Genomic DNA, 57671 nt, shown 5'->3' on the forward strand with positions numbered 1-57671 from the left:
TATCCTCATTTGATGTTGGATGGAGAATTGCAGGCAGATGCTGCCTTGGTGCCCCAGGTAGCTAAGTCTAAGGCACCCGGAAGTCCGGTAGGAGGAAATGCCAATGTTTTAATTTTCCCTAACTTGGATAGCGGTAATATTGGGTATAAGCTTGTACAGAGACTTGCGAAAGCGGAAGCTTACGGACCGATGCTTCAAGGAATTGCAAGACCGGTTAATGACCTGTCCCGCGGATGTTCCTGGCAGGATATTGTCGGCGTTGTGGCTTTGACAGCCGTGCAGGCACAGCTTGCTTAATCGGATACAGATAATATAAATATATGTATAAACTGCCTAAAGAGTAAAACACTCTTTAGAGAATAAATTATAATGCGATAAGAAGAAAGAATTTCGTAAGAAAATCCAGGAGAAATAAAGATGAATATATTAGTAATAAACTGTGGCAGCTCATCCCTTAAGTTCCAGTTAATCGATGCTACAGATGAGAAGTTAATTGCAAAAGGGCTTTGTGAAAGAATCGGTATAGAAGGAAGCCAACTCGTATATGCGCCTACAGGCGGAGAAAAGGTAACAGCAGTAACGCCTATGGGAGATCATACAGAGGCTATCCGCCTTGTGCTCGAAGCGTTGACGAATGAGAAAAACGGAGTAGTGAAAAGTCTTAAAGAAATCGGCGCGGTAGGACATCGAATTGTCCATGGCGGAGAGAAGTTTGCTTCTTCCACTATGATTACGGATGAGGTTATTAAGGCAATTGAAGAGTGCAACACGCTCGCTCCTCTTCACAACCCGGCTAATCTTATCGGTATCGATGCATGTAAGAAGTTGATGCCCGGCACCCCTATGGTAGCTGTATTCGATACTGCCTTTCATCAGACAATGCCCGAAGAAGCTTATATGTACGCTATTCCATACAAGTATTACAGAGAATATAAGGTAAGAAGATATGGTTTCCATGGAACGAGCCATTCTTATGTATCCCATCGTGCGGCTCAGCTATTAGGCCGCAACTACGAGGATTTGAAGATTATCGTTTGTCATCTCGGAAACGGAGCCAGCATCTCTGCAATAAAAAATGGCAAATGCGTGGATACTTCCATGGGACTGACTCCTTTGGAAGGCTTAATTATGGGAACCCGCTCCGGCGATATTGATCCGGCGATTATTAAATTCATCGCTGATACAGAAGGCAAAAATATCGATGAAATTATGGATGTGCTCAATAAGGAGTCCGGAGTGCTAGGACTTTCCGATGGATTTTCCTCAGATTTCAGAGATTTGGTAGATGCATATGAAAAGGGAGAGGAAGCATCGGTTCGTACGATGAAAGTTTTCGCTTATCATGTGGCGAAGTATGTAGGTGCATATACCGCAGCGATGAACGGTGTGGATGCTATTTGTTTTACCGCAGGATTTGGAGAGAACAGTGCATTTATCCGTACCCTGGTATGCGCGTATCTGGGATACCTTGGAATTGAGATCGATGAAGAAGCGAATGCGAAGCGAGGCGTGGAAGGTATCATTACCACAGCGGATTCGAGGACGAATGTTCTTGCGATTCCTACCAACGAAGAATTGGCAATTGCGAGGGAAACTTTTGCTCTTGTCAAATGATAAAATAGTTACTGTTCACTCCGTAACCAATAACATAAAATATCTATTGACAAAAAAGTAATCGATAGATATAATTGATAAAGTGTGAAAATGATTATTTTCATAAGGAGTCAGCTATGTTAATGAACCTAACTGATGTTTTAACATCTGAAGGCAAAGTAGTAGAAAAACAGGTAGAAATCGATATTGTGCAGATTGACAGCCGTTTGGGGGATTTCCCGATTATCGAGAAGACACCGGTGACACTTACTTTGACTAATATTGGAACTAACCAAGCGTCTATAGAAGGTAAGATGGAGCTTACATTTGCCATGAATTGTGACAGATGCCTCAAGCCCGTTTTGCAAAAAGTGATTCTCGATTTTACAAGAGTCGTAGAAGGACCTGATGCATATACGAAAGACGCGGAAGACGATGACCAGAATTTCATGGAAGGTTACCAGCTTAACATAGATGATTTGATTAAGAATGAGTGTTTTATGAACTTGCCGACGAAGGTTTTATGTCAGCCGGACTGTGTAGGAATCTGTATGCAGTGTGGGAAAGACTTGAATGAAGGACAATGTGCTTGTGATACATTTGTACCCGATCCGAGGATGGCAAGGATAAAAGATATCTTTGACGCAAATAAGGAGGTGTAACAATGTCTATTTGTCCCAAGAATAAATCTTCCAAGGGTAGAAGAGATAAGAGAAGAGCAAACTGGAAAATGAGTGCTCCTACATTGGTTAAATGCAGCAAGTGCGGCGCGTTAATGATGCCCCACAGAGTATGCAAGAAATGTGGCTCTTATAACAAAAAAGAAATCATTTCTGTAGATTAATGATTAGAACATTAAGGTTTTCCTATTTGATTAGGAGAACCTTTTTTCGTTATAATTAAGAAAATAGTACAAAATAATACATTGTTATGTATAAAAATATCTTGATTTTTATATATGGGTTTAGTATATTAAAGAAGGATATGAGGAGGCTGCATATGTCAGAATTAGTAAAAGTTGCTATCGATGCGATGGGCGGAGATAATGCACCGGGTGAAATCGTAAAAGGCGCGATAGAAGCGGTGAAAGAAAGCAACAATGTTAAGGTCTATCTGGTGGGGATAGAAGATGCTATTAAGGAAGAACTGAAGAAATATACTTATCCGTCTTCCCAAGTGGAAATTATCAATGCGACAGAGGTGATAGAGACGGCAGAGCCGCCTGTTATGGCTATTCGCAGGAAGAAGGATTCCTCTATCGTGAAGGGACTTCAGCTTGTGAAGAGCGGAGAATGTGATGCTTATGTATCGGCAGGCAGCACCGGAGCTACTTTAGTTGGAGGGCAGGTGATTGTAGGGCGCCTAAAGGGAGTGGAGAGACCGCCCCTTGCACCATTGATACCGACGGAGAAGGGAGCTTCACTTTTAATCGACTGCGGCGCCAACGTGGACGCAAGACCGTCTCATCTCGTACAGTTTGCCAGGATGGGAAGTGTATACATGGAAAGCACTATGGGTATCAAGAATCCCAGGGTGGCGATTGTTAATATCGGTGCGGAGGAAGATAAAGGGAATGCCCTTGTGAAAGAAACCTTTCCGCTGCTTCAAAGTTGCCGGGATATTAACTTTATCGGAAGCATAGAAGCGAGAGATATTCCATCGGGATATGCGGATGTTATTGTATGCGAAGCCTTCGTCGGCAATGTTATCTTGAAGTTGTATGAGGGAGTCGGCGGAACACTCATTAAGATGGTGAAGAAAGGGATGCTTAGTACCCTTCGCAGCAAGATAGGTGCTCTGTTGGTAAAGCCGGCATTAAAAGAAACCCTTAAGGCATTTGACCTGGAACAATATGGCGGAGCTCCGCTTCTTGGCTTAAAAGGCCTGGTAGTGAAGACTCATGGCAGTTCGAAATCAGTAGAAATCAAAAATTCTGTTCTCCAATGTGTCACATTTAGCGAGCAGAAGATTAATGATAAAATAAAAGAAAAGATTAGTTTTGAGAACGAATAGGAAAGGGCTGTAGAAATGGAATTTGAAAAATTAAAAAAAGTAATTGCCGAGGTATTAAATGTAGACCCGGAGGAAATTACGTTGGATACTACGTTTGCGGATGATTTAGGTGCTGACTCTCTGGATGTGTTCCAGATTATTATGGGAATTGAAGAAGAATTCGATATTGAAATTCCTGCAGAAGAGGCTGAGAAGATCAGTACAGTAGAAGAAGCGGTTGAGTTAATCAAAAATGCTATGAATTAGTAACTATGCGATGATGATTGCAGTGGAGTATCGAAAGCCCTTTTCATAGGGCTTTTTCGATGTTTATGAGGGTATGTTATGTTGACGGAAGAAACTTTTAAACAGTTGGAAGATAAAATAGAGTACCAATTTAAGGATAAGAATCTGCTTTGGCAGGCGCTTACCCATAGTTCATTTGCCAACGAACAGAAGATTAATAAAAGGCAGGACTACGAGCGCCTGGAGTTTCTGGGAGATGCGGTTTTAGAATTGGTGACGAGTTCCTTTTTATATGAAGCCCATCCGGAAATGCCGGAAGGAATGTTGACGAAGAAGCGTTCTACACTCGTTTGCGGTTCTTCCCTCGCTTATTGTGCGGAAGATTTGGAATTGACTCAGTATATTCGTCTTGGAAGAGGAGAGGAGACAACTGGAGGAAGGGGACGGGAATCTATCACTGCCGACGTGATGGAGGCAATTATCGGTGCTATTTATTTGGACGGTGGTTATGAGAAAGCAGGGACCTTCATCCATCGTTTTGTATTATCCGATTTGGAGAATAAGGAACTTTTCTATGATAGCAAGACATTGCTTCAAGAAGAGGTGCAAAAGGATAGCAAAGGGACTCTTCGTTATGAATTAGTCGGGGAGAGCGGTCCGGATCATAGTAAGAATTTCGTCGTTGCTGCCAGAGTCAATGGTACCTTGATGGGAAGAGGCTCAGGCAAGACCAAGAAGGCGGCCGAACAGCAGGCCGCATATGAAACACTTCTATGTATGAAGAAAAATAGGTAATGGGAGTAACTATGTATTTAAAAAGTATTGAGGTACAGGGGTTTAAATCATTTGCAAATAAAATTACATTTAAGTTCCATAACGGTATTACAGGAATCGTAGGGCCTAATGGAAGTGGGAAGAGCAACGTAGCAGATGCGGTCAGGTGGGTGCTCGGTGAACAGCGTATCAAGCAGCTTCGCGGTGCGTCTATGCAGGATGTCATTTTCTCGGGAACGGAATTGCGTAAGCCTCTCGGTTATGCTTATGTGGCAATTACACTGGATAACTCGGATCACCAGCTTGCGGTAGATTATGATGAAGTGACTGTAGCGAGAAGGATCTACCGTTCGGGAGAAAGTGAATATTTGTTAAATGGTACGCCTTGCCGTTTAAAAGACGTGAATGAGCTCTTCTACGATACGGGTATCGGTAAAGAAGGCTATTCGATTATCGGTCAGGGACAGATCGATAAGATCTTAAGCGGTAAGCCCGAGGAACGAAGAGAATTGTTCGATGAAGCAGCAGGAATTGTGAAGTTCAAGCGACGTAAGAATGCGGCACAGAAGAAGCTGGAGGATGAGAAACAGAATCTCCTTCGTGTCAATGATATTTTATCAGAGCTGGAAAAGCAGACAGGGCCTTTAGAGAAGCAAGCGGAAACCGCTAAAATCTATTTGAAGAAAAAGGAAGAATTAAAAGCGCTGGATGTGAATGTTTTCCTTATGGAGAATAATCGTATCAGAGAGCAGCTTCTTAGTGTAGAGCAAAAATACAATATTGCCGGCGGGGATCTTGAGGAAACTTCGAAAAAGTATGAAGGAATAAAGACGGAATATGAGCAGATACAAGGACAGATCGAGCAGTTGGATGAAGCCATTGAGAAAGCCCGTGAAGAGCTGACGGATACCGGACTTTTGCGTGGAAAATTAGAAGGGGAAATCAATGTCTTAAAAGAACAGATTAACTCTGCCAGAGGAAATGAGAATCATCTTCGTTCCCGATTAGCAGCGGTACAAGGTGAAATCGATGCAAAGAATGTGGACAAGGAAGAGATTCTAAAGGATAAAGGGAAAATCGATGCTCAGCTTGCTGCTCTGGAGCAAGTACGGGATGAAGCGAGAAGGCTCTTGCAGGAAACACAAAGCAAGATGGAAGAGCTAAATAATCATATTGAAACAGGTAAGAATACCATTATCGATGCGTTAAACGGACGAGCGACCATCAAATCGAAAATCGGCCGATATGATACGATGATGGAGCAGATTAGTATACGTAGAGCAGAGCTGAACTCCAGACTTCTTAGGGCAAAATCGGATGAGGCGAAGCAGGAAGAAACTATCCGCCTTTTGCAGGAGGAGTTTGAGAGCATCAATGAAGAAATCCGTAAGGGCAACGACTCTCAGGTGCTTATTGAAGAGCAGCTTGTCAGTATGCGTGATGAATTATCCGAGAAGGATAAGAAGCTGCGGGATACTCAGGTTGTCTATCATCAGGAAAAGTCCAAAATGGATGCCTTGGCTAACTTAACGGAACGCTATGATGGCTATGGCGGAAGCGTTAAGAAAGTTATGGAATGTAAGGAGGAAGAAAAAGGGATTATCGGCGTAGTTGCTGATATTATTAAAGTAGATAAAAAATATGAAACAGCAATTGAAACGGCACTTGGAGGCAATATTCAAAATATTGTCACGGAAGATGAAGATACGGCAAAACGGATGATCGCCTTGTTAAAGAAGCAAAAAGCGGGAAGGGCTACTTTCTTGCCTCTTACGAGCCTTAAGGATCCTCAGGAATTTAAGAATCAAGATGCCTTAAAGGAAAAAGGTGTCATCGGTATGGCTGATGCACTGGTGCATACGGATAAGCGTTACCGGGATGTGGCAAAGGCTATGCTCGGGCGCATCGTGGTAGTCGATAACGTGGATAATGCGGTAAAGATAGCGAAGAAATTTAATTATGGCATCCGTATGGTCACTATAGAAGGAGAATTGCTTGTACCGGGAGGTGCCATCAGCGGCGGAGCATTCAAAAATAATAGTAATCTTCTTGGCAGAAGAAGAGAGATGGAAGAACTCGGTGAGAAGATTAAGAAGTATCTGGAAGAGATTGATAATCTTTTGGAAGATATCGAGCAAACAAAAAGGCGCAGAAATAAACTGCGGCTTGACTTAGAAGAGACCAAGTCCCATTTGCAGGAAGCATTTATCAGACAAAATACTGCCCGCTTAAATGTAATTAAGGCACAGGAACGTAAGGACGAGGCGGAAGCAGGCTTCGGAGAATTGAAGACGGAAGAAAGTGAGATCGAAAGTCAGATACTTGAAATTAAATCCAGCAAAGAAAGCATATTACGAGAATTAGAGGAATCGGAAAAGCTGGAGAAGAGTGTGGAAATCCAGATTAGCGCCTTCCAAAAGGAGTTGGAAGAGCAAAGAATCAAGGAATCGGAGGAGTCCAGGAAGGCATCCGAGCATGATGTGGAAGTGGAAAAGATGCTGCAACAGCAAGGATTCCATAAGCAGAATGTGGATCGTATCGATAATGAAATCGTACGCTTTATTTCAGAGCTTGAAGAAATTAAGTCCGGTCTTGAAAAGACAGCGGAGGAAATGGAGCGAAAGGAACAAAATATTGTCGAGATCGAGCAGACGATTGTGGCTTCCAACACTTCAAGAAGCGATGCAGAAATCAAGCTAAAGGAAGACATCACAAAGAAAGAGGAACTTGCCTCTAAACAAAAGAATTTCTTCGCAGTAAGGGAAGAGCTTTCGGAGAGGATATCTGCTCTTGATAAAGAGGTTTATCGCTTGAATTCGCAGAAAGAAAAGCTGGAGGAATCCATCGAGAACCAGATTAACTATATGTGGGATGAATATGAAATTACCCTTTCGGATGCAGCTTCCCTCCGCAATGAGGAGATGACGGAACTCACCGCGATGAAGAAGGAGATTTCTGCATTAAAGGAAGGAATTAAGAAGCTTGGTGATGTCAATGTCAATGCCATTGAAGACTACAAGAACTTAATGGAACGATACTTATTCCTAAAGACTCAGCATGACGACTTGGTGGAAGCAGAAAAGACATTGCTTCATATTATCGAAGAGCTGGATACGGCGATGCGAAAGCAATTCCAGGAGAAATTCTCAGAGATTGCCCAGGAATTCGATAAGGTATTCAAGGAGCTCTTCGGAGGAGGCAAGGGAACTCTTGAATTGATGGAGGATGAAGATATACTGGAAGCAGGCGTTCGTATTATTGCACAGCCTCCGGGAAAGAAACTGCAGAATATGATGCAGTTATCCGGTGGAGAAAAGGCCCTGACGGCCATTGCTCTTTTGTTCGCTATTCAGAATCTGAAACCATCTCCCTTTTGTCTTTTGGATGAAATTGAGGCGGCGCTGGATGAGAATAATGTAACGAGATTTGCAAAATATCTACATAAATTAACAAAGCATACACAATTTATTGTAATTACTCACAGGCGTGGTACAATGGAAAAGGCAGATCGTTTATATGGTATTACGATGCAGGAAAAAGGAATATCAACATTGGTAAGCGTCAATTTAATCGATAAAGAACTGGATGATTAGTTGCTTTGAATGAAGAAGGAGGGTATATGAGCGAGGAGAAGAAAGGTTTTTTTGGCAGGCTCAAGGATGGGCTTGCTAAGACCAGGAATAATATTGTTAATGGAATCGACTCTGTATTCAACGGTTTTTCCGCAATTGATGAAGACTTTTATGAGGAATTGGAAGAGATTCTGATTATGGGAGATATTGGTGTGAATGCTACCAATGCCATTATTGAGAAGCTTCGGGAACAAGTAAAAGAAAATCATATTAAGCAACCGTCAGAATGCAAGGAATTTCTTATTGAAAGTATTAAGGAACAGATGCATGTGGAGGAAACAGCTTATGATTTCGAACACTGTCAGTCGGTCATATTGGTTATCGGTGTAAATGGCGTAGGTAAGACCACTTCAGTCGGTAAATTAGCCGGTATTTTGAAAGAGCAGGGACGAAAGGTACTTCTTGCAGCAGCGGATACTTTCCGTGCGGCAGCCGGAGAACAGTTAACGGAATGGGCCCACCGTGCCGGTGTGGATATTATCGGTGGAGCAGAAGGTTCTGACCCTGCCAGCGTAATTTTCGATGCTGTGAATGCGGCGAGAGCGAGAAATGTGGATGTGCTTTTATGCGATACGGCGGGGCGTCTGCATAATAAGAAGAACCTGATGGAAGAGCTTAAGAAAATAAATAGAATTATCGATAAGGAATTCCCCGGAGCGCACAGGGAGAATCTGGTGGTACTGGATGGAACCACAGGACAAAATGCGCTGCAGCAGGCCAGAGATTTCGGCGAAGTTGCAGATCTGACAGGTATTATTCTCACTAAGATGGATGGAACGGCTAAGGGCGGTATTGCAGTGGCTATTCAATCGGAATTAAATATTCCGGTAAAGTATATCGGAGTGGGAGAGACGATAGAGGATTTGCAAAAGTTTGACTCCGACCAGTTTGTAAATGCACTTTTTGATATAAAGACAACAGGTGAAGAGATATAACATCATGATGAAGATCGTGAAGAGTCGAAAATGGATGGAGGACAAGGTAAATTGGACGAGAAAATGCTGACACTGGATAAATTTGAAGAAGCTTCGGAGATAGTAAAATATGCAACGCAGGAAACTAAGCTCATTTACAGTGCTTATTTAAGTTTGCAAACGGGAAATAAGGTATATTTGAAACCTGAGAATATGCAGTTTACCGGAGCGTATAAGGTGAGAGGTGCTTATTATAAGCTAAGCACATTGACGGAGGAAGAACGGCAAAGAGGATTGATCACAGCATCTGCAGGCAATCATGCGCAGGGAGTTGCCTATGCAGCCAAATGCAACCACGTAAAGGCGACGATCGTTATGCCCAATACTACTCCGCTCATTAAGGTGAATCGGACAAAAAGCTATGGTGCCGAGGTCGTTCTCTTCGGTGATGTATATGACGAAGCCTGTGCGCATGCCTATGAGCTCGCCGAAGAAAAGGGGTATACCTTTATCCATCCATTCGATGATTTGGCAGTTGCGACCGGACAAGGAACGGTGGCTATGGAGATATTCAAGGATCTTCCTCTTGTCGATTATATATTGGTGCCAATTGGCGGCGGTGGTCTGGCGACGGGTGTTTCCACGCTTGCGAAGCTTCTTAACCCTAAGATTAAGGTAATCGGCGTAGAGCCGGCCGGTGCTAACTGCCTGCAGGCTTCCTTAAAGGAGGGACATATCGTCACCCTGGATAGTATCAATACCATTGCCGACGGAACAGCGGTAAAGACACCAGGAAGTAAGATATTCCCGTATTTATCTAAGAATTTGGATGATATTATTACAGTAGAAGATGAAGAGCTCGTAGTCGCTTTTCTTGATATGGTGGAAAATCATAAAATGATAGTGGAGAATTCAGGACTTCTTACCGTGGCGGCGCTCAAGCATCTGGATGCGAAGAATGCGAGAATTGTTTCCATTCTGAGCGGTGGCAACATGGATGTGATCACGATGTCATCGGTGGTACAACAAGGGCTGATATTGCGAGATCGTATCTTCACGGTGTCGGTTCTGCTTCCTGATAAACCGGGTGAATTGAGCAGGGTATCGGAGGTTATTGCAAAGCAAAGCGGAAATGTAATTAAACTGGAACATAATCAGTTCGTCTCCATTAACCGAAATGCGGCAGTGGAGCTTCGGATTACTTTAGAGGCGTTCGGGCCGGAACATAAGAAACAGATTATAGTGGCACTTCATCAAAATGGGTATAAACCGAAAGCAGTTCGTACCATTATGTAATGAAATAAAAAATCTGCATGGAAGTAAATGCAGGTTTTTTTCTTTCTAAGTAATAGAAGTGAGGGAAATGGGGATGTTAGAAAAGAAGGAAAGGTATGATAGGATGAAGAGTGCATCAGAAATAGAAAATGTGAATCATATGAATCACAATGTGATCCCTGCGAATCACAATGTGACCCTTACGAATCACATGGAAGAAAAACATATTATAGAGATAGAACAGGAATATGAAAAGCGCCGTGAGGAGGAGAAAACGGTGAAACAGCGCGTAATCGATTATATTGTGATTACGCTCGCTTCCGTTGTGTACGCGGTGGGAGTCAGTCAGTTTGTTGATCCGAATAACTTAGCGCCGGGTGGTGTGACCGGTGTTGCAATTATTTTAAATCGTGTAGTACCAATTGAAACAGGTACTCTCATTTTACTTATCAATATTCCGCTTGTTATTTTGGGAATGTGGAAATTTGGGGTAAAGTTCATTATATCGACCTTTTATGCCATTGCAGCCACATCAATTTTCACGAACCTTCTGGCTCCCTTTGGAGCAGCCACAAAAGATGTATTTTTGGCGTCGCTTACAGGCAGTGTACTTATTGCGGTTTCCATGGGAATTATCTTTAAGTGTGGAGCAACGACAGGTGGAACGGATATTATTATTAAGTTTTTAAGGTTAAGATATCCGCACTTAAAGATGGGGGTGCTATTCTTCCTTACAGATGTAGGAATAGTAGTAGCTTCCGCTTTTGTGTTTCAGGATATTGATTCTGCGTTGTATGCGGGAATTGCCGTAGTGATTACTTCTCTAATGCTCGATGTAGTCCTTTATGGACGGGATGGGGCCAAGCTGATTTACATTATCAGCGATTCTTCTGATAAGATTACGACTAAGCTGTTAGAGGATCTGGGAATTGGTGTGACCCATATTAACGGTCAGGGGGCTTATAGCGGTAAAGAGAAGCAGATTATCATGTGTGTATCTAGAAAGACTCTTGCTCCACGCATCGAGGAGATCGTTCGGGAAGAGGATGCGGATGCCTTTATGATAGTAACGAGTGCAACGGAAATATTTGGAGAAGGATATAAGAGTTATTTCAGTGAAAAGATTTGAACCCCATCCATCATGTATGGTAAGATAGAGAAATAAGATAGCAAATATAAGAACAAAATGGGGATGGATGATTAAAAGATGGAGACATTTAATAATTTTACGGAAGAAAAAAGAGTAACTAAGCGAAGGCAAAGAAACACAATGAGAAGGCGGCGGAAAAATAAAGGAAAAAGAAGCGGCGGCAGTCTCTGGTTTCTTGCGATTTTATGTGTCATTGCACTTAGTGCTCTAACCGGATGTCTTTTGCTTACAGCAAAAAATTACAGCCTTAAGAATGAAGTGAATGAGGCTATGGCATATATCGATGAAGTAAATTCCATTACCACTTATACGGAAGAAGAGATGCAGGCTATCATTGCGAAAGAAGTGGGAGAAGCATCGGAAGAACAGAAAGCAGAAATTCTTGATGAGATGAAGGCGATGATGGAAAACGGAGATGGAACCTCTGCAATGCTGCGCTATTTTTATCCGGATGAAATCGTTGTTGCCTCTGACGGTCGTTACTATTTCTTCCCGATTCTCGACACCTTGAGGCATCATTCTTACGAAAATGAACAATTTATAATGAATGATGATATGATACTGGAATATAAAGAAAACGATAATATCGTTTCGCGTAAGGGAATCGATGTATCGAAATACCAGAGCTCGATTAATTGGGAGAAAGTAGCCGGGGATGATGTGGAATATGCCTTTATCCGATTGGGAATCAGGGGATCATCGGAAGGAAAACTTGTCCTTGATGATACTTACGAGGATAATATAGAAGGTGCAATCTCCAATGGTATCGATGTAGGCGTTTATTTCTTCACACAAGCTTTAAATAAAGAAGAGGCGGTGGAAGAGGCGGAGTTCGTATTGGAGAACTTGGAAGGCTATGATATTACATATCCCATCGTTCTCGATGTGGAAGCGATTGAAGTGAAGAATCCCAGAACAAAAGGTATGACAAAGCAAGACTGGACAGATGTTTGCATTGCCTTTTGTGAGACGATTCGTGAGGCGGGGTACACGCCGATGATATATGGGAACTTGAAGACCTTCTTTTTGATGGTGGATATGGAACAGCTGGAAGCCTATGAGAAATGGTTCGCTTATTATAATACACCTCTTTATTTTCCTTATGAATTCTCCATATGGCAGTATACCTCTACAGGGAAGGTGAACGGCATTAAAGGAGATGTAGATCTGAATGTGAGCATGAAGGATTGGAAGAATGAATGATAAGATGGAAGGGTATGAGAAGGCCGGATATCTCAATAAGCATTATAAGTTATTTCATTTAAAGGATTGCGACAGCAGGGAATTCGACTACCATTATCATGACTTTGATAAGATAGTTTATTTCCTCGATGGAAAAGTGAACTATATGATAGAAGGGAAGAAGTTTCTGTTAGAGCCATATGATTTTCTCCTTGTGAATCGGAATGAAATACATAAACCGATGGTGGATTTCTCAGTGCCGTATGAGCGAGTGATTCTATATATCGATCATGATTTTCTGTCAGGATATGCCAATGGGGATTATAACTTAGCCGAATGCTTTCAAAGAACTGCGGAGGAAAAGACAAATGTAGTTCGTTTTCCGGCAGTAGCGACAAGGCAACTTGCGGATACTCTTCACCGCATGGAAGCAAGCGATAAGGAGAATGCTTATGCGGGAGAATTATATGGAGAGCTTTTGTTTCTAGAATTTATGATTCAAATAAACAGAGCTTGCAAAGAAAATGAATTCGCCTATCATCATACGGCAAAATATAATAAAAAAATTATTGATATTCTACAGTATATTAATGAGAATCTACCGGAGGAACTAACTATCGATAGCTTAGCGGAGCGATTCTATATGAGTAAATACCATATGATGCGTAGGTTCAAGGAGGAAACCGGTTATTCCATCCATCAGTATATTTCTGAAAAAAGAATTCTTGCGGCGAAAACTATGCTTTTAAGCGGAACTCCGGCTACGACAGCAGCAATGGAATGCGGGTTCAAAGACTATTCTACTTTTGCCCGTGCTTTCAGGAAAAGACTGGGAAATATGCCGTCTAAAATAAAAAACTAGGGTGTCAAGAAAAAATACTTGACACCCTGATTTCGTTATAGTATGATAATTTCTGTGCTCGAGGAAATATTTTTTGAGCGTAGGCTTGGAATATATGGAAGAAGCAACGGAGAAGGTTCAATGGAGAAGATCGTAGCACAAGGTTTATTATATGATTTCTACGGAGAGCTGCTGACAAAACATCAACGTAAGATTTATGAGGATGCAGTATATAATGATTTATCTCTGAGTGAAATTGCGCAGGAACAAGGAATCAGCAGGCAGGGAGTTCATGACCTGATCAAACGGTGTGATAATCTTTTGGAAGGATATGAGAGTAAGCTTCATCTGGTGGAACGGTTCAACCGCATTCAGGATAAGGTGGGACGTATCAATAGCTTGGCGGCAGATGAGTGTGTGGATGCTTCTTTGCTCAGGATAGAGATTAAGAAATTAACCGATGAGATTCTGGCAGCACTTTAGTCTTCAGAAGAGAGAACAGTGAAGGACTGAACTGTTACAGAGGAATAGAAGAGGTAATGTATGGCATTTGAAAGTTTGACGGACAAATTGCAGAATGTATTCAAAAATTTAAGAAGCAAGGGCCGTTTAACTGAGGAGGACGTAAAAGCAGCCTTAAAGGAAGTAAAAATGGCGCTTTTAGAAGCGGATGTAAACTTTAAGGTAGTTAAGCAATTTATAAAGTCCGTAGAAGAACGAGCAGTTGGTGCTGATGTGATGAATGGCCTTAATCCCGGGCAGATGGTCATTAAGATCGTAAACGAAGAAATGGTAACTCTGATGGGTTCCGAGACGACGGAGATTAAGATGCAGCCGGGGAAAGCGATAACCGTTCTCATGATGTGCGGTTTGCAGGGTGCCGGTAAGACGACTACGACAGCGAAAATTGCAGGTAAATTAAAGCTGAAAAGTAAAAAGCCTCTGTTAGTGGCTTGCGATATTTATCGTCCTGCGGCTATTAAGCAGTTACAGATTAACGGAGAGAAACAAGGCGTAGATGTTTTTTCCATGGGGGACAATCATAGTCCTGTGGATATTGCGAAAGCTTCTATCGAACACGCGAATAAGAACGGACATAATGTAGTGATTCTCGATACTGCCGGTCGTCTTCATATCGATGAGGATATGATGGCAGAGCTTCAAGCGATAAAAGAAAACATAGAAGTACATCAAACACTTCTTGTTGTAGACGCTATGACCGGACAGGATGCGGTTAATGTAGCGAAAGAATTCGATGAAAAGATTCATATAGATGGTGTTGTATTATCGAAGATGGATGGCGATACCAGAGGTGGTGCTGCTCTTTCTGTAAAAACAGTGACCGGTAAGCCGATTCTCTTTGTAGGTATGGGAGAGAAGCTTTCCGATCTGGAGCAATTTTATCCCGACCGTATGGCGAGTCGGATTCTGGGAATGGGCGATGTACTTACATTAATCGATAAGGTACAGGCCAATCTGGATATCGATGAAGGCAAAGAAAAAGAAATGGCTGCCCGTATGAAAAAGGGTAAGTTCGACTTCAATGATTATCTGGAAAGTATGAAACAAATGAAAAATATGGGTGGCCTTTCCAGTATTCTTGGAATGATGCCTGGCATGGGAAAACAACTTGGCGATATCGAATCCATGGTGGATGAGAAGCAGCTTGCCAGAATGGAAGCAATTGTGCTGAGTATGACGCACGCAGAGAGAGAGAACCCGAAGCTCCTTAACTTAAGCAGAAAAAGTCGTATTGCAAGAGGTGCAGGAGTGGATATTGCGGTGGTGAACCGATTTATAAAACAGTTCGAACAATCGCAGAAGATGATGAAGCAAATGCCCGGAATGCTGGGCGGAAAAAAAGGAAAAGGTATGTTCGGCGGTATGAAATTCCCGTTTTGACATAGAAATTAATTTCATGGAGGTGAAATAAAATGGCAGTTAAAATCAGATTAAGAAGAATGGGTCAGAAGAAAGCTCCTTTCTATAGAATCATTGTAGCGGATTCCCGCTCTCCCAGAGATGGAAGATTCATCGAAGAAATCGGAACTTATGATCCTACTACAGATCCGAGCAGCTACAAAGTTAACGAAGAGTTAGCGAAAAAATGGTTGTCCAATGGAGCACAACCGACAGAAGTTGTTAGCAAGATTTTCAAATTGGCAGGTATTACAAAATAAGACCGGTCGCTTTTGGAGGTGGACTATGAAGGAATTAGTTGAAGTAATTGCAAAAGCACTTGTTGACAATCCGGATGAGGTTGTGGTAACTGAGAAGGAAGAGGGCAGAAATGTCGTTGTTGAACTTCACGTTGCACAGACCGATATGGGAAAAATAATCGGCAAACAGGGAAGAATTGCAAAAGCGATTCGTTCCGTTGTCAAGGCAGCATCATCCAAAGACAATAAGAAAGTGGATGTAGAAATCGTTTAAACCGATTGGAAAAATGAGGATGGATACCCATCCTCATTTTTGTCAAAGTGTTCTTTAAAACTTAGTATCTGAAGGAAAATGTTGAAAGAAAAGCACTTTCAGAAGTTGGAAAAAGCTTTCAACTGTTAATTTTGAGTCCGCCAAAGCGGATATGAGGTATAGATATGGACGATAAGCTGAGAGTTGGGGTTATTTCTTCAACACATGGAATCAAGGGGGAAGTTAAGGTATTTCCTACGACAGATGAACCAACACGGTTCAAGAAAATGAAACAGGTTATTTTGGATACCGGAAAAGAAGAGAGTATTCTTACGATAGAAGGCGTTAAGTTTTTTAAACAATTCGTAATTTTAAAATTTGAGGGAATTGATAATATCAACGATGTCGAGAAGTATAAAGGAAAAGAGCTGTATGTGACAAGGGAGAACGCACAGCGGCTTGGCAAAAATGAATATTTCATCGGGGATTTAATCGGAATGACTGTGATAGAGGATACGGGAAGGAATCTGGGTATTTTGGAAGAGGTTCTGTTAACCGGAGCAAATGATGTCTACCAGGTAAGAATGGAAAGCGATGAAGAATTACTTATTCCGGCGATTAAGCAGTGTATCCTTTCTGTAGATATGGAGAAAAAAGAGATGACAGTACATTTGCTGGAGGGACTGCTTCCATGAACTTCCATATCTTAACTTTATTTCCGGAGATGATATTGCAGGGAAGCGAGGCAAGTATTTTAGGCCGTGCGGTAAAGAATGGACATATCGCTTTGCATGCTGTAGATATTAGAGATTATACGACCAATAAACATAAAAAGGTGGATGATTATCCTTACGGAGGCGGTGCGGGCATGCTTATGCAGGCACAGCCTGTTTTTGATGCTTATCAGTCAGTGGCAAAGAAGCTTGGAAGGAAGGATACCAGAGTAATTTATATGACACCGCAGGGAAAGCGCTTTAACCAGAAGATGGCAAGAGAACTTGCGGGGGAAGATGAACTGATCTTTCTTTGCGGTCATTATGAAGGAATCGATGAAAGGGTTCTGGAGGAAATTGTTACCGATTATGTGTCTATCGGCGATTATGTGCTGACCGGAGGAGAGCTTCCTGCAATGGTTATGATTGATTCTATTGCACGACTCGTTCCCGGTGTACTTAATAATGAAGCTTCTGCGGATTTTGAGACCTTTCATAACGATTTGTTAGAATATCCTCAATATTCCAGACCGGAAGAGTGGAAGGGGAAAAAGGTTCCTCAAGTTCTTTTGTCGGGAGATCATAGGAAGATATCCGCCTGGAGACTGGAACAATCGGAGATTAGAACGAGAGAGCGCCGCCCTGATTTATATGATAAATATACAGAGAAGCAACAGGCAGTTAAGGTGCTTTTGAAGAAGGATAAGTTTCTATATATAGATATGATAGAAAGTATGAGGCGGGGAAGGGGAGAACTGCTCCATGCCAACAGGAATGGGATGGTAGTTTGGGATGATATGGCAGATATTGCCATGCTCGCCGTTTTTGACGGGGAAGGCGCAGAGGAAGTGGTGCATGCCCTGCCTTCGAAAAAAGGAAACGAGCAGTTGATCATTGTTCATCAGGAAACACTTCTTAAGAAATTGGAGGGACGATTCCATATAAAGAAGGTTACCCCTGTGAAGCATGCGGTGTATACACAGAAAGTATCACTCGGGCTATCGAAAGAGATTACATTTCGGACGTTAGGCCTGGAGCATCTGGGAGAAATCATGGCTCATTACCATATGATTCCCGATGAAGGCTATATGAAGGAGAGACTTCTTGCAGGAGATATCATCGGGGCCTTTGTTCAAGATAGGCTGGCCGGCTTCGCCGGTACTCATCAGGAAGGCAGCATTGGTATGCTGGAAGTCTATGAAGAGTATCGCAGAATGGGGATTGCGGCTTCGTTGGAAGCCTATCTGATCAATATTCACCTTGCATATGGTCACACACCTTATGGAGATGTTCTTATCGATAATGAGGCATCTCTCCGGTTGCAGGAGAAGCTGGGGCTTTGTATCTCCAAAGAACCCTTATATTGGTTAACTGCGGTAGAAAAGGAAAGAAAAAACTTGCTTTTTTGACAGAGCTATGATAAAGTATTCATGTTGCGAAAAAGGGATGGTCCTCTGTTATAGGAACAAAGTAAGACTTTGGGCATATTAAGAACATCTAAATAATAAGGAGGCACACGATGAACAATATTATTAGAGAAATCGAAGCAGAACAGTTAAAAGAATCCGTATCTGAATTCCATGTTGGCGATACTGTCAGAGTATACGGTAAAATTAAAGAGGGTAACAGAGAGAGAATTCAGATTTTCGAAGGTACCGTTATGAAGATGCAGGGCGGAAGCAACAGAGCTACTTTCACTGTAAGAAAGAATTCCAACGGCATTGGCGTGGAAAAGACATGGCCTTTACATTCTCCTAACGTAGAAAAGGTAGAAGTAGTAAGAAGAGGTAAAGTAAGAAGAGCTAAGTTGAACTACTTAAGAGGCCGTATCGGTAAGAAGGCGAAAGTAAAAGAGTTAGTAAAATAAGACGAAGTAATAAAGGGCAATTATCCGCGTGTAATTGCTCTTTGTTGTTTTTTATTGTATAATATATATTCAGTGATGAAAAATCTTAGGAAGAAAAAGTTTTTGAAGGTTTCTATGAAATAGGAATGCTTGATAATGACGATAGGAACAAGAAGTATGAGAAGAAGCAAAGGCCTTAGCTTTTATGAGAAAAAGAAAAGAATCAGCGTACATATGGTAAGGGAAGTGTTCGGTATGGTGTTTGGAACCTTCGCTGCTGTACTTTTAGCCTTTGTCCTCGTGTTTAGCGCAGGAATGAGAACCAATGTCATCGGTGTATCTATGGAGCCGACATTATATAATGGACAGCAGATATTGATTAATCGATTCGGCTATAAGCTGACATCTCCGAAGAAAGGCGATGTCATTGTATTTTTGCCAAACGGCAATCAAAATGCTCATTATTACATTAAAAGGGTAGTAGCTTTGCCGGGAGAAAAGGTACAGATTATCGATGGTAAGCTGTACGTGGACGGAATTGCTGAGGATGATGAAAGCTACGATAAGATGGAAGAAGCCGGAATTGCAGAAAATGAAATTGTTCTTAAAAACGATGAATATTTTGTTCTTGGCGATAATCGAAATATTAGTGAGGACAGCCGTTCAGGAAATATCGGCCCTGTGAATAAAGATACCATTTATGGGAAAGCATGGTTTCATATGAGTATCGGGGATGAAGGAATGGGACTAATACAATAATTGTTTGATAAAATCAGGAGTTATAGAATATGAATTACCAATGGTATCCTGGTCATATGACCAAGGCAAAACGAATGATGCAAGAAGATATTAAGTTGATCGATCTGGTGATTGAGCTGGTAGATGCGAGAATACCGCTTAGCAGCCGCAATCCCGACATCGATGAACTGGGGAAGAATAAGGCCCGATTAATTCTTTTGAATAAATCGGACTTGGCAGATTCCAAATATAATAAGCTCTGGGCTGAATATTTTAAGAAAAAGGGCTTCCATGTATTGGAGATTAATTCAAAGAGCGGTGCAGGTATTAAGGCAATACATGGAGTGGTTCAAGAAGCATGTAAGGAAAAGATTGAGCGGGATAGGAAAAGAGGGATTATTAACCGTCCGGTCCGGGCAATGGTAGTTGGAATTCCGAATGTGGGTAAGTCTACCTTTATTAATACATTTGCCGGAAAAGCTTGTACTAAGACAGGAAACAAACCGGGAGTTACGAAAGGGAAGCAATGGATTCGCCTGAATAAAGGAATAGAGCTTCTCGATACACCGGGAATCCTCTGGCCGAAGTTCGAAGATCAAAGCGTAGGTATGAAATTAGCTTTTATCGGTTCCATTAATGATGAGATTCTTCATATCGATGAGTTGGTTTTTGATTTGATGCGTTTCTTGCAGGATAATTACGAGAATGTATTGGAAAAGCGCTATGAAGTGGAAGCGGATGAAGATGTTGTGCGAATGCTTGAGAAAATATGTGTCAGCAGACATTGTTACTTAAAGGGTGAAGAACTGGATTTGCAGAGGGCAGCGGCAATTGTTGTCGATGATTTCAGAAGCGGAAGACTTGGAAAAATTACATTAGAATTTCCGGAATAATATGCCGGCGTGGAAGGGCATAGTTATAAGAGTGAAGAATAAATTTTCACTCTCCCTGATTTCTATTCGTGCTAAAGCACGCAGATGGGAGCAAGAATGAAAAAAGTATTAAGAGAGATATTGAGCACCAGTCTATATTTACTCGTTGTTCTTTGTTTGACATATGTGGTCATTCATTTTGTGGGACAGAGAACGCAGGTAGTAGGAAGTTCTATGGAGTATACGTTAAGCGATATGGACAATTTGATTGTAGATAAGATCACTTACCGGTTTAACGACCCGAAGAGATTTGATATCGTCGTATTTCCTTTCCAATATGCGAAGGATACTTTCTATATTAAAAGAATTATAGGAATGCCGGGAGAGACAATATATATCGATGATAACGGTGTGATCTATATTAATGGGGAAGTATTTGATGAAACCTATGGAAACGAAGTGATTCAAGATGCAGGACGAGCCTATGAACCGATTACTCTCGGCGACAATGAATATTTCGTTATGGGAGATAACCGCAATAACAGCTCCGATAGCAGAGATCCTGCGGTAGGTAATGTTTCCAGAGATAAGATTATCGGAAGGGCGTGGATACGTATCTGGCCTTTGAATCAAATTGGCATTTTAAAGCACCAATAACAAGTACAATACATGGTACTAGATGAAGGAAATAAGAAAAGTGGAACAAAAAAATAGTGAAATAAAAATAATTTTTCAGGCAGCCGATATTTATGAGCTGCCTGAATTAATAGAAAGATACGCTAAGGATGAGAGAAAATCCGTACAGGCCCTTATAATTTCAGCGAAAAAGAAGCTGGAGGCTTTGGAGAAGGAGCGGATACGGACGGAGCAAATGAAACAATATGAAAAGCAATATAGCGAGTTTACATATATTTGCGGCATCGATGAGGCAGGAAGAGGGCCGTTGGCAGGTCCGGTAGTAGCCGGAGCAGTAATCTTACCAAAAGATTGTGCTATTTTATACCTTAATGATTCGAAGCAATTGTCCGAAAAAAAGAGAGAAGAGTTATATGATATTATTATGAAGGAAGCAGTGGCTACAGGAATCGGATACGCTTCTCCCGAGAGAATTGATGAAATCAATATTCTGCAGGCCACTTATGAAGCGATGCGTCAGGCTGTATCCCAACTTGGTGTCGCTCCAGATCTCTTATTGAACGATGCGGTAACTATTCCTCTTTTGGATATGAAGCAAGTACCTATTGTGAAGGGAGATGCGAAGAGCATTTCCATTGCAGCAGCAAGCATCATTGCCAAGGTGACGAGAGATAGGCTGATGGTGCAATACGATAGTGTATTTCCGGAATATGGATTTGCTTCTAATAAAGGCTATGGAGCCAAGATACATATGGAAGCTTTGGAAACTTATGGACCTTGTCCGATTCATAGACGTTCTTTCATAAAAAATATCGTAACTGTTTAGAACATTGACAGGAGGTATGGCGTTGAATCTATCCGGTTTTTTTCGATATGGAAATAAGAATACAGACAATCGCCGTACGGAGACAGTAAGATCCGTACCTGTGTCTTCTTCCGATAAAATGCATGTCAAACAGGCGACGAAAAGTGTAACGCCCGGGCAGGTATTACAAGGGGAAATCGTGGAAAAAAGTGGCAATGAAGTGAAGCTTCGCTTGGATAAGGACGTGGTGATTACGGCAAGGCTGGACCGGGATATTAATCTTACCGTAGGGCAGAGTGTGACTTTTGAAGTGCAAAGCGGACAGTCCGGCTCACAAATTGCGCTTCGTCCCCTATATGAGAATCTGGCTCATAATGCCAATGTGCTGAAGGCATTGGAGGCAGCAAGGCTTCCTGTGACGGATGAATGGATGCGTATGGTTTCCACCATGATGGAACAAGGAATGTCTATCGATAAAAATACATTGCTCGATATGGGGAAGTTAGTGATGGCCAATGGGAATGTGAATCCGGAAACGATTGTAGCCCTTCGCAGCTTAAATATCCCTATTACACCAGAGAGTATCGAACAATTCGAAAATTATAGCAATTACAGACATCAGCTTTTGACCAATGTGACGGATTTTCTGTCACAGCTTCCTTCGGCATTCGAATCTTTGGTAAAAGATGGACAGATGGATGCCGCCATACGTCTTTATCAGCAAGTGCTGGAGATGTTTACACAGACTTCTTTGCCGGAAGGAACCGGAAATGGAGGGAATACTTCTTCCCTTGCAACGCCCGAATTGCTTTCGCAAGGAGTGTCGGAGGCTGGGAGTCCGGCATCTTTGAATTCACAAGGCAGCGGAAACGAGGCTGGTATGAATACTTTGCAGCAGGTGCAGAGTAATATGGCGGATTCTGTTATAAATCTTGTCGGTGCCGGAGACGACGCTATCCTTACGACGCAGGGCGGTGACGGCAGCAAAGGGAATACACCTAATGTGCCGGTAAATACCCTTTCTGTCATAGCAGAAGAAAACGATGGGCAGCTTTTGCGTTTACTCGGAGTAAACGATAGAAATGCTTTGCTTTCGTTATTGGAAGGAATCGGTTTTTCCAAAGAACAGCTTATGGGAGTATTGGATGGGAGCATATCGGCAAAACAGCTCTTACAGGATATTTCACAATTGTTGGCTTCGAATGGCGATATGATAAGTAAGGAGAATCTGGCGGCTCTTTTTGGAAGCAAGGGGTATCAACTGCTTTTGAAACATGAAGTGATGGATGAGTGGCTGATGAAGCCTTCCGATGTAGGCAATAAGGGGCGGGTTGAAGATTTCTATGGACGTTTAAGGGAGCAGTCGGCCAGATTGACGGAGGTACTTGGACAGATGGCCAAGGATATTCCTCTTTCCAAAAGCCTTACTGTGATTCAGAATAATATTGATTTTATGCACCAGCTCAATCAAGCCTTTAATTATATTCAGCTTCCCTTAAAGTTAAGCGGAGGGGAAGCACATGGGGATTTGTACGTCTACACGAACCGCAGGAGCACTGCAAACGAGGATGGGAGTGTCAGTGCATTGCTTCATCTTGATATGCAGAGTTTGGGCCCTATTGATGTCTACGTATCCATGCGGGAAAATAACGTTAGTACGAAATTTTATCTTAAAGATGAACACACAATAGACTTTGTTGCAGACCATATCCATATCCTGAATGAAAGGCTTACGAAAAAGGGCTATTCCATGAAAGCGGAAATGGTAATGAGCGAAAAGGAAGGCGGAGAAAACGTTATTGAGACGATAACCGCATCCGAAGGGAAAGAAAATATTCTGGCACAGTATTCCTTTGATGTAAGGGCATAAGGAGGAAGCGCGATGAGTCCATATGAAAAAAGTAAAAAAAAGACTATAGTTAGTGAGGAAAAACCCAAACATGCCATTGCTCTTGCCTATGATCCGGAGGAGGAAGCGCCCAGAATTATAGCCAGCGGTAAAGGAGAGTTAGGGGAACGGATTATTGAACGTGCCAAAGAAGCGGATATTCCGATACACAAGGATAATAAATTAGCGGATACTTTGTCGCGTCTGGAAATAGGAGACATGATACCGCCCCAATTGTATGAGGTGGTGGCAGAGATTCTCGTATTTGTGGATGCCATGGATAAGATTAAGGCGAAGATGGATAAAGAGAAGCATTAACGAGGGCAGGTACGGGGCGGGTAAAGGTTACTGGGAAGCCGTAGGCTGAATAGTAATGCATAAAGGGAAAGAATAACGGGGGAGAAGTGAATAAAAGGATTGTAGGAAGTCACTACGAAGAGTTGGCTTGTCGTTACTTAGAAGAGCGGGGATTTCGTATAGCTGCAAGAAATTTCAGGAGTAGGAGTGGAGAAATCGATATTATAGGATATCATGATAATTTTCTTGTATTTGTTGAGGTGAAGTATCGGACAACAAAGAGGTCAGGGAATCCGGAGGAAGCGGTCGGACCTGCCAAGCAGAAGCGAATTTGCCGTACTGCGGATTATTATCGATTTCTTCATAGATATCCGGAGAATAAGCCGGTACGATATGATGTAATTGGAATGGAAGGTGTGGAAGAGGATATTCAGGTTAGGTGGTACAAAAATGCTTTTGCACATGTGAGCGGAAAATATTTTTAATTTATAAATAAGAAGGGATGTAACTGTGAAGTAATGAACAGTTACGAAGGCATAGTATTAGATGATGAGAATAAAAAGAGCAAGACCGGGAGAAGTGTTACGAAGGAATTGCTCTCAGAATATAGAATACCTGACGTTTCCCATACTGGAGGAAACTGAGATTGTGGATCATCTTTTTTCCACCCGTATCGGTGGAGCGAGCGAAGGAATCTTTCAGTCTATGAATCTAAGTTATACCCGGGGGGATAAGAAAGAAGCGGTGGATGAGAACTTCAGAAGGATTGCGGGGGTGCTCGGAAGGGAAGTGGAGGATTTTGTCTGTTCCGACCAAACCCACACGACCAATATCAGAAAGGTAACAGAGAAGGATAGAGGGAAGGGCGTTCTTAGTGAGAAAGATTATGCAGAGATAGATGGGTTGATCACAGATGAACCAGGTCTGGTACTATCCACCTTTTATGCGGACTGCGTCCCTTTGTATTTTGTAGATCCTGTTCACCGGGCAATCGGGCTTTCGCACTCCGGCTGGCGAGGAACTGTAAGCCGTATGGGTGTCTGTACGTTGAGTGCTATGAAAGAAGAGTACGGAACGAAAGCGGAGGATGTGATAGTTGCTATCGGCCCTTCTATTTGCGGTGAATGTTATGAAGTGAGCGAAGATGTGGTATTAGAATTCCAGCGCGAATTCAAAGATGTTAACTTGGAATTCCTGTATGAAAAGGGAGAAGGAAAGTATTTGTTAGATTTGTGGAAGGCTAATTATCGAATATTGATAGAAGGCGGCGTTCTTCCTGAACATATAAGCGTTACCGATATATGTACTTGCTGCAATCCGGATTACTTATTTTCCCACCGCGCAAGCCTTGGAAAACGCGGCAATCTGGGAGCCTTTATGAGCTTGCGTAATGCTTAAGAAAATCTTAATTAATTTCCTCTATATCCCTTAAATATTATATGATTAGATAAAGACAACTATATATTAGTGATTAAAAATCACTAATATATAGTTGCCTCCAGTGGATGCACACTCGCACGAAGTAGTATTTTGTCGCAAAGCGACCGTGCTCGGTGCAGACGGCGAATTAATCGCCGTCTATATATTACTCAACAGTTACAATAACGGTAAGGAAGGATACGGTAAGGTAAGCATATGGCGAATATACTCGTATGTGACGATGACAAAGAAATTGTGGATGCAATTGAAATATACCTGCTTCAGGAAGGTTATCAGGTATTGAAGGCCTATGATGGAGAGCAGGCAATCCATATGTTGAGAGAGCATAACGTTCATTTGCTCATTATTGATATTATGATGCCGAAGCTGGATGGTATTCATGCGACTTTGAAGATAAGGGAATATAACAGCCTTCCCATCATTATTTTATCTGCAAAATCAGAGGATGCAGACAAGATCCTTGGGCTCAATATCGGTGCGGATGACTATGTTACAAAGCCTTTTAACCCGTTGGAACTTGTGGCAAGAGTGAAGTCTAACCTGCGCCGCTATACTACACTCGGTAATTTAAATAAAGAAAATAATGAGCTGTTTCGTGCAGGTGGCCTATGTATTAACGACGATACGAAAGAAGTGACGGTGGATGGGGAAATCGTGAAACTGACCCCCATAGAATACAATATTTTGCTGCTTCTTGTAAAAAATCAGGGCAGGGTATTTTCGATCGACCAGATTTATGAAAGTATATGGAATGAAGAGGCGATAGGTGCGGATAACACAGTGGCTGTCCATATCAGACATATCCGGGAAAAAATAGAAATCAATCCGAAGGAACCCCGCTATCTGAAAGTAGTATGGGGCGTCGGATATAAAGTCGAGAAGCAGTCAGATGGATTATGAGAAAGGTATGGTTGTTCGAATGAAAAAAAGGATACCGGGAAAAAAGTTAAAAGGTTTTCTCCATATATTACAACATATTCTGATTGTCTTGGCAGCGGTTGTTATCTTAATTGTTATGACAGGATCGAGCGTTATGATAAAGGGTGTGGATGGCAATTACAGCTACAGTATGGATGCGGATGAAAAGGGAAATGTATACGAAGAATCCTTTTTATTCAATCATATCTTCGGCAGGGGAATTGCGGATGTGGCACGTATGGTTGCCGTTCGAAGCCAGATGGAAACGGAAGGCAAGTTTGATGGGAAGAAGCCGATCGATGTGGCTACTTTTTTCTATCGATTCGAAGGTGTTCCGAGTCAATATATTACAGCGAAATACCATCTGGAAGATTTGATTAAGTGGGGGCAGTATGGAGTAGAGAAGAGTGAGGAATGGCTTACCGGTCAGGAAGCAGATCAATTCTTGAACCGAATGACTACTTATACTCATATTAATGACAACAGAGGAGATCTCCAGGGGCATATTATTACGCCTTTTAATTCTAATATCGAAGAGAACACAGAGGTATACAGCGTGTCGGCCAATGGATTGGAGGATAGTGAATCCTTCTACAGAGATGATGTTATGGCAACAATTCTTATGAATCGCTATAAGACGACAGAAGGGAAGAATATCGAAGAGTATACCGGTACATGGAACGATTATTATGAACTGTGTGAATATGTGGAAGCGACAGCAATCGGTCTTAAGGATAATTATGAGGAATATTTAAAATATAAAGAATTCTATGATTTGAAGAATTCTAATCTCAGATATTATATTATCAAGACCATTGGAGAGCGGCAGGAAATTTATACGAATCTGGAAGTCTCCGGGTTGTCGGAAAAGGCAGTGACGGAAGAGTTCAAACGATATGGAAAATATCTTTATTTCAACCCGGCTGATATGAAATATACGACGGACACCCTTGTCAAAGAAGAGACCGTACGCCATATATTCAACTCTTACGAATACGCCTATCCTGAAACGATAAAAGTATGGGTCGGTGTGGATGTTTCCTATCCGGCTTCGGATGTCTATACGCAGGGGATGAGTGGATATGCAAGTTATATTCCATACTATTGGCAGTTGATTGGACTTGCCGCAGCAGCTCTTTTGCTTTATCTTCTTTTATTCCTTTATCTAACAGTGGTGGAAGGCCGGGAGAGAGACGAAGAGGGGAATCTGACCATCCGTCTGCAGAAGATAGATTTATTGCCGACAGAGCTTTCAGTAATTGGAACGACCGTTTTAATCGGGGGTATTATTATAGCTCTTACCTATGTGTATGATTCTATGTCCTTCGAATATTATTATACGACGTGGTTTAAGGTGGCAGCAGGCGCCATAGTCCTTATTTGTGAGCTTCTGTTCGCAGAGTTTTATTATAGTATGGTACGTAGGCTGAAAGCGGATAATCTCTGGAAGGAAAGTCTTACCTGCAAAGGAATAAGGACAGGAAGAAAAGCCGTATGGAACGTATATGACAATGGAACCGTTATTATGAAAACATGGGTTCCTTATATCGTTTTTCTTTTGCTGAACCTTGGGCTCGTTCTTCTGGGACTGAAAGGAATTATTATTGCATGTATGATAGACATTGCTTTTGGGACACTTATTTATCTCAATGCGAAGAATAGACAGCATATTGTGATGGCCATTGAGAAGATAAGGGAAGGTGATTTATCGTTTAAGGTGAAGGAAGAGGGGCTCCATGGAGACAATCTTGTGTTAGCTCAGGCGGTGAATAACATCGGAGAGGGTATACGGACGGCCGTTGAGACGAGTATGAAGGATGAACGGCTGAAAGCAGATTTGATTACAAATGTATCTCATGATATTAAGACTCCCCTTACTTCCATTATCAATTATGTGGATCTGATCAGACGGGAGAATATAGAAAATGAAAAGGTGAAGGGATATGTGGAAGTTCTGGATGCCAAATCCCAAAGGTTAAAGCAACTGACCGATGATTTGGTGGAAGCTTCGAAGATTTCTTCCGGGAATATTTCTTTGGAATGGGAGAAAATTAACCTGATAGAACTGGTGAACCAGACAATAGGTGAATTTTCTGATAAATTCAAGCAAAAAGGTCTGACCCCCATCTTAAATACACCTGGCAATACGATGTACATCGAAGCGGATAGCCGCCGGATATGGCGTGTGGTGGAAAATTTATTGAATAATATTTTCAAGTATGCGTTAGAAGGTACTCGTATTTATATGGACATAACGGAAAAAGTGGGAGAAGACGGCAAGAAATATGTAGAATTTGCTATTAAGAATATTTCTGCACAGCCCTTGAATGTAAATGCCGACGAGCTGACCGAGCGGTTTATACGCGGAGACGTAGCAAGAAGCACGGAAGGAAGCGGTCTTGGCTTATCTATAGCGAAGAATCTGACGCAGGCTCAGAATGGAAGATTTGAAATTCAATTGGATGGTGATCTATTCAAGGTCATTTTAACTTTTCCTTTGTTATAAAAGAAAAACCGTAGCTTTAAGATAATAATTCTTAGAGCTACGGTTTTTTATAAGATTATTCTAAAAATATATCTTCACGGTTATTATATTTGGAGAGCACTTCGTGAATCTTTTCTGTCGGAGTGTGTACATTAGACATAGAAGAGTCGTGATTCATGAAATCGATGATAGATGCCAGGAACTTACTCATATCCGCTTCCACATAATAAGGACGTTCCTTAAGCTCCGGAATCTGGTAAGTAAGGTTAGTAGTAACCACTCGGTCGAAATAGCATTTCTCATAGGCTTCATCGAAAGCCTGTAGGCCATCGGTGAACAATCCGAAGGTACAACAGATGAATACTCGTTTGGCATTCATTTCCTTTAACTGTCGGGCAGTATCGATCATACTTCCGCCGGAGGAAATCATATCATCGATGATAATAACGTCTTTACCATCGATATTCTCTCCCAGAAATTCATGAGCGACGATAGGATTCTTGCCATTGACAATGGTGGAGTAGTCACGACGCTTGTAGAACATACCGGTATCGATGCCGAGAACATTGGCGAAATATACAGCGCGGTCGAGAGCACCCTCATCAGGGCTTATAACGATCGTATGATATTTATCGATAATTAAATCTTCCTCGGTACGAAGCAGCGCCCGGATAAACTGATAAGGAGGAATAAAGTTATCGAAGCCGGACAAGGGAGCAGCATTTTGCACTCGGGGATCATGAGCGTCGAAGGTAAGAAAATTAGATACTCCCATATCGGACAGTTCCTTGATCGCATAAGCGCAATCGAGAGATTCCCGGCCTGTCCTTTTGTGCTGTCTGCCTTCATAAAGAAAGGGCATGATAACATTGATTCGGCGGGCTTTTCCATTCGCAGCGGAAATAAGTCTTTTTAAATCCTGATAATGATCATCGGGAGACTTATGATTGATATATCCATTCATTCTATAGGTAATACTATGATTGCAGACGTCTGTCATAATAAACAAATCTTTGCCTCGGATGGAATCGCTCAAGACAGCCTTGCCTTCGCCTGTGCCAAAACGAGGGCAGATGGCGCTGGCCAAATAATTATCCTCTACATATCCTTGAAAAGCGGGATCAGTTTTTGCGATATTATTTACACTTTGACGAAATTCCACGAGATAGCGGTTAACCTGGTTGGCGAGTGGGGCAGCAGAATCCGCCGCCAGAATTTTTAAAGGAGCGACCGGAATGGCCGCTTCTAGTTCACTTAAGTTAGGCATGATGACCTCCAATTGTACTTTGATAAAAATAATCCTACCCTATTTTATAGCATTACGGTAGTGACACGTCAAGGAAATTCTAGTAGAATAAAAGATAAAGGTTGCTATTCAGCCATCGAAGGAGTAGAGAGGATGAAAGAAAATAAACATATAGTAAAGAGCGTTCTTGCAGGAAGTATTGCACAGGAATTGGAGATAGAGCCGGGGGACGAGTTGCTTGAAATAAATGGAGAGAAGATTACGGATATCTTCGATTATCAATATCTCATCCAGGATGAGTATATCGAAGTGCTTGTGAAGAAGTTAAGCGGAGAGGAATGGCTGCTTGAAATCGATAAGGAATATGAAGAAGAACTTGGCGTTGAATTCGAGAATGGATTGATGGATGATTACCGGTCTTGTACCAATAAGTGTATCTTCTGTTTTATCGATCAGATGCCCGAAGGAATGAGAGAGACCTTATATTTCAAAGATGATGATTCCCGGCTTTCTTTTTTACAAGGTAATTATGTGACATTGACGAATATGTCGGAGCACGATATAGATAGAATTATCAAATATCACCTGTCACCGATCAATATCTCCTTCCAGACGACGAATCCGGAGCTTCGATGCAAGATGCTCCATAATCGTTTTGCGGGAGAAGCGCTTAAGAAGGTGGATATTCTCTATGAAGCAGGGATTACGATGAATGGTCAAATCGTTCTGTGTAAAGGGGTGAATGACAGGCAGGAGCTGGAGAGAAGCATTTCTGACTTGACGAAGTATCTGCCTTATTTGGAAAGTGTATCCATTGTACCGGTTGGACTTTCCAAATTCAGAGATGGACTATTCCCCTTGGAACCGTTCACAAAAGAGGATGCGCGGGAAGTAATTGAACTGGTGCGTAAATGGCAGGATAAAATATATCCCGAGTATGGCTTTCACTTCATTCATGCCAGCGATGAATGGTACATTCTGGCAGAGGAGGATTTGCCGCAAGTACCATGTTATGATGGTTATCTGCAACTGGAAAATGGTGTGGGAATGCTGCGGCTTCTTTTGACAGAATTCTATGAAGCGCTGGATGAAGAGAGACGCAAAGGAATAAACAGAGATAAGAAGCAAAAAATATCATTAGCTACAGGGCTTTTGGCATATCCTTACATTAAGGAAATGGCAGCAGCAGTAGTCGATCTTTATCCCAATCTGACGGCTAACGTATATCCGATTACAAATGAGTTCTTTGGAGAAAGAATAACCGTTTCCGGCCTTTTGACGGGGCAGGATATTAGCCGGCAATTAGCAGGGAAGGAACTGGGGGAGAGACTGCTTTTGCCACAGAATGTTTTGCGGAGCGGTGAAACTGTATTTTTAGATGATATGACGGTGGCGGACTTGGAAAAGGCTTTACAAGTAAAGGTAGATATTGTAAAATCAAGCGGACGCGATTTAATAGATACTATAATTAAAGTGAGTTAGAACGGAGTAAGAATGGGAAAGAGAAAAACCAAACCGATCGTAGCGGTGGTAGGACGGCCGAATGTAGGAAAGTCTACGCTGTTTAATGCATTGGCAGGAGAGATGATATCAATTGTAAAAGATACACCGGGCATTACCCGGGACAGAATATATGCAGATGTGTCATGGCTGGACATGTCATTTACTTTGATCGATACAGGCGGTATTGAGCCGGACAGTAAGGACATTATTTTATCCCAAATGAGAGAGCAGGCGCAGATCGCTATCGATACTGCCGATGTGATCCTTTTTATGGTGGATGTAAGACAAGGACTTGTAGATGCGGATTCTAAGGTGGCGGATATGTTGCGTCGTTCTCAGAAGCCGGTAATTCTTGTCGTGAATAAAGTAGATCATGTGAATAAGTATATGGCAGATGTATACGAGTTCTATAATTTGGGAATCGGCGATCCCCATCCTATTTCTGCGGCAAATCGTACAGGAATCGGCGATATGCTCGATGTAGTAACTTCTTATTTCGACAAGACAGCGTCGGAGGAAGAAGAGGATGAACGTATTAAGATAGCAATTATCGGAAAGCCTAATGTGGGAAAATCTTCTATTATTAATAGACTAATAGGCGAGAACCGTCTAATTGTGTCGGATATCGCAGGAACGACACGGGATGCCATCGATACAGATATTCGATATAACGGCAAAGATTATGTTTTTATCGATACTGCAGGACTTCGAAGAAAAAACAAAATAAAAGAAGAATTGGAACGTTACATGATCGTTCGTACGGTCAGCGCGGTAGAACGTGCGGATATTGCCGTACTTGTTATCGATGCAGAGGAAGGCGTTACAGAGCAGGATGCGAAGATTGTAGGTATTGCCCACGAGAGGGGAAAAGCAATTATCATCGCTGTAAACAAATGGGATGTGATTGAGAAGGATAATAAGACAGTCAATAAATTCTCCAATAAGGTAAGAGAGGTCTTGTCCTTTATCCCGTATGCAGAAATTATCTTTATTTCAGCGGTAACAGGGCAGAGACTTCCTAAACTATATGAGATGATAGATATTGTGAATGAAAATCATTCTCTTCGTGTATCTACTGGTGTATTGAACGAAATTATGTCGGAAGCCGTGGCATTGCAACAGCCGCCATCGGATAAAGGAAAGCGCTTGCGCTTGTATTATATTACCCAGGTATCGGTAAAGCCTCCTACTTTCGTGATCTTTGTAAATGATAAGGAATTGATGCATTTTTCCTATACGCGTTATATTGAGAATAAAATAAGGGAAGCATTTGGCTTTAAAGGCACTCCCTTAAAGTTTATTATTCGGGAAAGAAAGGAAAAAGAATAAAGTGGAACGTATTATATGTTTGGCAATCGGATATGCGCTGGGGCTATTTCAAACAGCTTATATTTACGGTAAGTTAAAGGGAATCGATATCAGACAGCATGGCAGCGGGAATGCGGGAACGACCAATACACTAAGGGTACTTGGAACGAAGGCAGGTTTGATTGTTTTTGCCGGCGATGTATTGAAGTGTATTGTTGCTGTAATGATTTGCACCCTTTTATTTGAGAAGGCTTATCCGGATATGACTTATCTTCTTAAAATGTATGCGGCAGCAGGAGCTATACTTGGACATAACTTTCCTTTTTACTTGAATTTTAAAGGGGGTAAGGGCATTGCGGCTACAGCAGGCTTAATTTTATCCTTTCATCCCAACTTTTTAGTGGTAGGTGTTGTTATGTTCTTCGGTGCCTTTTTGCTGACCCATTATGTATCCTTGGGATCTTTGCTTGTTTATGCGGCATTTATGACTCAGATTGTAGTATCGGGACAGCTCGGATTATTCGGTGAGATGAGCCAGTCGCTGCTTCTGGAAATGTATGCGATTGCTTTATTTTTGACAGCAATGGCATACTATAAGCACAGAGAGAATATCGTGCGTCTGCTCAAAGGGGAAGAAAGAAAAACCTATCTGTTTAAAAAGGTGAAGTCATAGCAGAAATATTGAAAAAATGTAACTGTGAGGATACTGAACAGTTACAAAAAAATAATGTTTGGAGGTAAAGAAATGGCGAATGTAAGTATTATTGGTGCCGGAAGTTGGGGAACGGCTTTAGCAGCATTGCTTCATAAAAACGGACATAAGGTTACTGTATGGTCGATTGTGGAATCAGAAGTTGAGATGCTGAATAGGGAAAGAGAACATAAGGATAAGCTCCCGGGTGTGAAACTGCCGGAGGATATGATATTTACCACAGATCTTGCAGAGGCGGTAAAAGGGAAAGATGTACTCGTTCTTGCGGTACCTTCGCCTTATACGAGAAGCACCTCACACATGTTAAAAGAATATGTGGAAGAAGGGCAGATTATCGTCAATGTAGCAAAAGGGATCGAAGAGGATACCCTTCTTACCTTATCCCAGATTATCGAAGAAGAGATTCCGCAGGCTTGTGTCTGCGTACTTTCCGGTCCCTCTCATGCAGAGGAGGTCGGCAAGGGAATCCCTACCACGATTGTTGTTGGCTCTCATAAGAAGGAAACAGCGGAATATTTACAGAACCTATTTATGAATGAGGTGTTCCGTGTATATATTAGTCCGGATGTACTCGGCATTGAGCTTGGAGCTGCGTTAAAGAATGTAGTGGCTCTTGCAGCAGGTATTGCAGATGGACTTGGATATGGAGATAATACGAAGGCGGCTCTTATTACGAGAGGAATTACAGAAATCTCCAGACTTGGTATTGCTATGGGCGGCCGCTTTGAGACTTTCAGCGGTCTGACAGGAATCGGCGATTTGATTGTTACTTGTGCATCCATGCATTCGAGAAATAGAAGAGCCGGTATTTTGATTGGAAAAGGATATACGATGGAAGAGGCTATGAAGGAAGTGAAGATGGTCGTTGAAGGCGTGTATTCTGCAAAAGCGGCTATAAGTCTTGCGAAGAAGTACGATGTACAGCTTCCGATTATCGAACAGGTCAATCAGGTATTATTTGAAGGAAAGCCGGCGGATGCTGCAGTAAAAGAGCTGATGATAAGAGATAAGAAGCTGGAAAACTCTTCGCTGGAAGGGTGGGCGTAGCATATGAGCGGACAGAACAAAGGATTTGCCGGCACTTCGGAATATGTAGCTTCCGAACAATTGATGGCGAGCGTAAATGTAGCGGTAGCGCTGCAAAAGCCACTGTTAATTAAAGGAGAGCCCGGAACCGGTAAGACGATGCTCGCAGAGGCGGTTGCGAAGTCGCTTGGGAAGAAATTAATTATATGGAATATTAAGTCTACGACAAAGGCACAGGATGGTTTATATGTATACGATACGATTCAGCGCCTTTATGATGGACAATTCGGGGAAGAAGGGGTAGATGATATTTCCCGTTATATCAAGCTCGGTAAGTTAGGAGAAGCCTTCGATAGCGAAGAACAAGTTGTTCTATTAATCGATGAAATCGATAAGGCGGATCTGGAGTTTCCTAATGATTTGTTATGGGAATTGGATCAAATGGAATTCTATATCCATGAGACGAAGAGAACGGTGAAAGCGAAACAACGGCCAATTGTTATTGTTACGTCCAACGCGGAGAAGGAATTGCCGGATGCCTTTTTAAGAAGATGTATCTTTCACTATATCGATTTCCCGGATGAAGAGTTAATGGAAGAAATCGTAAAAACACATTTCCCGGATATCGAAGATAACCTGTTAAAAAATGCGATGGAAGTATTCTATTGGGTTCGCTCCATTAGGGATGTCCGTAAAAAACCGAGTACCTCGGAGTTAATCGATTGGATCAATGCATTGCGTATCGGAGGTATTCCTTTGGATACCTTACGAAATAAACTTCCGTTTCTCGGTGTGATCGTAAAGAAGGATGAGGATCTTGTTACTGTTAAGGAACGTGTGAATTAATGAGAGTATAAAGGATACATGAGGGACTGATATGTTTGTCGAATTCTTTGATATATTAAAGGCGAAAGGACTTAAAGTTACCTTAAGCGAATGGTTGACGTTGCAGGAAGCCTTGGATAAAGGGCTGTGTAACAGCAGCTTGACCGAATTCTATTACGTTGCCCGAATGATATTGGTGAAAAGTGAAACCGAATACGATAAGTTCGATTTGGCATTTGAGGAATGCTTTAAAGGGATTACGTCGGATAATGAAATAACTGCTAATATGCTTAGATGGCTGGATAAATCCGATATGAATGAACTGTTTCACGAAGAAGAACGTCATCAGATGAATCAGTCAGAAGACTTACAAATCGATAAAGACGACGTAGAAGAGAAGTTCAAGCAGCGCCTTAAGGATCAAGACAGCGAGCATAACGGCGGCAGTTATTGGATCGGCACTATGGGGAAAACTTCTTTTGGCAATACGGGAGGCAATATCGGAGGAATTCGCGTCGGAGGAACTACCGGCTATCAATCGGCTTTTCAGGTAATCGGAGCCAGGAAGTACAGAGATTTTCGCGATGATAAAATTATCGATAACAGGCAGTTTCAACTGGCCCTTCGAAGACTTCGCCAATTCTCCACCAAGCTGGATATCCCGAAAACGGAGCTCGATATTGACGGCACCATCGATAAGACTTGCAATAATGGCGGCTGCCTGCAGATAGTAATGGAGAAACCGAGGAAGAATTCGGTGAAGCTTTTGCTATTGATGGATTCCGGAGGAACGATGATTCCTTATACTAAATTATTGAATGAATTATTTCAATCGGTTCATAAATCCAATCATTATAAGGATGTGAAAACTTATTATTTTCACAACTGTATTTACAGTAAGCTATATAGAACACCGGAATGTGAGAATGGGGACTGGATTGATACGGAATGGATGTTCCGGAATCTGGACAGCGATTATAAAGTGATTATTGTAGGCGATGCAGCGATGGCACCTGAGGAATTATATTCCGATACGGGTAATTACAGGGGGCCTAACGGAGGTCTTTCGGGAATGGATTGGCTGCTTCTTATGAAGAAGAATTATAAAAAGATTGTCTGGATGAATCCTAAGATGGCATACGGACACGCACCTTGGAGAGAAGCGGAGACGGCGATTAAAAATCTGCTCCCTATGTATAAGCTTACGGTAGACGGATTGAATCAGGCGATGACATGTCTGATGGTCAATAAATGAAAACTGCTATTGACAAGAAAAAAGAAGTGAGGTACAATGCAGGTAATTTAAGAGATAAAAGCGATGAACAGAATAAGTAGTGAGCAAGGATAACTTACAGAAAGTAACCGGTCGATGAGAGGTGCAAGGGAATTTGCTTATGAATACATCTGGGAGCTTCATAGCAGAAGAAAGTTTTCTAGAGATTTTTGGTAGGCTATGACGTGTTTCCCCGCGTTATGGAGGAGGAGTATCGCCGCTTGACAGTGGCCGTACTTGCGAAGGCAGATGATGTGAGTCATTTGTGAAATTAGGTGGTACCGCGGATTATTTCCGTCCTATTATGAGTTTTCATAGTAGGGCGGTTTTTTATGTAATAGAAAAAGTTTCCTATTACATAATAATGGATGCGCAGTTGGCAAAGGAGAAAATAGCCGTAAACGGCACTGCTGGCGCGCGAAGAATCTGCGGGCACATTCTTTATTTTAAAAAAGGAGAAGAAAAATGACTATTTTTGATGAATTAAAGGCGAGAGGGCTTCTGGCTCAGCTTACCGATGAAGAGGAGATTAAGGAATTAATTAATAATGGAAAGGCAACTTTTTATATCGGATTCGATCCGACGGCTGACAGCCTTCATGTAGGACACTTCATGGCACTTTGTCTTATGAAGAGATTACAGATGGCAGGAAATAAGCCAATAGCTCTTCTTGGCGGAGGGACGGGTATGATCGGAGACCCTTCGGGGAGAAGCGATATGCGTACGATGATGACGCCTGAGATTATTCAGCATAACTGCGATTGTTTCAAGGAACAAATGAGTAAATTTATTGATTTCTCCGAAGGGAAAGCCCTTATGGTGAACAATGCGGACTGGTTAATGGATCTGAATTACATCGAGATGCTCCGCGAAGTGGGTTCTCATTTCAGTGTAAATCGTATGCTTACGGCGGAATGCTACAAGCAGCGCATGGAGAAGGGACTTAGCTTCCTGGAATTCAACTACATGATTATGCAAAGCTATGACTTCTACGTGTTATACCAAAAGTACGGCTGCAATATGCAGTTCGGAGGGGATGACCAGTGGAGCAATATGCTGGGAGGAACGGAACTTATCCGCCGGAAGTTAGGTAAGAATGCATATGCTATGACAATTACTCTGCTTCTTAACTCGGAAGGAAATAAGATGGGCAAAACACAAAAGGGTGCGGTATGGCTCGATCCGAATAAGACTACTCCTTTTGAATTCTTCCAGTATTGGAGAAATATAGCGGATGCGGATGTATTGAAATGTATTCGTATGCTTACCTTCCTGCCTCTTGAGGAAATCGAACAGATGGATCAATGGGAAGGAAGCCAGTTAAATAAGGCGAAAGAGATTCTTGCTTTTGAATTGACAAAGATGATTCATGGAGAAGAGGAAGCGAATAAATCACTGGAAAGTGCACGTGCTTTATTTACAGACGGCAACGCGGCACAGATGCCTACAGTTGTTCTGAAAGAGGAAGATTTTGAAGAAAACAAGATAGATATTTTATCGATGTTAGTTGCTTCCGGACTTGTAGCTTCTCGTTCCGAGGGACGCCGTGCAGTAGAACAGGGCGGCGTGACTGCGGATGGAGAGAAGGTTGCAGATATTAAAGCGGTATTTGAGAAAGAGCAGCTTGCCGGAGATGGTATCGTATTAAAGCGCGGTAAGAAAAACTTTAAGAGAATTACTTGCTAAAATTAATAGAATAATGTTTTTTCCCCTTGCATATATTGTAACAGCAAATATGGAAGGGGAAACTTTTTTTATGGACGCTTCACATACACATAACTTATACAAAGATATACAATTACGTACTGGAGGAGAAATCTACATAGGGGTGGTAGGTCCGGTAAGAACTGGAAAATCCACTTTCATCAAACGTTTTATGGATGTAATGGTACTTCCCTATATGACGCAAGAGCATGAAAGAATGCGCGCTCAGGATGAGCTTCCGCAGAGCTCGGGCGGGAAAACGATTACGACAACAGAGCCGAAGTTCATCCCGAAAGAAGCTGCTAAGATTACATTAGGAGAGGATATTAATGTTAATGTCCGCTTGATTGACTGTGTTGGTTATATGGTGGAAGGTGCCAGCGGACACATGGAAGAAGATGTGGAAAGAATGGTGAAGACCCCTTGGTCATCACAGGAGATTCCCTTCACTCAGGCGGCAGAGATAGGAACGAAAAAGGTAATCAATGATCACTCTACAATCGGTATCGTGATTACTTGTGACGGAAGCTTTGGAGAGATTCCGAGGGATAGCTATCTTGCGGCAGAAGAACGTACCATTGAAGAACTTAAGAAAATACATAAGCCTTTTATTGTGCTCGTGAATACAGAAAAGCCATATTCAGAGAGTGCTATAAGGCTTTCAGAAGAGATCGGCAGGAAATATCAAGTGAGCACCATGCCGGTTAACTGCGAACAGTTAAAAAAAGAAGATATCAATGCCATTATGGAAAAGATTTTATATGAATTCCCTCTCACTATGGTTGAATTCTATATGCCTAAATGGGTGGAGATGCTTCCGAATACCCATCGGATGAAAGCTGATATTATAGGAAAGATTAAAGAATTAATGGGGCAGATCGGCTGTGTTAAGGATGTGGCGGCAAATGGCATCCCAATGGAGAGCGATTATATCCGTAAATGTAAAGTGGATGGAATCAATATGGCTAATGGATGTGTAACGGTATCCATGGAAGTGGACGATTCCTACTACTATGAAATGTTAAGTGATTTAATCGGAGAAAATATCACTAGCGAATATCAATTGCTATCGGTACTTCAGCAGATGGCTAAGATGAGAACGGAATATGTAAAGGTTCTTCATGCGGTAGATTCTGTACGGGGCAAAGGATATGGTGTGGTAACGCCGGAGAGGGATGAAATTACCTTGGATAAACCGGAGATGATTCGCCATGGTAATAAGTTCGGGGTTAAGATTAGGGCAGAAAGCCCGAGTATTCATATGATACGGGCGAATATAGAGACAGAGATTTCGCCGATCGTAGGAACGGAAGAACAGGCACAGGATTTAATTCGTTATATTTCCGAAGCGGGAACGGGCGAAGAAGGTATGTGGGAAACCAATATTTTCGGCAAAACGGTGGAACAACTTGTAAATGACGGAATTATGGGAAAAATTGCAATGATAGGAGACGAGAGCCAAGTGAAGCTGCAGGAGACAATGCAGAAAATTGTCAATGACAGCAACGGTGGAATGGTTTGCATCATTATATAAATTAGGGAGGTGACTGTTTGGCTTTTCGAGCTGGGCAGTTACTTTTTTTGGGATGAAATGTGTACAAAATTATGAACTCGTGTTATATTTACTTTATTGATAGTTTAGTAACTATTCAGCAGATCTGCGCATTTACTGCGTGGATCGTATGGATCGTGAAAATTGGGAGGTATATATGATGAATGCGAATTATGAAAAATTACAAAAATGCTTGGAAAGTATTAAGGAGAAAATAGATTTTAAGCCGAAGGTGGCTATTGTGCTCGGCTCAGGTCTCGGAGATTTTGCTAACACGATCGAGGTAGAAGCGGAGCTTTCCTACAGTGAAATCGAAGGCTTTCCTGTATCTACGGTTCCGGGACATGCCGGCAAGTTCATTTTCGGCCATGTAGGGAATGTGCCTGTAGTATGTATGAAGGGAAGAGTACATTTTTATGAAGGATATCCGATTTCAGATGTAGTGCTTCCGATTCGTCTGATGAAGTTGATGGGTGCTGATACTTTGTTCTTAACGAATGCTTCCGGCGGTGTGAATAATGAGTTCAAGGCAGGAGATTTAATGATGATTACCGACCAGATTTCTTGCTTTGCTCCGAATCCGCTTATTGGGGCGAATATGGACGAGCTGGGAACTCGTTTTCCGGATATGAGTACTGTATATGATAAGGAGTTACAGGATATTTTAAGGGAGACGGCGAAAGAAAACCACATTCCGATGAAAGAAGGGGTATACTTACAGTTAACAGGTCCCTCCTTCGAGTCGCCGGCGGAAATCCGCATGATTCGTACTTTGGGTGCGGATGCGGTAGGTATGAGTACCGTAGTGGAAGCAATTGTAGCAAATCATATGGGAATGAGAATTTGCGGCATTTCCTGTGTATGCAACCTGGCTGCAGGAATGACGGAGAATCCCTTGACTCACGAAGAAGTACAGGAAGCAGCGGATCAGGCGGCACCATTTTTCACGAAGCTCGTATCCGAAGCAGTAAAGAAATTCTAACGAGGTATAAAAAAGTGATAGAACAAAATAAGATAAAGCAATTAATCGCCAAAGCTCTTAAGGCCAGGGAGTTTTCCTATGTGCCATATTCTCATTTTGCGGTAGGGGCAGCTCTTCTTACGAAGGAAGGGGATGTTTATTCGGGTTGCAATATTGAAAATGCTGCCTACGGCCCTACCAACTGCGCGGAGCGGACAGCCTTTTTTAAGGCGGTGAGCGAAGGTGTGAAGGAGTTTGCTGCAATTGCAATTGTCGGATCGTTACAAGGAGAGGAAGTAAGCGGGTATGCTGCTCCTTGTGGTGTATGCCGTCAAGTGATGGCTGAGTTTTGCGGACCGGATTTCGATATTATCGTTGCGAGAACGACAGAGGACTATTATATGAAATCCCTAAAGGAAATGCTGCCGGAGAGTTTTGGACCGGCTAATCTGGCTTGATAAAGGGAAATGGGAAGGAGAACCTGCCGCTATGAATATTCGTTTATGGAATGCGAGAATATTAACGATGGAGGAAACTGTACCGATCTTCGAAGGTGAGATATGGGTACAGCAGGATAGAATTACTTATGTAGGTGCCGGCAAGGAAGAAGAAGTACCTGTATGGGATATGGAGATCGATTGTGAGAGGAACCTTTTAATGCCGGGCTTTAAAAATGCGCATACGCATTCGGGGATGACACTTCTTCGTTCTTATGCGGATGACCTTCCATTGCATGAGTGGCTGCATGGTCAAGTGTTTCCGGTAGAAGCTAAAATGAATCAGGAAGATATTTACTATTTGACGAAGCTGGCGGTGCTGGAATATCTGACAAGCGGAGTTACCTCCATCTTCGATATGTATTTGACGCCGGAATCCATAGCGAGCGCTTGTTCGGACACCGGAATGCGCTGCGTGTTGACCGGAGCAGTTAATAATTTTAGTCAGTCGGTAGAACAGATGGAGTCATGGTATGAAAAATTTAATGAAAAAGAATCTCTCATTAGCTTTCTTCCCGGTTTTCATGCGGAGTATACTTCTTCGAAAGAGTTAATGGCGCAAATTGCTTCTTTAGCGCATCGATTGAAAGCCCCCGTCTATGTACATCTTTCGGAGACGAAAGAGGAAGTGGAAGGATGCGTAGAACGTTATGGTATGACGCCCGGAATCTTCCTCGATTCTCTCGGAATGTTTGAATATGGTGGCGGCATTTATCATGGTGTGTATTTGACAGAAGAAGAAATCGCCCTTTTCAAGAAGAAGAATATCCATGTAGTTACCAATCCCGGTTCGAATACGAAGCTTGCAAGCGGTATCGCACCGATTCAAGATTTCTTAAAAGCAGGGCTCAATGTGGCGATTGGGACAGATGGTCCGGCAAGCAACAATTCTCTGGATATGTTTCGCGAGATGTTCCTGGTTACCGGACTTGCTAAGTTAAGAGAAAAAGATGCTTCAGCGGTAGATGCGATGGAAGTTCTGAAAATGGCCACAGTAAACGGAGCAAGGGCGATGTGTCTTGAAGATGCGGATGTACTGGCACCGGGGAAACTGGCCGATCTTATTATGATCGATTTGCAGCAACCTAATATGCAGCCGATTAATAATATTGCCAAGAATATCGTGTATAGCGGAAGTAAGCAGAATGTGAAGATGACGATGATTAACGGTCGTATTCTTTATCGCGATGGAAAGTTTTATGTGGGGGAAGAAGCACATGATATCTATGAAAAGGCTAATGAAATAATTAACCGCCTTAAATAGTAGATGTGAAATGAAGGGATTGTAGGAATTTCATGCACGATTTTAATGGATCTTCACATGTAACTGAGAAGGAACGGAACAGTTACAAGGTAACTTATATTTATCACAGCGGATTTGCTGTGGAACTTGAGACTTGTGTTCTCCTATTCGATTATTATAAAGGTGAACTGCCTAGTTGGGAGAAAGAGAAGCCGATATATATATTCGTATCCCATAAGCATGGTGACCATTTCAGTCTTAAAATATTTGACCTGGTCAGTCAATATGACAACGTTCACTTTTTCCTATCGAGCGATGTGAAATTGAGCGAAAAATATCTGGAAAAAAATCATATCTCCCCTGCCGTGAAGGAGAAAATAACTACGATTGGGAAAAATCAGAAGCTATCTTTTCCGGTTGTAGGAGCTGAAACGAAGATGATTCCCTTAACAATCGAGACCTTACGCTCTACCGATGAAGGAGTGGCCTTTATTATAGAGATAGAAGGAAGAACACTGTATCATGCAGGTGATTTAAATTGGTGGCACTGGGAAGGGGAACCATCTCCTTTTAATGAGAATATGGAGAGGGACTATAAAAAAGAGATCGATGATATAAATGGAAGGAATTTTGATTTAGCCTTTGTGCCGCTCGATCCAAGGCTCGGAGACGCTTACGGGCTTGGCATGGATTATTTTCTCTCCCATACAGAAGCAAAACGGATTTTCCCTATGCATTTGTGGGAGGAATACGGCTATATAGGAAAGTATAAAAGCACAGAAATCGGTAGCAGATTTAATGAAAATATTATTGAGATTTCTGCACCGGGACAGGAATTTGAATTATGGAATATATAGTATTTGCCTTGACGGTACTTGTTTTTCTTTTGTTGATTATGGCCAAGGGGATTTGGGATGAGAAAAGAAAAAAGGCTGAGTTTATTCGATGGCTTCATGAAAACTATGGAGCGCTTCCCAGGCAGACAGCACAGACCGTGGAAGATACCTCAAGGATTGCCGGTTACTTTAAAAAGCACGGTAAGGAAGACTTTTGGATCGATGATATTACGTGGAATGATTTAAATATGGATGCCGTGTTCCGACAAATGAACTACGCTTATTCTGCGGCAGGGGAGGAATATTTATATTATCTTCTGCGCAGTCCGAGGCAAAAAGTAGGAGAGCTTAAGCGGATGGAAGAGCACGTACGCATTTTCATGGAGAATAAAGAGAGCCGAATACAATACCAGATATTTTTTGCAGAGGCGGGAAAGACTGGAAAGTATTCTATTTATGACTATTTGGACCATTTAGAGCTTCTCGGGGAGAGGAAAAATACTACTCATTATCTCGGGAACCTGCTCCTCTTAGCTTCTATAGTATTGATGTTTGCGTCAGTTCCTGTGGGTGTCACTCTTTTACTGACTGTTATTTGTTGGAATATTATCACTTATTTTAGGGTAAAGGGTGAAATTGAACCTTATATTATAAGCTTCAGCTATATTCTGAGATTGCTGCGAAGTGCAAAACGTATGAGTAAGCTGCCGATGGAAGGGTTCGAGGGGGAGTTTGAGGAATTGAAAAACTGCCTTAAGAGGATGAATAAATTTCAAGCCGGTTCTTATATTATTATGTCGCCCGGCAGAATGAATGCATCCAATAATCCGATTGAGCTTCTGCTCGATTATATACGTATGACCTTTCATTTAGATTTGATAAAGTTCAATAATATGCTGGCAGAAGTAAGGAAAAATAAAGAAATAATCGACCGTTTGCTTTCTCTTAGCGGATATATGGAGGCGGTGATTGCCATCGGTGCATACCGCGCATCTTTGTCCTCTTACTGTTTGCCGGAACTAACGGAGGAAAGGACACTTCGGATGGAGAATGTGTATCATCCGTTAATTGAACATCCGGTTAAAAACAGTATTGATACGGAGCGGGGCGTACTGCTTACAGGATCTAACGCTTCCGGTAAGTCAACCTTTTTAAGGACGGTGGCGATCAATGCCATTTTAGCGCAGACCATTCATACTTGCCTTGCGGATTATTATAGGGGGACTCTATGCCGCGTCCTTTCTTCCATGTCACTTAAGGATGACCTGGCCGGCGGGGACAGCTATTATATTGTTGAAATTAAGTCATTGAAGAGAATTCTGAATCAAGCGGCAGAACAGGGCTGTCAAATACTTTGTTTTGTAGATGAGGTACTTCGGGGAACGAACACGGTGGAGCGTATTGCGGCATCCACTCAGATTTTAAAAAGCCTTTCCAAAGACAATGTCATTTGTTTTGCGGCAACTCACGATATCGAATTAACTTATCTTTTGGAAGAGAAATATAACAACTTCCACTTTGAAGAAGAAATAAGAGAGGATGACGTAGTGTTCAACTATCGTCTGATGGAAGGACGGGCGACAACAAGAAATGCTATCAAGCTTTTGCGCGTTATGGGATATGAAGAGAATATTATTCTGGATGCAGAAGGGCTGGCAGAACACTTTTTACAAAGTGGTGTGTGGACAAAATAAAAGAGCAAGGAAATAGAAAGAATGAAGGTAACAATTTATACGGACGGAGCAGCAAGGGGGAATCCGGAAGGACCTGGAGGCTATGGAACGGTATTGCAATATATTGATGCAAAAGGAATGCTGCATGAGAGGGAATATTCGGCAGGATATAAGAAAACGACGAATAACCGAATGGAGCTAATGGCAGTTATTATCGGCCTGGAGGCACTCACTAAACCTTGTGAGGTAGAGGTTATCTCTGATTCCAAATATGTAACTGATGCCTTTAACCAGCACTGGATTGATGGCTGGCTTAAGAAGAACTGGAAGACAAGTACAAATAAACCGGTGAAGAATATAGATCTATGGAAGCGCTTATTGGCAGCAAAAGGACAGCACCTGGTGACCTTTACATGGGTAAAGGGGCATGATGGCCATCCGGAAAACGAACGGTGTGATATGCTGGCGACAACGGCAGCTGATGGAAGTGAACTGCTTGACGATTATGTACAGGAAATGGTATGATAAAGGACAGATGGACAGACGTATTTGAACGAGGAGGCTTGGGATGACAAATTTGATTTTATTCATGAATGCTTTCTTATCCTATCTTTTTGTGGTTGTAATAATTACGATATTAGTGATTGTGGCATGTATTCTCGGAGTGAAATGGAAGAAGAGTTCAGAAATGAAGGACAAGGGGCGCGCACAGGAGTGAAATGCTTAAGGGTGTTCAAGTATGAACGCCTTTTTGTATGGAAATTTGCATGGAGATTAAGGAAGAAAAGGGGTCAATATGGGAACATTTAAGATTATATTATGGGATGTGGATCAGACTCTGCTCGATTTCAAAAAGTCGGAAAGCTATGCAGTTGCACATTGTTTTGAGCAATTTGGGCTGACAGCTACGGAAGAAATAATCGAATTATATTCAGGAATTAATGAAAGCTTTTGGAAACGTATTGAAAAGGGGGAAATCGCCAAAAAAGATGCGCTCATAGAACGCTTTTGTACTTTGTTCGATAAAGTTGGGATAAAGAATATAAATCCGGAAGTATTTCAAGAAAAATATGCTGATGCTTTAGGAAGTGTATATTACTTTCAGGATGATTCTTATGAGTTATTAAAGAGCTTAAAGGGACGTTATCGGCAATATCTTGTTACGAATGGGATTTCTTATACACAGAGGAAGAAGTTGGGTTTATCCGGATTTGATCAACTCGTCGAAGATATCTTCGTATCGGAAGAGATCGGAGTACCTAAGCCGCAGAAAGAATACTTTGATTATTGTTTCTCACGTATTCCTGATTTTAGATTGGAGCAAACGATTATTGTAGGTGATTCCTTAAGCAGCGATATGTTGGGCGGCAATCAGGCCGGAATTACAACTTGCTGGTATAATCCGAATGGCTTTAAGAATAATTCCGATATAAAAATTGATTATGAGATCAGAAATTTACAAGAAATCAAAACAATTTTATAATTGTAATAAACTGTAAAAATATGGATGAATTTTTTGGTGGTTTTTTATACCATCCTCTTATTGACACAAACTGTTTAATATTCTATACTATGGATACCACAAAATGTTGAATGATTTTACATGTTTGTTACAATATATAGTATTTATATATGATAAAACGAATGTGTATACGCATTGCGGGTGTGTTTGTTATTCGACACACGCTATGCGTATTTTTATCATTAAATGAAGGGAAAGGGATGGTGATTAATATGGACAGGGATGTTGTAGTGGAATTTGATTATGGCGAAGCATTTAAGCCGCCAAGAGAAGTAAAAGTCATTAAAAAAGACGGAAGCCTGGAAGCATTCAACGTACAGAAGGTAGTGGATGCAGTAGGTAAAAGTGCATACCGTGCATTGACGAAGTTTACGGAAGAAGAAAAGCAGCATATTTGTAAATATGTGGTGGATAAAGTAATGGGGTTGGGACAGGATGAAATCCCGATTCCGATTATGCATAATATCGTGGAGAAGGCTTTGGAAGATATTAAGCCGATCGTTGCCAAGAGTTACCGTGATTACCGCAATTATAAGCAGGATTTCGTGCGCATGATGGACGATGTATATAAGAAGAGCCAATCCATTATGTATGTGGGAGACAAGGAGAATGCTAATACGGATAGTGCTCTTGTATCCACTAAGAGAAGTCTTATTTTCAATCAGTTCAATAAGGAATTGTATCAGAAGTTCTTTATGACGACGGAGGAGATCCAGGCATGCCGCGATGGTTATATTTACGTCCATGATATGTCGGCTCGCCGTGATACGATGAATTGTTGTCTTTTCGATGTGGCTAATGTTCTGACCGGCGGCTTCGAGATGGGAAATATATGGTATAACGAGCCTAAGTCTCTGGACGTGGCGTTCGATGTTATTGGTGATATCGTATTGAGCGCGGCCAGCCAGCAGTATGGCGGTTTCACGGTACCGGAAGTCGATAAGATTTTAGAACCCTATGCGGAGAAAACTTATAAAAATAGCTTAGAGAAATATCAAAGACTTGGTATTAGTGAAGAAAAGGCTATGGAAGAAGCGAATGCGGATGTGTTGCGCGAATTCGAACAAGGATTTCAGGGATGGGAATATAAATTTAATACCGTAGCGAGCAGCCGTGGTGATTATCCTTTCATTACGGTAACTGCAGGTATCGGTACGGGACGTTTTGCTAAACTGGCGACAATCTGTTTATTGGATGTAAGAAGAAAAGGGCAGGGGAAGAAGGGCTGTAAGAAGCCGGTACTGTTCCCTAAGATCGTATTTTTATATGATGAGAACCTTCATGGACCGGGCAAGGAACTCGAGGATGTTTTTGAAGCAGGCGTAAGATGTTCCGCTAAGACAATGTATCCTGATTGGCTGAGCCTCACCGGAAAAGGGTATATTGCCAGCATGTATAAGCAATATAATAAAGTGATTTCACCTATGGGTTGCCGTGCCTTTTTATCTCCTTGGTATGAAAGGGGGGGAATGAATCCTGCGGATGATAAGGATACTCCTATATTCGTAGGCCGTTTCAATATCGGTGCAGTATCTTTGCACCTTCCGATGATTCTCGCTAAAGCAAGGCAGGAAAGTAGAGATTTCTATGAGGTATTAGATTACTATTTGAATCTGATTCGTCAGCTCCATAGGCGTACCTATGCCTATTTGGGAGAAATGAGAGCCTCTACCAATCCTCTGGCATATTGTGAAGGAGGATTCCTCGGCGGTAATTTGAAGCTTTCAGATAAAATTAAGCCTATTTTAAAAGCGGCAACAGCAAGCTTCGGAATTACGGCATTCAATGAATTGCAGGAACTGTACAATGGAAAATCGCTGGTAGAGGATGGTCAATTTGCTCTTGAAGTATTAGAACACATCAATAAGAGAGTGATGGAATACAAGCAGGCGGATGGCAATCTGTATGCGGTATATGGCACGCCGGCAGAAAACTTATGCGGTCTGCAGGTAAAGCAGTTCCGTGCAAAATACGGTATTGTGGAAGGGGTATCGGATAAGGAATATGTTTCCAACAGTTTCCATTGCCATGTGACGGAAGATATTACGCCGATTGAAAAGCAAGATTTGGAATACCGATTCTGGGAATTGACCAATGGCGGCAAAATTCAATATGTGAAATATCCGATCGATTACAATATGGAAGCCATTAAGACGTTGATTCGAAGAGCCATGGATATGGGCTTCTATGAAGGGGTGAACTTGTCCTTAGCGTATTGTGATGACTGTGGTCATCAGGAGCTGGAAATGGATGTATGCCCTAATTGCGGAAGCAAAAATCTGACGAAGATTGACCGTATGAACGGTTACTTGTCCTATTCTCGTGTGCATGGAGATACAAGACTTAACGATGCGAAAATGGCAGAAATTGCGGAAAGGAAGAGTATGTAATTGCATGTGACCGAAAGTTACATACTTTAGGAAAGTAAATATAAATGAGATATCATAATATAACCAAGGACGATATGCTGAATGGGGACGGTCTTCGGGTCGTTTTATGGGTCTCTGGCTGTGCGCACTGTTGCAGGGAATGCCACAATTCTGTTACTTGGGATCCGGATGGAGGGCTGCTTTTCGATGACAATGCAAAAAAAGAAATCTTCGAGCAGTTGGACAAATCCTATATTTCCGGTATTACTTTTTCAGGAGGCGATCCGTTGCATGTGGCCAACCGCTCGGATGTACGCGAATTCATGAAGGAGATTAAGGAGAAATATCCGACGAAAACTATCTGGCTCTATACCGGAGATTCGTGGGAGGATATCTATCACTATCCGCTTCTTCAGTTTGTGGATGTGCTTGTGGACGGCGAGTTCAAGGTAGAGTTAAAAGATCCTAAGCTTCTGTGGAAGGGGAGCAGCAACCAGAGAGTAATCGATGTGAAGCGCAGTTTGTTGAAGGAAGATGCGAACATCCCGGTCCTTCACTGTGAAAACTATTCCAGCTAAGGAACAGACAAAAGAACGACAGGAGAATAAATGCGTGAAAACGATAAAAATTAAATATTTTACGGATGAAATTGACAAATTAACTTATATTGAGGGAAAATCCGATTGGATTGATCTACGTGCCGCTCAGGCTGTAGACTTAAAGGCGGGGGAATTCAAGTTAATTCCCCTCGGTGTGGCAATGGAACTTCCGAAAGGTTATGAAGCACACATTGTACCAAGGAGCAGCACTTTTAAAAATTTTGGTATTATTCAGACCAATCATCAGGGTGTAGTTGACTGCTCCTATTGCGGAGATAATGATCAATGGTTTATGCCCGCATATGCTCTTAGAGATACACATATTTCAGTAAATGAAAGAATTTGTCAGTTTCGTATCGTAGAAAATCAGCCAATAGTGCATTTCGAAGAAATGGAATCTCTTGGAAATGAAGATAGAGGCGGAATCGGCAGTACAGGGAAACAATAAGGTATTCAAAGACAGAGAATTTGTATAAAAAGCTCTTTCCAAGACATAATAGAATGTGATTATAATTCATGCACATTTTATGATGAAATGGAAGGAGCTTTTTTATGGAGACAGAGTCAAAGGGAACAAGAAGCGGAGGAGAACAAATCAAAAAAGGGACAATATCCGCTTCCCTTGAAGAGAATATGGCATACTTAAATAAAGAATTGGGAATACCGGAGAACTTTGATATGGTATACCGGGTAATACAAATAGGCGGAAGAAGCGCTTGTCTTTATTTTATTGACGGTTTTTGTAAAGATGAGCTGATGCAGAAGCTGCTGCAGCATTTCATGTCCTTAAAGCCGGAAGATATGGCTGAGGATGCCCATGGGATGTCAAAGAAGAACATACCATATGTGGAAGTGAACTTAGTGGATGAGTGGGAGCAAATCATTTATTTTATTATGTCAGGTGTCTTTGTCATTATGATAGATGGCTATGATCAATGCTTGTTGATCGACTCGAGAACTTATCCTGCAAGAAGTGTATCGGAGCCGGAAAAGGATAAATCCCTGAGAGGTTCTAAGGATGGATTTGTGGAAACTATAATTTTTAATACTGCTTTGATTCGAAGACGCATTAGAAGTACGGATCTTCGCATGGAGGTTTTTTCTGCAGGAGAGGCTTCAAAGACGGATATCGTGCTTTGTTATATGGCTTCCAGAGTGGATAAGGATTTCCTGAATGAATTACAGGAGAAAATTCGTAGAATTCATGTGGATGCATTGACTATGAATCAGGAAAGCTTGGCGGAATGTCTATATGATAAGAAGTGGTTCAATCCTTTTCCCAAGTTTAAATTTACAGAGCGGCCCGATACTGCGGCTGCACAGATTTTGGAAGGAGATATTGTTATTTTAGTGGATAATTCTCCATCAGCTATGATTACTCCAACTTCTATTTTTGATGTGATAGAAGAGGCGGATGACTATTATTTCCCTCCGATTACCGGTTCTTATCTTCGCTTAACGCGCCTTATTATTGCGCTCTTAACTTATTTTGTGACGCCCACCTTCCTTCTGCTGATGAACAATCCTACTTGGGTACCGGATAGTTTTCAATTTATTTCGGTAAAAGAGGTAAGTAACGTTCCTTTAATCTGGCAATTTCTTATATTAGAGCTTGCGATAGACGGCTTGCGTCTTGCAGCGGTCAATACGCCCAATATGTTAAGCACACCTCTTAGTATTATGGCGGCACTTGTCTTAGGAGAATTTTCAGTAAATAGCGGTTGGTTTAATAGTGAAGTAATGCTATATATGGCGTTTGTAGCAATTGCCGGCTATACGCAGCCTAACTATGAGTTGAGCTATGCGCTTAAATTTATGAGGATATTAAATCTGATCTTGACACAACTTTTTGGTATTTACGGATATATTGCAGCAATTATTGTTTGTATAGTGTCAATTTTATCGAATAAAACTATTTCAGGAAAGAGCTATGCGTATCCTCTCGTTCCATTTAATCTTAAACAATTAGGAAAAAGAATATTACGTTATCGACTTCCTCATTCTGAAAAACAATAAATTGAATTTTTCTGAGAGGAATGGTAAAATAGTGAAAATGGAAAAGATAAGGAGGAAAGGTGCTTGGCAGATTTTAAAATTATAACAAATACTACGGCAGATTTGCCATTAAGCTATATTGAAGAAAACAATTTGGGCCTGATGGTTTTTAATTATACTATTAAGGGAGAAACTTACGGTAAGGGGCATGAACTTGATTGGAAGGAATTTTACGAGTTGATGCGTCAGGGGAACATGACAATGACTTCTCAAGTGAATCCCGAAGAGTGTAAAGAATATTTTGAGGAATATTTAAAAGAAACGAAGGAATTATTGTATTTATGCTTTTCCTCGGGACTGAGCGGGACGTATAGCAGTGCTTGTCTTGCGGCAGAAATGGTGATGGAAGATAATCCCGGCTGCAAGATTACCGTGGTGGATACGAAGTGTGCATCGATGGGTGAAGGACTTCTCGTTGACAAAGCGGTACAACTAAAGAAGAACGGAAAATCCATGGAGGAGACAGTTGCCTGGGTAGAGGAAAATATTCCTCACCTGGTACATATTTTTACAGTGGATGATTTGAATCATTTATACCGCGGTGGGCGCGTAAGCAAGGCGGCGGCAGTCGTTGGAACGATTGTAGGAGTAAAGCCGGTGCTTCATGTGGATGATGAAGGTCATCTAATTCCGATTTCCAAAGTGAGAGGACGTAAAAAGTCTCTGAATGCATTGGTAGATTTTATGGAAGAAAAGATTGGAAAATATCGGGATGAGAATGATATTATTTTTATTAGTCATGGAGATTCATTGGAGGATGCGGAGTTTGTCCGGGATGAGGTCAAGGCGAGATTTGGAATTGACAATTTCATGATTAACCATATAGGTCCGACAGTAGGTGCCCATGCAGGTCCGGGAACGATAGCACTTTTCTTTATGGGAGAAACGAGATAGAAAAATAGCAGTGATATAGAAAACAGAAAACGACCGTTCTTATCCTGAAGGGATAAAAGCGCGGTCGTTTTCTGTTTTATGAAGTATTTAATCATTATAACTTAACTTTTTTGATTTAGATTATAACGTTTAAGCTGTGAAAAGCTGTGACCAATAAGGAGTGTTATTGGATACATAATAACCTACACCGATGGAAGTGAAGCTCTTATTTAATATATTAGCGCGGTGTCCTTCGGAGTTCATCCATGCGGTTACGACTTCTTCAGGTGTGGACTGTCCCCATGCAATATTTTCACCGGCAGTTCGATAGCTGATATTATTCTCTTTAAGAACAGTAGCGAAGGAAGTGCCGTTCGGTCTCGTGTGGGAGAAGGATTGGGTCGTTTCTTTCGCGCGGATCAATGCGGCAGCATTTAGATCATCCTTCATCGTAAGGGCAGAAAGTCCCGCTTTTTCACGCTCAGCATTTACAAGGTCCAGCACTTGCTCTACATAGCTCTTATTAGCGTTGCTTTCAGAGTTAGAACCTCCATTTCCCGGAGTATTGGTATCAGGAGCTTTAGTACCGCTGTCAGGGGTATTAGTACCTGGATTCTTAGTGCCGCTATCAGGGGTATTAGTACCCGGATTCTTAGTGCTGTTATCAGGAGTACTCGTACCCGGATTCTTAGTACCGCTGTCAGGAGTATTAGTATCGGGAGCTTTAGTACCGCTGTCAGGGGTATTAGTACCTGGATTCTTAGTACCGCTGTCAGGAGTATTGGTATCAGGAACCTTAGTACCACTATCGGGGGTATTGGTATCGGGAACTTTTATGTCGCAGTCGGGAGTATTAATATTAGGAGTTTCCGTGCCTGTTCCGGGAACCTTGATATCAGGAGCGTTGGCTTCGGGTTGAGTCGTTTCCGGCAGACAGTCCTTGATGGAACTAGCGTCAACACCCAATTGGTTCAAAATAGATTCCAAATCGGAAGCGCTTCCTACAATTGTCTGCTGTGTGGTGCGGTTACTATTCAGTTGGTTCTGTAATTGATTTTGCAGCTGGCTAGTATCAGGACAGGCGTTAGAAGAAAAGCTTCCTCCTCCGATTATGGTAGTGGCTACAAGTAAACTTGGTAATAGGTTCATATTTTTCCTCACTTTCCTTTTGTGAACTTTTTCATGAATTACTGTAATTTCTGTGAAATGAATCAGATGTAATGATACATTTCGCAAATATTACAAATATGTTACAAATATGTTACAAGCAGATATTATCATAAAAAAAATTCAATTACAATGGAAGTTCATGGCAGCATTACCAATTGAAGAAAAATAAATAGATAAGTATGAAATATGAAATAGATGTTGAATAAGTATTTTTGAAATGGTAGAATTCATATATGTGGTAATAGTAATCCAATATAATAAGAAAAAACAGGAGGTAGTGTTATGCTTAACAAAGAAATTGCGGCGAAAATAACGGATCAGATCAATTATGAATTATTCTCTGCATATTTATACCTTGATATTTCCAATTACTATGCGGACAACAATCTAAATGGTTTTGCCAATTGGTTCAAGATCCAGGCTCAGGAAGAGCGCGACCATGCGATGCTGTTCATGGATTATATGTTGAATAATGGCGAGAAAATACAACTCAAAGATATAAAGGCTCCGAATAAGACCTATAGCGATTTCAGAGAGCCTACTGTTGCTGCGTTCGAACACGAATTAAAGGTGACGGAGAGAATTCATGAAATTTATGGTCTTGCACATGAACAAAAGGATTATAGAACGATGCAATTTTTGAACTGGTTTGTTCAGGAACAGAACGAAGAAGAGAAGAATGCCGAAGAAAATATTAAAAAATATGATTTGTTCGGAACGGATGCTAAGGGATTATATCTTTTAGATTCAGAGCTTGCTGCCCGTGTTTATAAATTTCCGCCGTCTCTTACATTATAAAGAGCGTGGCAAGAAATCTTGCCGGAAAAGTTAAAATTTTCATAAAATTTAAGATAGCTATAGCATTTTTGGAGAATTTTCATTATAATAGACGAGGTGTATGTTTATTCTTAGTATAATCAACGAAAAAAACTCCCATTTAATTGTAAGTCGCGGGAATTATAGTCATTTTGCTGATACTGCTTAAATAGGGAGAAAATTATAAAAAGGAGATTAATATGACAGAGAACAAGAAGTTACTAGAGTGGGTTAAAGAAATGGCCGACATGTGTCAACCAGATGATATTTATTGGTGTGACGGTTCTGCGGAAGAAAACGAACGTCTGCTTCAGATGATGGTTGACAGCGGGATGGCAATCAAATTAAATGAGGAGAAACGTCCCGGATGTTATTTGTTCAGAAGTGATGCTTCTGACGTAGCACGTGTAGAAGATAGAACTTTCATTGCTTCTAAGGCTAAAGAAGATGCAGGAGCTACGAATAATTGGGTAGAACCTGATGAACTTAAAGCAACGATGAAGGGCTTATATAAAGGCTGCATGAAAGGCAGAACAATGTATGTAATCCCTTATTCTATGGGACCGATTGGCTCCCCGATATCCAAAATTGGAATTGAATTGACAGATAGTGCATATGTAGTTATCAACATGCGTATTATGACTCGTATCGGTGCTGAAGTATTAAAAGTATTAGGCGCTGACGGTGAATTTGTTCCTTGTCTGCATTCCGTTGGATCTCCTTTGGCAGAAGGACAAGAAGATTCTACATGGCCTTGTGCACCGATCGATAAGAAATATATCAGCCACTTCCCAGAAGAAAGACTTATCTGGTCTTATGGTTCCGGATACGGCGGAAACGCTCTTTTAGGTAAAAAATGCTTTGCTCTTCGAATCGCTTCTGTTATTGCACGCGATGAAGGCTGGCTGGCAGAACATATGCTGATCCTTAAGCTGACAAGCCCGGAAGGGGAGACTAAATATGTTTGCGGCGCTTTCCCAAGTGCTTGCGGTAAGACGAATCTTGCAATGCTCGTTCCTACAATTCCCGGATGGAAGGTAGAGACAGTTGGAGATGATATTGCGTGGATGAAATTCGGATCAGACGGACGTTTATATGCGATCAACCCGGAAGCAGGCTTCTTCGGCGTAGCTCCCGGTACATCCCTCGATTCCAATCCCAACGCTATGCACAGCATTGAGAAGAATACTATTTTCACTAACGTAGCTCTTACCGATGATGGAGATGTATGGTGGGAAGGCATTGGAACACCGGCTCCTGATCATCTTATTGACTGGAAAGGCAATGACTGGACACCGGATTCCAAGGAACCGGCTGCTCATCCGAATGCTCGTTTTACAGCACCGGCTTATCAGTGTCCTTCCATCGCTTCCGATTGGGAAGACCCTGCAGGCGTTCCGATTTCTGCTATCTTAATCGGTGGACGTCGTCCTAAGACGATTCCTCTTATTCATGAAAGCTTCGATTGGAAACATGGTGTATTCCTTGGTTCCATCATGGGTTCTGAGATTACAGCAGCAGCTATCTCTAACAATATCGGACAGGTTCGCCGCGATCCTTTCGCAATGCTTCCTTTCTTCGGATACAATGTATGTAACTACTTAAAACATTGGCTCGCAATCGGAGAGAAGTCCAGCGAAGATAAATTACCTAAAATATTCTATGTTAACTGGTTCCGCAAAGATGATGACGGCAAATGGTTATGGCCTGGATTCGGCGAGAACAGCCGTGTTCTGAAATGGATTTTCGAAAGAACGAATGGAAAAGATAATGCAGTAGAGACTCCTATCGGATTCATGCCTGCAAAGGATGCTTTAGATATCAGCGGACTTGAAGGCGTAAGCGAACACGATATGGAAGAACTGCTTAAGGTAAACAAAGATGAATGGTTGAGCGAAGTAGCGTCCGTTAAGGAGCATTATGCTAAGTTCGGCGATGAGCTTCCGAAGGAACTTCACAATCAGCTTGAAGCGTTAGAAAAGAGATTAAATGCATAATTTGCATTAGCTCATTGGACAAAATAAGTACAGCAAAACGGATTTCAATTCTACAAGATTTGAAATCCGTTTTTTATTCTATAAGAAATAACTCGCGACCTTTTTGCGTATAACAAGAATTGCGGTTATTTCGGACACCGGTCAAAGGCAGGATTGAAGGCATAGAAGTTCTTGGAATCCAGCTTATCCTGGACAATTCTCAAAGCTTCTCCGAACCGTTGGAAATGTACAATCTCCTGGCGCGAAGGAAGCGAATCGGTTCGGCTACGTCATGGTCATGAATCAGTCGTAAAATGTTATCATAGGTCGATCTGGCCTTTTGTTCTGCAGCCATATCTTCCACTAAATCAGTGATGGGATCACCTTTTGACTGGAATTCACAAGAGTTGAAAGGAATACCTCCCGCCGCCATGGGCCATATTCCTACGGTATGATCCACATAATAATTAGCGAAGCCGGAATTCTCAATTTCTTCCATAGAGAGATTTCTCGTTAATTGGTGTACGATAGTAGATACCATCTCGAGATGTGCCAGTTCCTCTGTTCCTATATCAGTTAACAGGGCAGCGACCTCGTTGTAAGGCATCGCATATCTTTGTGAGATATAACGCATGGATGCACTCAGCTCGCCATCGGGACCGCCAAACTGGCTCATGATTACTTGGGCAAGTTTTGCATTGGGCTGGGTGATTTTCACAGGAAACTGCAATCGTTTTTCATAATTCCACATTTACTAACATCCTCCTTCCCAAGGCATCGGTTGCACTGCCCATTTCCACTCTTTACAGCTTGTGTCTGCGACAGAAAGAGAAAGAGGTCCGTATTTGTTTGCATAATCACGCATCATCTGGTTTTTTATGCGCATATAATGGTTAAAATATTCCATGGCCTCTCTGTCCATTGGGTGAGTGTCAAGATACAGCGTCATTTCTACCGTAACGAAATCGATAACGCCGATATTATGCAGCATATTTTCCTGCTCTGCACTCATTTTTTGATTCATTTTACGCATCTCCTTCCCGTGAAAGGTTTTGTCAGTTCCGGGAAAATGGTTCCAAGACAATAAGCTTTATCCAAGTCCTCGTAGATTTGAGTTAAATGCTGCCAGGGCACATATGCCATAGCTACAGGAAAGCGGTCAAAATATTCATTAAAATTATAGTCCTGCATAAAACTCCCTTCATTAAATTAGAATATATTTGATACATTATATGACAGGTACTTCTTGACGTGTTTGTATATATGCATATTTATCGAACATT

The 57671-nt window shown here is 41.7% G+C and carries 57 protein-coding genes, 1 pseudogene and 1 other annotated feature (1 of these 59 cut by a window edge); of the genes and pseudogenes, 53 read left to right on the forward strand and 5 right to left on the reverse strand.

Annotated elements, in window-relative coordinates:
* The 30 genes from pta to RBB56_RS17930 all read left to right on the forward strand — a co-directional run.
* Positions 1–297, forward strand: partial view of a phosphate acetyltransferase gene (pta, locus tag RBB56_RS17780; RefSeq protein ID WP_306720280.1) — the final stretch only. The gene continues 705 nt to the left of window position 1, outside the view; only the last 297 of its 1002 coding nucleotides appear in the window; the start codon falls outside the window, past its left edge; it ends in the stop codon at positions 295–297.
* Between the two features lie 120 nt (positions 298–417).
* Positions 418–1614 carry an acetate kinase gene (locus RBB56_RS17785; RefSeq protein WP_306720281.1) on the forward strand — a complete coding sequence of 399 codons (1197 nt, stop codon included), beginning with the start codon at positions 418–420 and terminating at the stop codon, positions 1612–1614.
* A 116-nt stretch (positions 1615–1730) separates the two neighbouring features.
* Complete coding sequence (locus RBB56_RS17790) at positions 1731–2255, forward strand: YceD family protein (protein ID WP_306720282.1); 525 nt, start codon at positions 1731–1733, stop codon at positions 2253–2255.
* A 2-nt stretch (positions 2256–2257) separates the two neighbouring features.
* Positions 2258–2437: a 50S ribosomal protein L32 gene (gene rpmF / locus RBB56_RS17795; protein ID WP_306720283.1), complete on the forward strand. Its 180-nt coding sequence runs from the start codon at positions 2258–2260 to the stop codon at positions 2435–2437.
* Positions 2438–2592: 155 nt separating this feature from the next.
* Positions 2593–3606 carry a phosphate acyltransferase PlsX gene (gene plsX, locus RBB56_RS17800; RefSeq protein ID WP_306720284.1) on the forward strand — a complete coding sequence of 338 codons (1014 nt, stop codon included), beginning with the start codon at positions 2593–2595 and terminating at the stop codon, positions 3604–3606.
* A 15-nt stretch (positions 3607–3621) separates the two neighbouring features.
* Positions 3622–3852, forward strand: coding sequence for an acyl carrier protein (gene acpP / locus RBB56_RS17805; RefSeq protein WP_306720285.1), 231 nt, complete (start codon positions 3622–3624; stop codon positions 3850–3852).
* A gap of 78 nt (positions 3853–3930) precedes the next feature.
* Complete coding sequence (gene rnc / locus RBB56_RS17810) at positions 3931–4626, forward strand: ribonuclease III (RefSeq protein ID WP_306720286.1); 696 nt, start codon at positions 3931–3933, stop codon at positions 4624–4626.
* Positions 4627–4637: 11 nt separating this feature from the next.
* Complete coding sequence (smc, locus tag RBB56_RS17815; protein ID WP_306720287.1) at positions 4638–8198, forward strand: chromosome segregation protein SMC; 3561 nt, start codon at positions 4638–4640, stop codon at positions 8196–8198.
* A gap of 26 nt (positions 8199–8224) precedes the next feature.
* A complete protein-coding gene (ftsY, locus tag RBB56_RS17820) occupies positions 8225–9172 on the forward strand; it encodes a signal recognition particle-docking protein FtsY (RefSeq protein WP_306720288.1) in 948 nt (315 codons plus the stop codon).
* Positions 9173–9235: 63 nt separating this feature from the next.
* Positions 9236–10447 carry a threonine ammonia-lyase gene (gene ilvA, locus RBB56_RS17825; RefSeq protein ID WP_306722210.1) on the forward strand — a complete coding sequence of 404 codons (1212 nt, stop codon included), beginning with the start codon at positions 9236–9238 and terminating at the stop codon, positions 10445–10447.
* A 73-nt stretch (positions 10448–10520) separates the two neighbouring features.
* On the forward strand, positions 10521–11555 hold the full coding sequence (locus RBB56_RS17830) for a YitT family protein (RefSeq protein WP_306720289.1): 1035 nt from the start codon (positions 10521–10523) through the stop codon (positions 11553–11555).
* Between the two features lie 78 nt (positions 11556–11633).
* Positions 11634–12779, forward strand: coding sequence for a glycoside hydrolase family 25 protein (locus RBB56_RS17835; RefSeq protein WP_306720290.1), 1146 nt, complete (start codon positions 11634–11636; stop codon positions 12777–12779).
* Positions 12772–13620 carry an AraC family transcriptional regulator gene (locus RBB56_RS17840; protein WP_306720291.1) on the forward strand — a complete coding sequence of 283 codons (849 nt, stop codon included), beginning with the start codon at positions 12772–12774 and terminating at the stop codon, positions 13618–13620. Before RBB56_RS17835 ends, RBB56_RS17840 begins: the two co-directional genes overlap by 8 nt.
* Before the next feature lie 120 nt (positions 13621–13740).
* Positions 13741–14082: a YlxM family DNA-binding protein gene (gene ylxM, locus RBB56_RS17845; RefSeq protein WP_306720292.1), complete on the forward strand. Its 342-nt coding sequence runs from the start codon at positions 13741–13743 to the stop codon at positions 14080–14082.
* A gap of 60 nt (positions 14083–14142) precedes the next feature.
* On the forward strand, positions 14143–15501 hold the full coding sequence (gene ffh / locus RBB56_RS17850; protein WP_306720293.1) for a signal recognition particle protein: 1359 nt from the start codon (positions 14143–14145) through the stop codon (positions 15499–15501).
* A gap of 32 nt (positions 15502–15533) precedes the next feature.
* Positions 15534–15779, forward strand: a complete 246-nt coding sequence (rpsP, locus tag RBB56_RS17855) for a 30S ribosomal protein S16 (RefSeq protein ID WP_306720294.1) — start codon at positions 15534–15536, stop codon at positions 15777–15779.
* 25 nt (positions 15780–15804) lie between these two features.
* Entirely contained in the window at positions 15805–16032 is a 228-nt protein-coding gene (locus RBB56_RS17860; protein WP_306720295.1) for a KH domain-containing protein, read from the forward strand.
* A 164-nt stretch (positions 16033–16196) separates the two neighbouring features.
* Positions 16197–16706, forward strand: a complete 510-nt coding sequence (rimM, locus tag RBB56_RS17865) for a ribosome maturation factor RimM (RefSeq protein WP_306720296.1) — start codon at positions 16197–16199, stop codon at positions 16704–16706.
* Positions 16703–18133 carry a tRNA (guanosine(37)-N1)-methyltransferase TrmD gene (trmD, locus tag RBB56_RS18405; RefSeq protein ID WP_331526150.1) on the forward strand — a complete coding sequence of 477 codons (1431 nt, stop codon included), beginning with the start codon at positions 16703–16705 and terminating at the stop codon, positions 18131–18133. The genes rimM and trmD overlap by 4 nt, the downstream gene beginning before the upstream one ends.
* A 110-nt stretch (positions 18134–18243) precedes the next feature.
* Complete coding sequence (gene rplS, locus RBB56_RS17880) at positions 18244–18591, forward strand: 50S ribosomal protein L19 (protein WP_306720297.1); 348 nt, start codon at positions 18244–18246, stop codon at positions 18589–18591.
* Positions 18592–18747: 156 nt separating this feature from the next.
* A complete protein-coding gene (gene lepB / locus RBB56_RS17885; RefSeq protein ID WP_306720298.1) occupies positions 18748–19329 on the forward strand; it encodes a signal peptidase I in 582 nt (193 codons plus the stop codon).
* Between the two features lie 29 nt (positions 19330–19358).
* Entirely contained in the window at positions 19359–20201 is an 843-nt protein-coding gene (ylqF, locus tag RBB56_RS17890) for a ribosome biogenesis GTPase YlqF (RefSeq protein WP_306720299.1), read from the forward strand.
* 96 nt (positions 20202–20297) lie between these two features.
* Positions 20298–20837, forward strand: coding sequence for a signal peptidase I (lepB, locus tag RBB56_RS17895; protein WP_306720300.1), 540 nt, complete (start codon positions 20298–20300; stop codon positions 20835–20837).
* A gap of 22 nt (positions 20838–20859) precedes the next feature.
* Entirely contained in the window at positions 20860–21642 is a 783-nt protein-coding gene (locus RBB56_RS17900; RefSeq protein ID WP_306720301.1) for a ribonuclease HII, read from the forward strand.
* Positions 21643–21658: 16 nt separating this feature from the next.
* Positions 21659–23491: a flagellar hook-length control protein FliK gene (fliK, locus tag RBB56_RS17905; protein WP_306720302.1), complete on the forward strand. Its 1833-nt coding sequence runs from the start codon at positions 21659–21661 to the stop codon at positions 23489–23491.
* 12 nt (positions 23492–23503) lie between these two features.
* Entirely contained in the window at positions 23504–23827 is a 324-nt protein-coding gene (locus RBB56_RS17910) for an EscU/YscU/HrcU family type III secretion system export apparatus switch protein (protein WP_306720303.1), read from the forward strand.
* An 86-nt stretch (positions 23828–23913) separates the two neighbouring features.
* Positions 23914–24291 (forward strand): YraN family protein, encoded by a 378-nt coding sequence (locus RBB56_RS17915; protein WP_306720304.1) that lies wholly within the window; start codon positions 23914–23916, stop codon positions 24289–24291.
* Positions 24292–24355: 64 nt separating this feature from the next.
* The gene (pgeF, locus tag RBB56_RS17920; RefSeq protein WP_306722212.1) at positions 24356–25204 is read left to right on the forward strand and encodes a peptidoglycan editing factor PgeF; all 849 of its coding nucleotides are present in this window, start codon (positions 24356–24358) and stop codon (positions 25202–25204) included.
* A gap of 237 nt (positions 25205–25441) precedes the next feature.
* On the forward strand, positions 25442–26146 hold the full coding sequence (locus tag RBB56_RS17925; RefSeq protein WP_306720305.1) for a response regulator transcription factor: 705 nt from the start codon (positions 25442–25444) through the stop codon (positions 26144–26146).
* Positions 26136–28670 (forward strand): sensor histidine kinase, encoded by a 2535-nt coding sequence (locus RBB56_RS17930; protein ID WP_306720306.1) that lies wholly within the window; start codon positions 26136–26138, stop codon positions 28668–28670. Before RBB56_RS17925 ends, RBB56_RS17930 begins: the two co-directional genes overlap by 11 nt.
* Positions 28671–28725: 55 nt before the next feature.
* Here RBB56_RS17930 and RBB56_RS17935 read toward each other — a convergent pair whose 3' ends face one another.
* Positions 28726–29916: a ribose-phosphate pyrophosphokinase gene (locus RBB56_RS17935; RefSeq protein ID WP_306720307.1), complete on the reverse strand. Its 1191-nt coding sequence runs from the start codon at positions 29914–29916 to the stop codon at positions 28726–28728.
* Positions 29917–30048: 132 nt separating this feature from the next.
* Here RBB56_RS17935 and RBB56_RS17940 point away from each other — a divergent pair, with 132 nt between their 5' ends.
* The 21 genes from RBB56_RS17940 (at position 30049) to RBB56_RS18040 (ending at position 52447) form a co-directional block, all read left to right on the forward strand.
* Complete coding sequence (locus tag RBB56_RS17940) at positions 30049–31377, forward strand: DUF512 domain-containing protein (protein ID WP_306720308.1); 1329 nt, start codon at positions 30049–30051, stop codon at positions 31375–31377.
* A 12-nt stretch (positions 31378–31389) separates the two neighbouring features.
* Positions 31390–32727, forward strand: a complete 1338-nt coding sequence (der, locus tag RBB56_RS17945) for a ribosome biogenesis GTPase Der (protein WP_306720309.1) — start codon at positions 31390–31392, stop codon at positions 32725–32727.
* 1 nt (position 32728) lies between these two features.
* Positions 32729–33379 carry a glycerol-3-phosphate 1-O-acyltransferase PlsY gene (gene plsY / locus RBB56_RS17950; RefSeq protein ID WP_306720310.1) on the forward strand — a complete coding sequence of 217 codons (651 nt, stop codon included), beginning with the start codon at positions 32729–32731 and terminating at the stop codon, positions 33377–33379.
* 72 nt (positions 33380–33451) lie between these two features.
* Entirely contained in the window at positions 33452–34465 is a 1014-nt protein-coding gene (locus tag RBB56_RS17955) for an NAD(P)H-dependent glycerol-3-phosphate dehydrogenase (protein WP_306720311.1), read from the forward strand.
* Between the two features lie 3 nt (positions 34466–34468).
* Complete coding sequence (locus tag RBB56_RS17960) at positions 34469–35290, forward strand: AAA family ATPase (RefSeq protein ID WP_306720312.1); 822 nt, start codon at positions 34469–34471, stop codon at positions 35288–35290.
* Between the two features lie 31 nt (positions 35291–35321).
* Complete coding sequence (locus tag RBB56_RS17965) at positions 35322–36524, forward strand: VWA containing CoxE family protein (RefSeq protein ID WP_306720313.1); 1203 nt, start codon at positions 35322–35324, stop codon at positions 36522–36524.
* Between the two features lie 54 nt (positions 36525–36578).
* Positions 36579–36847, forward strand: a binding site (T-box leader).
* A 160-nt stretch (positions 36848–37007) separates the two neighbouring features.
* Entirely contained in the window at positions 37008–38228 is a 1221-nt protein-coding gene (gene tyrS, locus RBB56_RS17970; protein ID WP_306720314.1) for a tyrosine--tRNA ligase, read from the forward strand.
* A gap of 70 nt (positions 38229–38298) precedes the next feature.
* Positions 38299–39780 carry a stage IV sporulation protein A gene (gene spoIVA, locus RBB56_RS17975; protein ID WP_306720315.1) on the forward strand — a complete coding sequence of 494 codons (1482 nt, stop codon included), beginning with the start codon at positions 38299–38301 and terminating at the stop codon, positions 39778–39780.
* Between the two features lie 175 nt (positions 39781–39955).
* Positions 39956–40780, forward strand: a complete 825-nt coding sequence (locus RBB56_RS17980) for a purine-nucleoside phosphorylase (RefSeq protein ID WP_306720316.1) — start codon at positions 39956–39958, stop codon at positions 40778–40780.
* Positions 40781–40797: 17 nt separating this feature from the next.
* Positions 40798–41217, forward strand: a complete 420-nt coding sequence (locus tag RBB56_RS17985; protein ID WP_306722213.1) for a cytidine deaminase — start codon at positions 40798–40800, stop codon at positions 41215–41217.
* 31 nt (positions 41218–41248) lie between these two features.
* Positions 41249–42520: an amidohydrolase gene (locus tag RBB56_RS17990; protein WP_306720317.1), complete on the forward strand. Its 1272-nt coding sequence runs from the start codon at positions 41249–41251 to the stop codon at positions 42518–42520.
* A 32-nt stretch (positions 42521–42552) separates the two neighbouring features.
* Complete coding sequence (locus RBB56_RS17995; protein ID WP_306720318.1) at positions 42553–43356, forward strand: MBL fold metallo-hydrolase; 804 nt, start codon at positions 42553–42555, stop codon at positions 43354–43356.
* A complete protein-coding gene (locus tag RBB56_RS18000) occupies positions 43344–45029 on the forward strand; it encodes a MutS-related protein (RefSeq protein WP_306720319.1) in 1686 nt (561 codons plus the stop codon). The genes RBB56_RS17995 and RBB56_RS18000 overlap by 13 nt, the downstream gene beginning before the upstream one ends.
* A gap of 21 nt (positions 45030–45050) precedes the next feature.
* Positions 45051–45533, forward strand: coding sequence for a ribonuclease HI (gene rnhA, locus RBB56_RS18005; RefSeq protein WP_306720320.1), 483 nt, complete (start codon positions 45051–45053; stop codon positions 45531–45533).
* A 43-nt stretch (positions 45534–45576) separates the two neighbouring features.
* On the forward strand, positions 45577–45726 hold the full coding sequence (locus RBB56_RS18010; RefSeq protein WP_306720321.1) for a hypothetical protein: 150 nt from the start codon (positions 45577–45579) through the stop codon (positions 45724–45726).
* 78 nt (positions 45727–45804) lie between these two features.
* Positions 45805–46491, forward strand: a complete 687-nt coding sequence (locus tag RBB56_RS18015; RefSeq protein WP_306720322.1) for a YjjG family noncanonical pyrimidine nucleotidase — start codon at positions 45805–45807, stop codon at positions 46489–46491.
* 251 nt (positions 46492–46742) lie between these two features.
* Positions 46743–48920, forward strand: a complete 2178-nt coding sequence (gene nrdD / locus RBB56_RS18020) for an anaerobic ribonucleoside-triphosphate reductase (protein WP_306722214.1) — start codon at positions 46743–46745, stop codon at positions 48918–48920.
* Positions 48921–48964: 44 nt separating this feature from the next.
* On the forward strand, positions 48965–49477 hold the full coding sequence (gene nrdG, locus RBB56_RS18025) for an anaerobic ribonucleoside-triphosphate reductase activating protein (protein ID WP_306720323.1): 513 nt from the start codon (positions 48965–48967) through the stop codon (positions 49475–49477).
* A gap of 34 nt (positions 49478–49511) precedes the next feature.
* Positions 49512–49946, forward strand: coding sequence for a dUTP diphosphatase (locus tag RBB56_RS18030; RefSeq protein WP_306720324.1), 435 nt, complete (start codon positions 49512–49514; stop codon positions 49944–49946).
* A 104-nt stretch (positions 49947–50050) separates the two neighbouring features.
* A complete protein-coding gene (locus RBB56_RS18035) occupies positions 50051–51514 on the forward strand; it encodes a spore germination protein (protein ID WP_306720325.1) in 1464 nt (487 codons plus the stop codon).
* Positions 51515–51577: 63 nt separating this feature from the next.
* Positions 51578–52447: a DegV family protein gene (locus tag RBB56_RS18040; protein WP_306720326.1), complete on the forward strand. Its 870-nt coding sequence runs from the start codon at positions 51578–51580 to the stop codon at positions 52445–52447.
* Positions 52448–52576: 129 nt separating this feature from the next.
* Here the strand turns inward: RBB56_RS18040 and RBB56_RS18045 are convergent, their stop codons facing one another.
* On the reverse strand, positions 52577–53575 hold the full coding sequence (locus RBB56_RS18045; RefSeq protein ID WP_306720327.1) for a CAP domain-containing protein: 999 nt from the start codon (positions 53573–53575) through the stop codon (positions 52577–52579).
* 303 nt (positions 53576–53878) lie between these two features.
* On the opposite strand from RBB56_RS18045, the gene RBB56_RS18050 reads away from it, so the two are divergent.
* Positions 53879–54394, forward strand: a complete 516-nt coding sequence (locus RBB56_RS18050; RefSeq protein ID WP_306720328.1) for a ferritin — start codon at positions 53879–53881, stop codon at positions 54392–54394.
* 218 nt (positions 54395–54612) lie between these two features.
* Complete coding sequence (locus RBB56_RS18055; protein ID WP_306720329.1) at positions 54613–56409, forward strand: phosphoenolpyruvate carboxykinase (GTP); 1797 nt, start codon at positions 54613–54615, stop codon at positions 56407–56409.
* A 125-nt stretch (positions 56410–56534) separates the two neighbouring features.
* Here the strand turns inward: RBB56_RS18055 and RBB56_RS18060 are convergent.
* The 3 genes and pseudogenes from RBB56_RS18060 to RBB56_RS18070 form a co-directional block, all read right to left on the reverse strand.
* Positions 56535–57139: pseudogene (locus RBB56_RS18060) on the reverse strand (manganese catalase family protein).
* Positions 57140–57142: 3 nt separating this feature from the next.
* Positions 57143–57412, reverse strand: a complete 270-nt coding sequence (locus RBB56_RS18065) for a spore coat protein CotJB (RefSeq protein WP_306720330.1) — start codon at positions 57410–57412, stop codon at positions 57143–57145.
* Positions 57409–57579 (reverse strand): spore coat associated protein CotJA, encoded by a 171-nt coding sequence (locus RBB56_RS18070; protein ID WP_306720331.1) that lies wholly within the window; start codon positions 57577–57579, stop codon positions 57409–57411. The genes RBB56_RS18065 and RBB56_RS18070 overlap by 4 nt, the downstream gene beginning before the upstream one ends.
* Positions 57580–57671 lie beyond the last annotated feature (92 nt).

Origin of the sequence: Kineothrix sp. MB12-C1 (genome assembly GCF_030863805.1) — a bacterium.
In the GTDB taxonomy this organism is placed as follows: domain Bacteria; phylum Bacillota; class Clostridia; order Lachnospirales; family Lachnospiraceae; genus Kineothrix.

What these genes read in the sequence shown, in the direction of transcription:
- RBB56_RS17785 (WP_306720281.1), top strand. Translation starts at nt 418, where the DNA reads ATGAATATATTAGTAATAAACTGTGGCAGCTCATCCCTTAAGTTCCAG.
- RBB56_RS17790 (WP_306720282.1), top strand. Translation starts at nt 1,731, where the DNA reads ATGTTAATGAACCTAACTGATGTTTTAACATCTGAAGGCAAAGTAGTA.
- rpmF (WP_306720283.1), top strand. Translation starts at nt 2,258, where the DNA reads ATGTCTATTTGTCCCAAGAATAAATCTTCCAAGGGTAGAAGAGATAAG.
- plsX (WP_306720284.1), top strand. Translation starts at nt 2,593, where the DNA reads ATGTCAGAATTAGTAAAAGTTGCTATCGATGCGATGGGCGGAGATAAT.
- acpP (WP_306720285.1), top strand. Translation starts at nt 3,622, where the DNA reads ATGGAATTTGAAAAATTAAAAAAAGTAATTGCCGAGGTATTAAATGTA.
- rnc (WP_306720286.1), top strand. Translation starts at nt 3,931, where the DNA reads ATGTTGACGGAAGAAACTTTTAAACAGTTGGAAGATAAAATAGAGTAC.
- smc (WP_306720287.1), top strand. Translation starts at nt 4,638, where the DNA reads ATGTATTTAAAAAGTATTGAGGTACAGGGGTTTAAATCATTTGCAAAT.
- ftsY (WP_306720288.1), top strand. Translation starts at nt 8,225, where the DNA reads ATGAGCGAGGAGAAGAAAGGTTTTTTTGGCAGGCTCAAGGATGGGCTT.
- ilvA (WP_306722210.1), top strand. Translation starts at nt 9,236, where the DNA reads ATGCTGACACTGGATAAATTTGAAGAAGCTTCGGAGATAGTAAAATAT.
- RBB56_RS17830 (WP_306720289.1), top strand. Translation starts at nt 10,521, where the DNA reads ATGTTAGAAAAGAAGGAAAGGTATGATAGGATGAAGAGTGCATCAGAA.
- RBB56_RS17835 (WP_306720290.1), top strand. Translation starts at nt 11,634, where the DNA reads ATGGAGACATTTAATAATTTTACGGAAGAAAAAAGAGTAACTAAGCGA.
- RBB56_RS17840 (WP_306720291.1), top strand. Translation starts at nt 12,772, where the DNA reads ATGAATGATAAGATGGAAGGGTATGAGAAGGCCGGATATCTCAATAAG.
- ylxM (WP_306720292.1), top strand. Translation starts at nt 13,741, where the DNA reads ATGGAGAAGATCGTAGCACAAGGTTTATTATATGATTTCTACGGAGAG.
- ffh (WP_306720293.1), top strand. Translation starts at nt 14,143, where the DNA reads ATGGCATTTGAAAGTTTGACGGACAAATTGCAGAATGTATTCAAAAAT.
- rpsP (WP_306720294.1), top strand. Translation starts at nt 15,534, where the DNA reads ATGGCAGTTAAAATCAGATTAAGAAGAATGGGTCAGAAGAAAGCTCCT.
- RBB56_RS17860 (WP_306720295.1), top strand. Translation starts at nt 15,805, where the DNA reads ATGAAGGAATTAGTTGAAGTAATTGCAAAAGCACTTGTTGACAATCCG.
- rimM (WP_306720296.1), top strand. Translation starts at nt 16,197, where the DNA reads ATGGACGATAAGCTGAGAGTTGGGGTTATTTCTTCAACACATGGAATC.
- trmD (WP_331526150.1), top strand. Translation starts at nt 16,703, where the DNA reads ATGAACTTCCATATCTTAACTTTATTTCCGGAGATGATATTGCAGGGA.
- rplS (WP_306720297.1), top strand. Translation starts at nt 18,244, where the DNA reads ATGAACAATATTATTAGAGAAATCGAAGCAGAACAGTTAAAAGAATCC.
- lepB (WP_306720298.1), top strand. Translation starts at nt 18,748, where the DNA reads ATGAGAAGAAGCAAAGGCCTTAGCTTTTATGAGAAAAAGAAAAGAATC.
- ylqF (WP_306720299.1), top strand. Translation starts at nt 19,359, where the DNA reads ATGAATTACCAATGGTATCCTGGTCATATGACCAAGGCAAAACGAATG.
- lepB (WP_306720300.1), top strand. Translation starts at nt 20,298, where the DNA reads ATGAAAAAAGTATTAAGAGAGATATTGAGCACCAGTCTATATTTACTC.
- RBB56_RS17900 (WP_306720301.1), top strand. Translation starts at nt 20,860, where the DNA reads ATGAAGGAAATAAGAAAAGTGGAACAAAAAAATAGTGAAATAAAAATA.
- fliK (WP_306720302.1), top strand. Translation starts at nt 21,659, where the DNA reads ATGGCGTTGAATCTATCCGGTTTTTTTCGATATGGAAATAAGAATACA.
- RBB56_RS17910 (WP_306720303.1), top strand. Translation starts at nt 23,504, where the DNA reads ATGAGTCCATATGAAAAAAGTAAAAAAAAGACTATAGTTAGTGAGGAA.
- pgeF (WP_306722212.1), top strand. Translation starts at nt 24,356, where the DNA reads ATGAGAATAAAAAGAGCAAGACCGGGAGAAGTGTTACGAAGGAATTGC.
- RBB56_RS17925 (WP_306720305.1), top strand. Translation starts at nt 25,442, where the DNA reads ATGGCGAATATACTCGTATGTGACGATGACAAAGAAATTGTGGATGCA.
- RBB56_RS17930 (WP_306720306.1), top strand. Translation starts at nt 26,136, where the DNA reads ATGGATTATGAGAAAGGTATGGTTGTTCGAATGAAAAAAAGGATACCG.
- RBB56_RS17935 (WP_306720307.1), bottom strand. Translation starts at nt 29,916, where the DNA reads ATGCCTAACTTAAGTGAACTAGAAGCGGCCATTCCGGTCGCTCCTTTA.
- RBB56_RS17940 (WP_306720308.1), top strand. Translation starts at nt 30,049, where the DNA reads ATGAAAGAAAATAAACATATAGTAAAGAGCGTTCTTGCAGGAAGTATT.
- der (WP_306720309.1), top strand. Translation starts at nt 31,390, where the DNA reads ATGGGAAAGAGAAAAACCAAACCGATCGTAGCGGTGGTAGGACGGCCG.
- RBB56_RS17955 (WP_306720311.1), top strand. Translation starts at nt 33,452, where the DNA reads ATGGCGAATGTAAGTATTATTGGTGCCGGAAGTTGGGGAACGGCTTTA.
- RBB56_RS17960 (WP_306720312.1), top strand. Translation starts at nt 34,469, where the DNA reads ATGAGCGGACAGAACAAAGGATTTGCCGGCACTTCGGAATATGTAGCT.
- RBB56_RS17965 (WP_306720313.1), top strand. Translation starts at nt 35,322, where the DNA reads ATGTTTGTCGAATTCTTTGATATATTAAAGGCGAAAGGACTTAAAGTT.
- tyrS (WP_306720314.1), top strand. Translation starts at nt 37,008, where the DNA reads ATGACTATTTTTGATGAATTAAAGGCGAGAGGGCTTCTGGCTCAGCTT.
- spoIVA (WP_306720315.1), top strand. Translation starts at nt 38,299, where the DNA reads ATGGACGCTTCACATACACATAACTTATACAAAGATATACAATTACGT.
- RBB56_RS17980 (WP_306720316.1), top strand. Translation starts at nt 39,956, where the DNA reads ATGATGAATGCGAATTATGAAAAATTACAAAAATGCTTGGAAAGTATT.
- RBB56_RS17990 (WP_306720317.1), top strand. Translation starts at nt 41,249, where the DNA reads ATGAATATTCGTTTATGGAATGCGAGAATATTAACGATGGAGGAAACT.
- RBB56_RS17995 (WP_306720318.1), top strand. Translation starts at nt 42,553, where the DNA reads ATGCACGATTTTAATGGATCTTCACATGTAACTGAGAAGGAACGGAAC.
- RBB56_RS18000 (WP_306720319.1), top strand. Translation starts at nt 43,344, where the DNA reads ATGGAATATATAGTATTTGCCTTGACGGTACTTGTTTTTCTTTTGTTG.
- rnhA (WP_306720320.1), top strand. Translation starts at nt 45,051, where the DNA reads ATGAAGGTAACAATTTATACGGACGGAGCAGCAAGGGGGAATCCGGAA.
- RBB56_RS18010 (WP_306720321.1), top strand. Translation starts at nt 45,577, where the DNA reads ATGACAAATTTGATTTTATTCATGAATGCTTTCTTATCCTATCTTTTT.
- RBB56_RS18015 (WP_306720322.1), top strand. Translation starts at nt 45,805, where the DNA reads ATGGGAACATTTAAGATTATATTATGGGATGTGGATCAGACTCTGCTC.
- nrdD (WP_306722214.1), top strand. Translation starts at nt 46,743, where the DNA reads ATGGACAGGGATGTTGTAGTGGAATTTGATTATGGCGAAGCATTTAAG.
- nrdG (WP_306720323.1), top strand. Translation starts at nt 48,965, where the DNA reads ATGAGATATCATAATATAACCAAGGACGATATGCTGAATGGGGACGGT.
- RBB56_RS18035 (WP_306720325.1), top strand. Translation starts at nt 50,051, where the DNA reads ATGGAGACAGAGTCAAAGGGAACAAGAAGCGGAGGAGAACAAATCAAA.
- RBB56_RS18045 (WP_306720327.1), bottom strand. Translation starts at nt 53,575, where the DNA reads ATGAACCTATTACCAAGTTTACTTGTAGCCACTACCATAATCGGAGGA.
- RBB56_RS18050 (WP_306720328.1), top strand. Translation starts at nt 53,879, where the DNA reads ATGCTTAACAAAGAAATTGCGGCGAAAATAACGGATCAGATCAATTAT.
- RBB56_RS18055 (WP_306720329.1), top strand. Translation starts at nt 54,613, where the DNA reads ATGACAGAGAACAAGAAGTTACTAGAGTGGGTTAAAGAAATGGCCGAC.
- RBB56_RS18065 (WP_306720330.1), bottom strand. Translation starts at nt 57,412, where the DNA reads ATGAATCAAAAAATGAGTGCAGAGCAGGAAAATATGCTGCATAATATC.
- RBB56_RS18070 (WP_306720331.1), bottom strand. Translation starts at nt 57,579, where the DNA reads ATGCAGGACTATAATTTTAATGAATATTTTGACCGCTTTCCTGTAGCT.